General features: G+C 71.4%; 55 protein-coding genes and 1 riboswitch (2 of these 56 only partly in view). Of the genes, 26 read left to right on the plus strand and 29 right to left on the minus strand.

Annotation, left to right across the window (positions count from 1 at the left end; translation table 11 throughout):
* The 5 genes from ftsR to AB4Z14_RS00540 form a co-directional block, all read left to right on the plus strand.
* Window positions 1-86: the end of a transcriptional regulator FtsR gene (ftsR, locus tag AB4Z14_RS00520; RefSeq protein WP_442273442.1), read on the plus strand. Its footprint begins 640 nt before the window's first position; only the last 86 of its 726 coding nucleotides appear in the window; its start codon lies beyond the left edge, outside the window; it ends in the stop codon at window positions 84-86.
* Between the two features lie 40 nt (window positions 87-126).
* The gene (locus AB4Z14_RS00525) at window positions 127-645 is read left to right on the plus strand and encodes a bifunctional nuclease family protein (protein ID WP_442273443.1); all 519 of its coding nucleotides are present in this window, start codon (window positions 127-129) and stop codon (window positions 643-645) included.
* A gap of 214 nt (window positions 646-859) precedes the next feature.
* Window positions 860-1,444, plus strand: coding sequence for a MerR family transcriptional regulator (locus AB4Z14_RS00530; protein ID WP_442273444.1), 585 nt, complete (start codon window positions 860-862; stop codon window positions 1,442-1,444).
* Window positions 1,445-1,553: 109 nt separating this feature from the next.
* A riboswitch (glycine riboswitch) is annotated at window positions 1,554-1,653 on the plus strand.
* 76 nt (window positions 1,654-1,729) lie between these two features.
* Entirely contained in the window at window positions 1,730-4,657 is a 2,928-nt protein-coding gene (gene gcvP / locus AB4Z14_RS00535; RefSeq protein ID WP_442273445.1) for an aminomethyl-transferring glycine dehydrogenase, read from the plus strand.
* Window positions 4,658-4,763: 106 nt separating this feature from the next.
* Window positions 4,764-6,251: a glutamate--cysteine ligase gene (locus tag AB4Z14_RS00540; RefSeq protein WP_442273446.1), complete on the plus strand. Its 1,488-nt coding sequence runs from the start codon at window positions 4,764-4,766 to the stop codon at window positions 6,249-6,251.
* 87 nt (window positions 6,252-6,338) lie between these two features.
* Here AB4Z14_RS00540 and AB4Z14_RS00545 read toward each other — a convergent pair whose 3' ends face one another.
* Window positions 6,339-6,965 (minus strand): histidine phosphatase family protein, encoded by a 627-nt coding sequence (locus tag AB4Z14_RS00545; RefSeq protein ID WP_442273447.1) that lies wholly within the window; start codon window positions 6,963-6,965, stop codon window positions 6,339-6,341.
* A gap of 72 nt (window positions 6,966-7,037) precedes the next feature.
* Between AB4Z14_RS00545 and AB4Z14_RS00550 the strand changes: the two genes are divergently transcribed.
* Complete coding sequence (locus tag AB4Z14_RS00550) at window positions 7,038-7,910, plus strand: PhzF family phenazine biosynthesis protein (protein ID WP_442273448.1); 873 nt, start codon at window positions 7,038-7,040, stop codon at window positions 7,908-7,910.
* A 1-nt stretch (window position 7,911) separates the two neighbouring features.
* Entirely contained in the window at window positions 7,912-8,451 is a 540-nt protein-coding gene (locus AB4Z14_RS00555) for a DUF1697 domain-containing protein (protein WP_442273449.1), read from the plus strand.
* A 10-nt stretch (window positions 8,452-8,461) separates the two neighbouring features.
* Here the strand turns inward: AB4Z14_RS00555 and AB4Z14_RS00560 are convergent, their stop codons facing one another.
* Window positions 8,462-9,223 carry a TrmH family RNA methyltransferase gene (locus AB4Z14_RS00560; protein WP_442273450.1) on the minus strand — a complete coding sequence of 254 codons (762 nt, stop codon included), beginning with the start codon at window positions 9,221-9,223 and terminating at the stop codon, window positions 8,462-8,464.
* A gap of 108 nt (window positions 9,224-9,331) precedes the next feature.
* Between AB4Z14_RS00560 and AB4Z14_RS00565 the strand changes: the two genes are divergently transcribed.
* From AB4Z14_RS00565 to AB4Z14_RS00575, 3 genes are all read left to right on the plus strand, one after another.
* Window positions 9,332-10,426: an LLM class flavin-dependent oxidoreductase gene (locus AB4Z14_RS00565; RefSeq protein WP_442273451.1), complete on the plus strand. Its 1,095-nt coding sequence runs from the start codon at window positions 9,332-9,334 to the stop codon at window positions 10,424-10,426.
* Entirely contained in the window at window positions 10,423-11,046 is a 624-nt protein-coding gene (locus AB4Z14_RS00570) for a CE1759 family FMN reductase (protein WP_442273452.1), read from the plus strand. The genes AB4Z14_RS00565 and AB4Z14_RS00570 overlap by 4 nt, the downstream gene beginning before the upstream one ends.
* 139 nt (window positions 11,047-11,185) lie before the next feature.
* Window positions 11,186-12,370 (plus strand): hypothetical protein, encoded by a 1,185-nt coding sequence (locus AB4Z14_RS00575; protein ID WP_442273453.1) that lies wholly within the window; start codon window positions 11,186-11,188, stop codon window positions 12,368-12,370.
* Window positions 12,371-12,400: 30 nt separating this feature from the next.
* On the opposite strand, the gene lhgO is transcribed toward AB4Z14_RS00575, so the two are convergent.
* Entirely contained in the window at window positions 12,401-13,600 is a 1,200-nt protein-coding gene (gene lhgO / locus AB4Z14_RS00580) for an L-2-hydroxyglutarate oxidase (protein ID WP_442273454.1), read from the minus strand.
* A gap of 7 nt (window positions 13,601-13,607) precedes the next feature.
* Window positions 13,608-14,015, minus strand: coding sequence for a GNAT family N-acetyltransferase (locus tag AB4Z14_RS00585; protein ID WP_442273455.1), 408 nt, complete (start codon window positions 14,013-14,015; stop codon window positions 13,608-13,610).
* A 25-nt stretch (window positions 14,016-14,040) separates the two neighbouring features.
* On the opposite strand from AB4Z14_RS00585, the gene AB4Z14_RS00590 reads away from it, so the two are divergent.
* The 3 genes from AB4Z14_RS00590 to AB4Z14_RS00600 all read left to right on the plus strand — a co-directional run bounded on the left by AB4Z14_RS00590 (window position 14,041) and on the right by AB4Z14_RS00600 (window position 17,933).
* On the plus strand, window positions 14,041-14,661 hold the full coding sequence (locus tag AB4Z14_RS00590; protein WP_442273456.1) for an L-threonylcarbamoyladenylate synthase: 621 nt from the start codon (window positions 14,041-14,043) through the stop codon (window positions 14,659-14,661).
* A gap of 63 nt (window positions 14,662-14,724) precedes the next feature.
* Window positions 14,725-16,686 (plus strand): alpha-amylase family protein, encoded by a 1,962-nt coding sequence (locus AB4Z14_RS00595; protein WP_442273457.1) that lies wholly within the window; start codon window positions 14,725-14,727, stop codon window positions 16,684-16,686.
* Between the two features lie 59 nt (window positions 16,687-16,745).
* On the plus strand, window positions 16,746-17,933 hold the full coding sequence (locus AB4Z14_RS00600; RefSeq protein ID WP_442273458.1) for a Fic family protein: 1,188 nt from the start codon (window positions 16,746-16,748) through the stop codon (window positions 17,931-17,933).
* Window positions 17,934-17,999: 66 nt separating this feature from the next.
* Here AB4Z14_RS00600 and AB4Z14_RS00605 read toward each other — a convergent pair whose 3' ends face one another.
* Genes AB4Z14_RS00605 through AB4Z14_RS00620 form a run of 4 tightly spaced genes read right to left on the minus strand, consistent with a single transcriptional unit; the run spans window position 18,000 to window position 21,064 of the window.
* Window positions 18,000-18,224, minus strand: a complete 225-nt coding sequence (locus AB4Z14_RS00605; RefSeq protein ID WP_442273459.1) for a hypothetical protein — start codon at window positions 18,222-18,224, stop codon at window positions 18,000-18,002.
* Complete coding sequence (locus AB4Z14_RS00610; protein ID WP_442273460.1) at window positions 18,188-19,327, minus strand: DUF2332 domain-containing protein; 1,140 nt, start codon at window positions 19,325-19,327, stop codon at window positions 18,188-18,190. Before AB4Z14_RS00610 ends, AB4Z14_RS00605 begins: the two co-directional genes overlap by 37 nt.
* A gap of 4 nt (window positions 19,328-19,331) precedes the next feature.
* Window positions 19,332-19,865 carry a mycothiol transferase gene (locus AB4Z14_RS00615; RefSeq protein WP_442273461.1) on the minus strand — a complete coding sequence of 178 codons (534 nt, stop codon included), beginning with the start codon at window positions 19,863-19,865 and terminating at the stop codon, window positions 19,332-19,334.
* Complete coding sequence (locus AB4Z14_RS00620; RefSeq protein ID WP_442273462.1) at window positions 19,862-21,064, minus strand: methyltransferase domain-containing protein; 1,203 nt, start codon at window positions 21,062-21,064, stop codon at window positions 19,862-19,864. Before AB4Z14_RS00620 ends, AB4Z14_RS00615 begins: the two co-directional genes overlap by 4 nt.
* A 283-nt stretch (window positions 21,065-21,347) precedes the next feature.
* Here AB4Z14_RS00620 and helR point away from each other — a divergent pair, with 283 nt between their 5' ends.
* Window positions 21,348-23,528 carry an RNA polymerase recycling motor ATPase HelR gene (gene helR, locus AB4Z14_RS00625; protein WP_442273463.1) on the plus strand — a complete coding sequence of 727 codons (2,181 nt, stop codon included), beginning with the start codon at window positions 21,348-21,350 and terminating at the stop codon, window positions 23,526-23,528.
* Here the strand turns inward: helR and AB4Z14_RS00630 are convergent.
* A complete protein-coding gene (locus tag AB4Z14_RS00630) occupies window positions 23,515-24,051 on the minus strand; it encodes a MarR family winged helix-turn-helix transcriptional regulator (RefSeq protein ID WP_442273464.1) in 537 nt (178 codons plus the stop codon). The two genes, helR and AB4Z14_RS00630, sit on opposite strands and share 14 nt — an antisense overlap.
* 76 nt (window positions 24,052-24,127) lie before the next feature.
* Between AB4Z14_RS00630 and AB4Z14_RS00635 the strand changes: the two genes are divergently transcribed.
* From AB4Z14_RS00635 to AB4Z14_RS00645, 3 genes are all read left to right on the plus strand, one after another.
* Complete coding sequence (locus AB4Z14_RS00635) at window positions 24,128-24,658, plus strand: hypothetical protein (protein ID WP_442273465.1); 531 nt, start codon at window positions 24,128-24,130, stop codon at window positions 24,656-24,658.
* A 216-nt stretch (window positions 24,659-24,874) separates the two neighbouring features.
* The gene (locus AB4Z14_RS00640) at window positions 24,875-26,251 is read left to right on the plus strand and encodes an MFS transporter (RefSeq protein WP_442273466.1); all 1,377 of its coding nucleotides are present in this window, start codon (window positions 24,875-24,877) and stop codon (window positions 26,249-26,251) included.
* Window positions 26,252-26,370: 119 nt separating this feature from the next.
* Window positions 26,371-26,733: an RNA polymerase-binding protein RbpA gene (locus tag AB4Z14_RS00645; protein ID WP_028785601.1), complete on the plus strand. Its 363-nt coding sequence runs from the start codon at window positions 26,371-26,373 to the stop codon at window positions 26,731-26,733.
* A 389-nt stretch (window positions 26,734-27,122) separates the two neighbouring features.
* Here the strand turns inward: AB4Z14_RS00645 and AB4Z14_RS00650 are convergent, their stop codons facing one another.
* Genes AB4Z14_RS00650 through AB4Z14_RS00680 form a run of 7 tightly spaced genes read right to left on the minus strand, consistent with a single transcriptional unit; the run spans window position 27,123 to window position 34,093 of the window.
* Window positions 27,123-27,638 carry an FxsA family protein gene (locus AB4Z14_RS00650; RefSeq protein WP_442273467.1) on the minus strand — a complete coding sequence of 172 codons (516 nt, stop codon included), beginning with the start codon at window positions 27,636-27,638 and terminating at the stop codon, window positions 27,123-27,125.
* Window positions 27,639-27,691: 53 nt separating this feature from the next.
* Entirely contained in the window at window positions 27,692-28,483 is a 792-nt protein-coding gene (locus AB4Z14_RS00655) for a polyprenol monophosphomannose synthase (protein ID WP_442273468.1), read from the minus strand.
* Complete coding sequence (gene lnt, locus AB4Z14_RS00660) at window positions 28,464-30,050, minus strand: apolipoprotein N-acyltransferase (RefSeq protein ID WP_442273469.1); 1,587 nt, start codon at window positions 30,048-30,050, stop codon at window positions 28,464-28,466. The genes AB4Z14_RS00655 and lnt overlap by 20 nt, the downstream gene beginning before the upstream one ends.
* A gap of 38 nt (window positions 30,051-30,088) precedes the next feature.
* Entirely contained in the window at window positions 30,089-30,565 is a 477-nt protein-coding gene (locus tag AB4Z14_RS00665) for a hotdog domain-containing protein (RefSeq protein ID WP_442273470.1), read from the minus strand.
* Window positions 30,562-31,359 (minus strand): OAM dimerization domain-containing protein, encoded by a 798-nt coding sequence (locus AB4Z14_RS00670; RefSeq protein ID WP_442273471.1) that lies wholly within the window; start codon window positions 31,357-31,359, stop codon window positions 30,562-30,564. Before AB4Z14_RS00670 ends, AB4Z14_RS00665 begins: the two co-directional genes overlap by 4 nt.
* A complete protein-coding gene (locus tag AB4Z14_RS00675) occupies window positions 31,356-32,969 on the minus strand; it encodes a lysine 5,6-aminomutase subunit alpha (RefSeq protein WP_442273472.1) in 1,614 nt (537 codons plus the stop codon). The genes AB4Z14_RS00670 and AB4Z14_RS00675 overlap by 4 nt, the downstream gene beginning before the upstream one ends.
* Window positions 32,966-34,093: an L-erythro-3,5-diaminohexanoate dehydrogenase gene (locus AB4Z14_RS00680; protein ID WP_442273473.1), complete on the minus strand. Its 1,128-nt coding sequence runs from the start codon at window positions 34,091-34,093 to the stop codon at window positions 32,966-32,968. Before AB4Z14_RS00680 ends, AB4Z14_RS00675 begins: the two co-directional genes overlap by 4 nt.
* 136 nt (window positions 34,094-34,229) lie before the next feature.
* Here AB4Z14_RS00680 and AB4Z14_RS00685 point away from each other — a divergent pair, with 136 nt between their 5' ends.
* The 5 genes from AB4Z14_RS00685 (at window position 34,230) to AB4Z14_RS00705 (ending at window position 38,976) form a co-directional block, all read left to right on the plus strand.
* The gene (locus tag AB4Z14_RS00685; RefSeq protein ID WP_056777069.1) at window positions 34,230-35,675 is read left to right on the plus strand and encodes a KamA family radical SAM protein; all 1,446 of its coding nucleotides are present in this window, start codon (window positions 34,230-34,232) and stop codon (window positions 35,673-35,675) included.
* Between the two features lie 160 nt (window positions 35,676-35,835).
* Window positions 35,836-36,570, plus strand: coding sequence for a VOC family protein (locus AB4Z14_RS00690; protein WP_442273474.1), 735 nt, complete (start codon window positions 35,836-35,838; stop codon window positions 36,568-36,570).
* The gene (locus AB4Z14_RS00695; RefSeq protein WP_442273475.1) at window positions 36,567-37,187 is read left to right on the plus strand and encodes a TetR/AcrR family transcriptional regulator; all 621 of its coding nucleotides are present in this window, start codon (window positions 36,567-36,569) and stop codon (window positions 37,185-37,187) included. Before AB4Z14_RS00690 ends, AB4Z14_RS00695 begins: the two co-directional genes overlap by 4 nt.
* Window positions 37,187-37,684 carry a Cys-tRNA(Pro) deacylase gene (gene ybaK, locus AB4Z14_RS00700; protein ID WP_442273476.1) on the plus strand — a complete coding sequence of 166 codons (498 nt, stop codon included), beginning with the start codon at window positions 37,187-37,189 and terminating at the stop codon, window positions 37,682-37,684. Before AB4Z14_RS00695 ends, ybaK begins: the two co-directional genes overlap by 1 nt.
* Window positions 37,681-38,976: a multidrug effflux MFS transporter gene (locus AB4Z14_RS00705; protein ID WP_442273477.1), complete on the plus strand. Its 1,296-nt coding sequence runs from the start codon at window positions 37,681-37,683 to the stop codon at window positions 38,974-38,976. The genes ybaK and AB4Z14_RS00705 overlap by 4 nt, the downstream gene beginning before the upstream one ends.
* Before the next feature lie 110 nt (window positions 38,977-39,086).
* Here AB4Z14_RS00705 and AB4Z14_RS00710 read toward each other — a convergent pair whose 3' ends face one another.
* Together AB4Z14_RS00710 and AB4Z14_RS00715 are read right to left on the minus strand one after the other, a co-directional pair.
* Entirely contained in the window at window positions 39,087-39,545 is a 459-nt protein-coding gene (locus AB4Z14_RS00710; protein WP_442273478.1) for an Lrp/AsnC family transcriptional regulator, read from the minus strand.
* Window positions 39,546-39,588: 43 nt separating this feature from the next.
* A complete protein-coding gene (locus tag AB4Z14_RS00715; RefSeq protein WP_442273479.1) occupies window positions 39,589-40,371 on the minus strand; it encodes an SGNH/GDSL hydrolase family protein in 783 nt (260 codons plus the stop codon).
* 136 nt (window positions 40,372-40,507) lie between these two features.
* On the opposite strand from AB4Z14_RS00715, the gene AB4Z14_RS00720 reads away from it, so the two are divergent.
* Both AB4Z14_RS00720 and AB4Z14_RS00725 read left to right on the plus strand, forming a co-directional pair.
* Window positions 40,508-41,428: a 5'-3' exonuclease gene (locus AB4Z14_RS00720; protein WP_442273735.1), complete on the plus strand. Its 921-nt coding sequence runs from the start codon at window positions 40,508-40,510 to the stop codon at window positions 41,426-41,428.
* A 131-nt stretch (window positions 41,429-41,559) separates the two neighbouring features.
* Window positions 41,560-41,784 carry a hypothetical protein gene (locus tag AB4Z14_RS00725; RefSeq protein ID WP_056777046.1) on the plus strand — a complete coding sequence of 75 codons (225 nt, stop codon included), beginning with the start codon at window positions 41,560-41,562 and terminating at the stop codon, window positions 41,782-41,784.
* 209 nt (window positions 41,785-41,993) lie between these two features.
* On the opposite strand, the gene AB4Z14_RS00730 is transcribed toward AB4Z14_RS00725, so the two are convergent.
* From AB4Z14_RS00730 to AB4Z14_RS00760, 7 genes are all read right to left on the minus strand, one after another.
* Window positions 41,994-42,194 carry a cold-shock protein gene (locus tag AB4Z14_RS00730; protein WP_020144233.1) on the minus strand — a complete coding sequence of 67 codons (201 nt, stop codon included), beginning with the start codon at window positions 42,192-42,194 and terminating at the stop codon, window positions 41,994-41,996.
* Between the two features lie 233 nt (window positions 42,195-42,427).
* On the minus strand, window positions 42,428-45,307 hold the full coding sequence (locus tag AB4Z14_RS00735; RefSeq protein WP_442273480.1) for a DEAD/DEAH box helicase: 2,880 nt from the start codon (window positions 45,305-45,307) through the stop codon (window positions 42,428-42,430).
* Window positions 45,304-46,209 carry a diacylglycerol/lipid kinase family protein gene (locus AB4Z14_RS00740; RefSeq protein WP_442273481.1) on the minus strand — a complete coding sequence of 302 codons (906 nt, stop codon included), beginning with the start codon at window positions 46,207-46,209 and terminating at the stop codon, window positions 45,304-45,306. The genes AB4Z14_RS00735 and AB4Z14_RS00740 overlap by 4 nt, the downstream gene beginning before the upstream one ends.
* Before the next feature lie 9 nt (window positions 46,210-46,218).
* Window positions 46,219-47,025 (minus strand): twin-arginine translocase subunit TatC, encoded by an 807-nt coding sequence (tatC, locus tag AB4Z14_RS00745; RefSeq protein ID WP_442273482.1) that lies wholly within the window; start codon window positions 47,023-47,025, stop codon window positions 46,219-46,221.
* Between the two features lie 39 nt (window positions 47,026-47,064).
* Window positions 47,065-47,430, minus strand: a complete 366-nt coding sequence (tatA, locus tag AB4Z14_RS00750; RefSeq protein ID WP_442273483.1) for a Sec-independent protein translocase subunit TatA — start codon at window positions 47,428-47,430, stop codon at window positions 47,065-47,067.
* A gap of 203 nt (window positions 47,431-47,633) precedes the next feature.
* Window positions 47,634-48,626 (minus strand): helix-turn-helix transcriptional regulator, encoded by a 993-nt coding sequence (locus tag AB4Z14_RS00755; protein WP_442273484.1) that lies wholly within the window; start codon window positions 48,624-48,626, stop codon window positions 47,634-47,636.
* Complete coding sequence (locus AB4Z14_RS00760) at window positions 48,623-49,654, minus strand: helix-turn-helix transcriptional regulator (RefSeq protein WP_442273485.1); 1,032 nt, start codon at window positions 49,652-49,654, stop codon at window positions 48,623-48,625. The genes AB4Z14_RS00755 and AB4Z14_RS00760 overlap by 4 nt, the downstream gene beginning before the upstream one ends.
* Window positions 49,655-49,732: 78 nt before the next feature.
* On the opposite strand from AB4Z14_RS00760, the gene AB4Z14_RS00765 reads away from it, so the two are divergent.
* On the plus strand, window positions 49,733-50,845 hold the full coding sequence (locus AB4Z14_RS00765) for a DUF3866 family protein (protein ID WP_442273486.1): 1,113 nt from the start codon (window positions 49,733-49,735) through the stop codon (window positions 50,843-50,845).
* Window positions 50,846-50,942: 97 nt separating this feature from the next.
* Here the strand turns inward: AB4Z14_RS00765 and AB4Z14_RS00770 are convergent, their stop codons facing one another.
* The 3 genes from AB4Z14_RS00770 to pafA form a co-directional block, all read right to left on the minus strand.
* Window positions 50,943-51,329 (minus strand): FKBP-type peptidyl-prolyl cis-trans isomerase, encoded by a 387-nt coding sequence (locus AB4Z14_RS00770; protein WP_442273487.1) that lies wholly within the window; start codon window positions 51,327-51,329, stop codon window positions 50,943-50,945.
* 55 nt (window positions 51,330-51,384) lie between these two features.
* Window positions 51,385-52,380, minus strand: coding sequence for an FKBP-type peptidyl-prolyl cis-trans isomerase (locus AB4Z14_RS00775; protein ID WP_442273488.1), 996 nt, complete (start codon window positions 52,378-52,380; stop codon window positions 51,385-51,387).
* A gap of 134 nt (window positions 52,381-52,514) precedes the next feature.
* Complete coding sequence (pafA, locus tag AB4Z14_RS00780) at window positions 52,515-53,906, minus strand: Pup--protein ligase (RefSeq protein WP_056777019.1); 1,392 nt, start codon at window positions 53,904-53,906, stop codon at window positions 52,515-52,517.
* 296 nt (window positions 53,907-54,202) lie between these two features.
* Here pafA and AB4Z14_RS00785 point away from each other — a divergent pair, with 296 nt between their 5' ends.
* Window positions 54,203-55,429 carry a hypothetical protein gene (locus tag AB4Z14_RS00785; protein ID WP_442273489.1) on the plus strand — a complete coding sequence of 409 codons (1,227 nt, stop codon included), beginning with the start codon at window positions 54,203-54,205 and terminating at the stop codon, window positions 55,427-55,429.
* 112 nt (window positions 55,430-55,541) lie between these two features.
* Here AB4Z14_RS00785 and prcA read toward each other — a convergent pair whose 3' ends face one another.
* Window positions 55,542-55,885, minus strand: the 3' portion of a protein-coding gene (gene prcA, locus AB4Z14_RS00790) for a proteasome subunit alpha (protein ID WP_442273490.1). Its footprint extends 469 nt past the window's final position; only the last 344 of its 813 coding nucleotides appear in the window; its start codon lies off the right edge, out of view; its stop codon occupies window positions 55,542-55,544.

Consider the following 55,885-nt stretch of genomic DNA (forward strand, 5'->3'; position numbering starts at 1 on the left):
GCACGCGGGAGGAGCGAGCGGGCGAGATCGCTTCTGCCTGCATCGCGTTGCACGTCGCGCTGGTCCGCGCCGGCCTGTCCCGCTGAGGCCGTCCCCACCGTCCACGGGCCGGGGTACGGTGGAGGAGTGAGAGAGGTCGATGTCCTGGGCGTACGCGTCGAGATGCCCACGAACCAGCCGATCGTCCTGCTGCGTGAGCGGGACGGCGGGCGCTACCTGCCGATCTGGATCGGCGCGGCCGAAGCCGCGGCGATCACCTACGCCCAGCAGGGTGTCGTGCCGCCGCGACCATTGACCCACGACCTCATGCGCGACGTCCTCGCCGTGCTCGGTCACGAGCTGACCGAGGTGCGGATCGTGGCCCTCAAGGACTCCGTCTTCCACGCAGCGCTCATCATCGACGGCAAGGCCGAGGTCAGCTCGCGAGCCAGCGACGCCATCGCCCTCGCCCTGCGCACGGGCGCCAAGGTCCTCGTCGAACCGGGCATCCTCGACGAGGCGGCCATCGTCGTCTCCTCGGAGGAGGACGACGAGGTCGAGCGCTTCAAGGAGTTCCTCGACCACGTGTCCGCCGAGGACTTCGAGGGCCCCGCGCCCGAGGCAGAGCCGGGCGACCGTCCCGACCTGCCGGATCGGCCGGACTGACCGTCAGAACCAGCACTCCGGTGAGACCCTCACCTTCACGTAGTACCTGAATGTTGTCGACGGCCTCTCGACACGCCGTTGCCTCGTGCCCGTGGTGATTGACCGAACGGGGGTGGCGGCCTACCGTCAGAAGAACGACGTGACTGTAGTTATCCGGTTGTCGTCTGCGCGCACGCACCACCGCGGCTCGCAGCCTGAGCAGGAGGAGGACGGCATGGCCGCCATCGAGGACGCGCACGACGCCGGTCGGGTCATGCCCGCCGGGTCCCAGGGCCTGCTGTTCACCGACGACCTGCCCGAGCTGTCGGAGGACACCGGCTACCGCGGTCCGACCGCCTGCAAGGCGGCCGGCATCACCTACCGACAGCTCGACTACTGGGCCCGCACGGGTCTCGTCGAGCCGTCCGTTCGCAGCGCGACCGGCTCCGGCACCCAGCGCCTCTACGGCTTCCGCGACATCCTCGTGCTCAAGGTCGTCAAGCGACTGCTCGACACCGGGGTCTCGCTCCAGCAGATCCGTGTCGCCATCAGCCACCTGCGCGAGCGCGGCGTCGAGGACCTGGCGCAGATCACCCTGATGAGCGACGGCGCCTCGGTCTACGAGTGCACGTCGGCCGACGAGGTCATCGACCTCGTCCAGGGCGGCCAGGGAGTCTTCGGCATCGCCGTCGGCCGGGTGTGGCGCGAGGTCGAGGGCGAGCTCGCCCTGCTGCCGAGCGAGCGGGCCGACGACGACGCGCCGGCCGACCACCCCGACGACGAGCTGAACGCGCGCCGCCAGGCCCGGCGACTGGCCTGACCCGGGCACCTCGCCGACGACCGTTCGACACGGCCCGACCGGACACTCCGGCCGGGCCTTGTCCGTGCCGGGACCCCGGCCACCTGCTGGTAGATTCGGGGGTGCCGATCGACCCTGCGTGGGAGAGTCCTCGGGGTGCCCAGCACCTGCGAGGCGCCGAAGGGGCAACATCCCCGGAACCTCTCAGGCGCCAGGACCACGCGGGCGAGGCAACTCTGGAGGCACCCCACGGTGCTCGACAGACGGGGAGCGTGTGTCGTCCGCTCGAACCCGTCAGGAGCCCGCATGTCGATCGACCAGCTCGTGCCCGTCACCACCGGAACGTCCACCGAGACCGTGATGGCCGACTTCGTCAGCCGTCACGTCGGCCCAGCCGGCGACGACGTGCGCCACATGCTCGAGGTCGTCGGCCAGCCGAGCCTCGACGCGATGTGCGACCGCGCCATCCCCGGCGCCATCCGGTCCGAATCGCCCCTGCGCATCGAGGCGGCCGCCAGCGAGAGCGCCGTCATCGAGGAGCTGCGCGGGTTCGCCTCTCGCAACACCGTCCTCACCTCGCTCATCGGCCTGGGCTACTACGGCACCGTGACCCCGCCGGTCGTGCGCCGCAACGTGCTCGAGAACCCTGCCTGGTACACCGCCTACACGCCCTACCAGCCCGAGATCTCCCAGGGCCGGCTCGAGGCCCTGCTCAATTTCCAGACGGTCGTCAGCGACCTGACCGGCCTCGACGTGGCGGGGTCCTCCCTCCTCGACGAGTCGACCGCCGCCGCCGAGGCGATGTCGCTCATGCGTCGCGCGAGCAAGGCGCCGGCCGACGCGGTCGTGCTCGTCGACGAGCGGCTCTTCCCGCAGACGATCGCCGTGATGCGCACCCGCGCCGAGGCGCTCGGGCTGCCCCTCGCCGTGGCCGACCTCCGAGCCGTCAGCGACGGCGACTCGCTCTCTGCAGCAGCAGGCGGGCGCGCCGTCGTGGGGGCGATGGTGCAGTACCCCGACGCCACCGGCGAGCTCGTCGACTGGGCCCCGCTGACCTCCGCCGTCCACGAGGCGAAGGGCCTCGTCACGGCCTGCGCCGACCTGCTCGCCCTGACCCTGGCCAGCGCGCCGGGGGAGTGGGGGGCCGACATCGCCGTCGGCAGCGCGCAGCGTTTCGGCGTCCCGATGGGCTTCGGCGGCCCGCACGCCGGCTACATGGCCGTCCACCGCGGCCTCGAGCGCCAGATCCCCGGTCGCCTCGTCGGCGTCTCGGTCGACGCCGAGGGGCACCAGGCCTACCGCCTCGCCCTCCAGACGCGTGAGCAGCACATCCGCCGCGAGAAGGCGACGTCCAACATCTGCACCGCGCAGGTGCTCCTCGCCGTCATGGCAAGCATGTATGCCGTGTGGCACGGTCCCGCGGGCCTCGTGGCCATCGCGAGGCGCATCAGCGGTCTGACGGCCGCGCTGCGTGGTGCCCTTCTCGACGGCGGGCTCGACGTCGAGACGACGGCGTTCTTCGACACCTTGACGGTCGTGCTGCCCGGTCGAGCCGACGAGGTCACGACGGCCTTCGCCGACCGGGGCATCAACGTCTGGCGCGTCGACGCCGACCGCGTGTCGCTGAGCCTCGACGAGACGTCCACGCCGGCAACGGTGCTCGCGGTCCTCGACGCCTTCGGGGTGACGCCGTCGGACGACGTCACCGCCGGCGTGAGCACGACCGGGGCACACGGCATACCCCAGGCCCAGACGCGCGCGTCCGAGTTCCTCACGCACCCGGTCTTCCACGCGCACCACTCCGAGACGGCGATGCTGCGCTACCTGCGCCGTCTGTCCGACCGCGACTTCGCCCTCGACCGAGGCATGATCCCGCTCGGGTCGTGCACGATGAAGCTCAACGCCACCACCGAGATGGAGGCGGTGACCTGGCCGGAGTTCGCCAACCTGCACCCCTTCGCCCCGGCCGAGCAGACGGTGGGCATCCGCGCCCTCATCGACGACCTGTCGTCGTGGCTGTGCGAGATCACCGGCTACGACGCGGTGTCGCTCCAGCCCAACGCCGGCTCCCAGGGCGAGTTCGCGGGGCTGCTCGCGATCCACGCCTACCACCAGGCCAGGGGTGAGGGGCACCGCCGCGTCTGCCTCATCCCCGCGAGCGCGCACGGCACCAATGCGGCCTCGGCCGTCATGGCGGGCCTCAAGGTCGTCGTCGTCAAGACCGCTGCCGGCGGCACCGTCGACATGGACGACCTGCGCGCCAAGGTCGAGGCGCACCGCGACGACCTCGCCGCGATCATGGTGACCTACCCGTCGACGCACGGCGTCTACGAGGACACGATCACCGAGCTGTGCGAGCTCGTCCACGAGGCCGGCGGCCAGGTCTACGTCGACGGCGCCAACCTCAACGCCCTCGTCGGTCTCGCCCAGCCCGGCACGTTCGGCGCCGACGTCAGCCACCTCAACCTGCACAAGACCTTCTGCATCCCGCACGGTGGCGGCGGTCCCGGTGTCGGCCCGGTAGCGGTGCGCGCGCACCTCGCCCCGCACCTGCCCAACCACCCGCTCGCGGCGGAGGCCGGGCCCGAGTCCGGGGTCGGTCCCGTGTCCGCGGCCCCCTACGGCTCGGCGAGCATCCTGCCGATCTCGTGGGCCTACGTCCGGCTCATGGGCGGCGAGGGCCTGCGGCACGCCACCCAGATGGCTGTCCTGGGCGCCAACTACATCGCCGCCCGGCTGCGCGAGCACTACCCGGTGCTCTACTCCGGCCACGACGACCTCGTCGCGCACGAGTGCATCCTCGACGTGCGCCAGATCACGACCGAGACCGGCGTCACCGTCGACGACATCGCCAAGCGCCTCGTCGACTACGGATTCCACGCGCCGACAATGAGCTTTCCGGTGGCGGGCACGCTCATGGTCGAGCCCACCGAGTCCGAGAACCTCTACGAGCTCGACCGCTTCTGCGACGCGATGATCGCGATCCGCGGCGAGATCGAGGCGATCCGAGCCGGTGAGGTCGCCGTCGGCGACAGCATGCTGCGGCACGCGCCGCACACGGCCCGGGGCATCGCGGGCGAGTGGGACCACCCCTACGAGCGCACCGAGGCCGCCTTCCCCGTCGGCATCAACGCCGCCGACAAGTACTGGCCGCCGGTCAGCCGCATCGACGGCGCCTACGGCGACCGCAACCTCGTCTGCTCGTGCCCGCCGCCGGAGGCCTTCGAGGGCTGAGCGGCCCCGCGCGACGCTGGTCACCACGGGGCCGAGGACCGGCCCCGTGGTGACCAGTCCGTGCGCGCCTCTCGCGCCGGGACCCCGAGTGTGGTTGTCTCGGCACGTGGGAGCCGATGTCGAACAGGCCAGGTACACGCGTGAGCAGCGGCAGCAGTACCGGGAGAAGGTGCGCCGCGACCTCGACGTGTTCGAACGCATGCTCGGCAAGAGCGAGTTCGAGTTCGACCGACCGATGACGGGTCTCGAGATCGAGCTCAACCTCGTCAACGAGGACCTCGGCCCCAAGCTCGACAACAAGACGGTGCTCGAGCAGATCGCCGACGAGGACTACCAGACCGAGCTCGCGCGCTACAACATCGAGCTCAACGTCCACCCCCGACCCCTGCCCGGCGACTCGGCCATCGAGCTCGAGAAGCTCCTCCGCCAGTCGCTCAACCGCGCCTCGGAGAAGGCCGCCGAGGCGCACGCCGGGATCGTCGCCATCGGCATCCTGCCGACGGTCATGCCCGAGCACTTCGAGGGCGACTGGATCAGCGAGAACATCCGCTACGCGGCGCTCAACAACGCCGTCCTCGACGCCCGGGGCGAGGACGTCTGGCTCGAGCTCGAGGGTCCGACGGGCGAGCGGATCGCGCGCTACTCCGACAGCCTCGCGCCCGAGTCCGCCTGCACCTCGATCCAGCTGCACCTCCAGGTCCAGCCGGAGCGCTTCGCCGACCACTGGAACGCCGCCCAGGTCCTCGCCGGCCCGCAGCTCGCCCTCGGCGCCAACTCGCCCTTCTTCCTCGGGCAGCGGCTCTGGGCCGAGACGCGCATCCCGCTCTTCACCCAGGCCACCGACACCCGGTCGGTCGAGCTGAAGAACCAGGGCGTGCGGCCCCGGGTCTGGTTCGGCGAACGGTGGATCACCTCGATCTTCGACCTCTTCGAGGAGAACGTCCGCTACTTCCCGGCCCTGCTTCCGGAGCTCTACGACGAGGAGCCCGAGGAGGTCTTCGAGCGGGGCGAGGTGCCCGAGCTCCGCGAGCTGCGCCTGCACAACGGCACGGTCTACCGCTGGAACCGCCCGATCTACGACATCGTCAGCGGCCGCCCGCACCTGCGCGTCGAGAACCGCGTCCTGCCGGCGGGTCCGAGCATCGCTGACGTCATGGCCAACGCCGCGTTCTACTACGGCACGATGCGGGTGCTCGCGGAGGAGGACCGTCCGGTGTGGACCCGGATGAGCTTCTCCGCCGCCGAGTCGAACTTCGAGGAGGGCGCGCGGCTCGGCATCGACGCCCGCACCTACTGGCCCGGCCTCGGCGACGTGCCCTCCACCGAGCTCGTCCTGCGGCGCCTGCTCCCGATGGCCCACGAGGGCCTCGAGCGGTGGGGCGTCTCGGCGGCCGTGCGGGACCGCTTCCTCACGATCATCGAGCAGCGCTGCCTCACCGGTGTCAACGGAGCGTGGTGGCAGACCGAGTGCGTGGCCCGCCTCGAGACACGCGGGCTGACGCGTGACAAGGCCCTGCGCGAGATGCTGCGTCACTACATCGAGGGCATGATGGCCAACGAGCCCGTGCACACCTGGGAGCTCCCCCGGGAGTGACCGCAGCGGCGGGTCCCACTGCGCCACCGCGCAACCCGCGTATGCCGTGTGCCCGGGGACACGGCATACGCCCTCCTCGCGCGGGGTTCAGTCGGAGAGCAGGCGCCAAGGGGAGAGGTTGTACATCCCGAGGCACCGGGTGGACCGGTGGTGCGTCAGCACGCTCATCGAGCCCGCGTCGAGGATGAGCTGCTGGCCGAACCGCGGGTCGAGCCCGAGGTAGGTCGCGGTGAGGACGCGCAGCGCGTGGCCGTGCCCGAAGAGCGCGACGTCGCCGTGCTCGAGGTCGGGCCAGACCTTGTCGATGACCTGCTGGGCCCGCGCCGACACCTGCTCGACCGTCTCACCGGGGGTGACTCCGGGCTGCACGCCGTCGACGAACACCTCCCACGGGTGGCCGATCTCGGCGCTGATCTGCGTCGTCGTGATGCCCTCGTAGGCGCCGTAGTCCCACTCGCGCAGCAGCGGCTCGACCTCGAAGTCCCCGAGGCCGGCGAGCTCAGCCGTGCGCTTGGCGCGCTGGAGGGGGGAGACGAGGACGCGCTCGAACCGGTGCTTGCGCAGCACGTCGGCGAGCTCACGTGCCGCAGCCTCGCCCTCGGGCAGGAGCGGGAGGTCTGTCGTGCCGGTGTGCTGTCCGCTCAGCGACCATTCGGTCTCGCCGTGCCGGAAGAGGTAGATGTTGCCGGGGACGACACCGTCGGGAGAGGCCATGCCGCCACAGTATCGGCGTGGCAGGCCCTTCGACCCTGCCGTCCGAGCCGGCGCTCCGGCACACTCGGGTGCATGGACCTGCCCTTCCACCTGCTCAACGTCTTCTCCATCGAGGGGGAGCCCTTCTCGGGCAACCCGCTGTGCGTCTTCCCCGAGGCGGGTGGACTCTCCGACGACGAGATGCTCGCGTGGGCGCGACAGTTCAACCTCAGCGAGTCGACCTTCGTGACGTCGATCGGCGAGGGAGCCACGACGGGTGACGCGGCCGTGCGCATCTTCACCCCCGGTCACGAGATGCCCTTCGCGGGGCACCCCACCCTCGGCACCGCGGAGGTCGTCGCGACGTTGGGCGGCGGCCTCGACAGCGTGCACCTCAGCATGCCGGCGGGACGCATCCCCGTGGGGCGCGTCGACGGGGGCTGGCGCCTTGCGGCCCGGCCTGCGACAGTGCGCGAGGTGACCTCGAGCGGCGCCGAGCTGGCCGAGGCGCTCGGCATCGACCGCATGCTCGTCGTGCGCTCGGACGCGTCCTGGGTCGATGCAGGCGTCGAGCAGCTGCTCGTGCGTCTCGACTCCGTCGACGCCGTGCGGGCCTGCGACCCCGACGCACACCTCATGGCCGTGCACATGACGTCCCCGCCGCGGGCACCGCACGTGTACGCGTGGGCGTGGACCGGGCCCAAGAGCATCGAGGCGAGGCTCTTCTACACGCAGGGTCAGGCGGTCCTCGAGGACCCAGCGACCGGGTCGGCGTGCGCCAACCTCGGTGGCTGGCTCGTCTCCCAAGGCGCCCGCGACGTCTCGGTGGTCGTCAGCCAGGGCACGGCCGTGGGACGCCCCTCGCGCCTGCTGCTCGACATCGACGCCGACGGGGCCGTCCACGTGGGAGGCCGCGTCGAGACCGTCGGCCGCGGCACCTGCTCCCTCAGCGCGGTGGGGGCCTGACGTGCCGGTGTGGATCGGGTTCCTCCGCGCCGTCAACGTCGGCAAGCGGCAGGTGCGCATGGCGTCGCTGCGCACGCTGCTCGAGGCGGAGGGCTACGAGGACGTCGAGACGCACATCCAGAGCGGCAACCTCAAGGTCCGCTCGTCCACGCGGAGTGCCGCCAAGGTCGAGGCCGACCTGCGCCGGGCCATCAGCGCCGAGTTCGGTTTCGACGTGCCTGTCGTCGTGCGCACCCCGGCGCAGCTGCGGACGCTGGCCGACGAGGCCGAGGCCCTCGACTCGCCCATCGCCGCGGACGCGAAGCGCTACGTGACGTTCATGACGGGCGACCTCGACCCCGAGGGCGTCGCCGCCCTGCACGAGTGGGACGTCGCCACCGAGGGCGCGCGCGTCGTCGGCAACGACGTCGTGCTCTTCCTCTCCGACGGCGTGCAGGCGGCCACGCTGTCGAACACCCGTATCGAGAAGCTGACGGGCGCGGTCGGGACGGCGCGCAACATCACCGTCGTCCGCGCCCTCGCCGAGAAGTGGGGCGGCTGACGCGGTCGCGTCAGAGGCGCGCGCGGCGGACGAGCTCGAAGCAGACGACCGCAGCTGCGGCCGAGACGTTGAGCGACTCGACGCCGGCGGCCATCGGGATCGACACCCACGTGTCGACGAGCTCGGCCACCTCGGGCGTCAGCCCCGCCGTCTCGCTGCCGAGGACGAACGCGACGGGCTCGGGCAGGTGGGCGGCGAAGAGGTCGTCGTCGCCGCCGGCATCGAGCCCGACGACGTGGAAGCCGGAGCGCTTGAGGTCGCTCACGGCCTCCGCCGCGGTGAACGCCTTGAGGATGGGCGCCCGGAACGCGACGCCGGCCGAGGCCTTGACGACGAGCGGGTCGAGGGAGGCGACCCCCTTGCGGGGGACGACGATGCCGTCGACGCCGGCTGCCGTGGCCGAACGCAGGATCATGCCGACGTTGGCAGGTGTCGTCACGCCGTCGAGCACGAGCACGGCGCGCAGCGAGCCGGCGTCCTCGGTGAGCGCCGCCTCGAGGGGGCGCATCCGCGGCGCGACGACGTCGGCGAAGACGCCCTGGTCCTGCCGCCCGTTGCCGGCGAGCTTCTTGACGCGCTCGGCGCTCGCGTACCGCACCTCGACGCCCCGCCGGCGAGCCGCCTGCTGGATCTCGCGCAGGCCGCTGCCACGGGCACCGTCGGCGATGACGACCTTGTCGACGAGGAGGTCACCGTCGAGGAGCACCTCGTGGACCGGATTGCGGCCGTAGACCGTGATGAAGCGGTCCTTGGGGGAGATCTCAGCGCTCACCGCGACAGGATCCCACAGCACCGGCGGCGCGCCGGGCCGCCCGGGAATGGGCGAGACCCCCTCGATGTTCAGTATGATTGAATCGTCAATCAAAAGGAGCTGGGACACATGCAGTTCGGGATCTTCACCGTCGGCGACGTGACCACCGACCCCACGACGGGCCGTACGCCGACCGAGCACGAGCGGATCGAGGCCACCGTCGCCATCGCCAAGAAGGCGGAGGAGGTCGGGCTCGACGTCTTCGCGACCGGACAGCACCACAACCCGCCGTTCATCCCGTCGGCCCCGACGACGACGCTCGCGTACATCGCCGCCCAGACGGAGCGGATCGTCCTGTCGACGTCGACGACCCTCATCACGACGACGGACCCCGTGCGGATCGCGGAGGACTACGCCACCCTGCAGCACCTGAGCAACGGGCGCATGGACCTCATGATGGGCCGCGGCAACACCGGCCCGGTCTATCCGTGGTTCGGCAAGGACATCCGCGACGGGATCCCGCTCGCCATCGAGAACTACGCGCTGCTCCACCGGCTGTGGCGCGAGGACGTCGTCGACTGGCAGGGGAAGTACCGCACCCCGCTCCAGGGCTTCACCTCGACGCCGCGCCCGCTCGACGGCATACCGCCGTTCGTCTGGCACGGCTCGATCCGCAGCCCCGAGATCGCCGAGCAGGCGGCCTACTACGGCGACGGTTTCTTCTCCAACCACATCTTCTGGCCGGCCAGCCACACGAAGCAGATGGTCCAGCTCTACCGTCGCCGCTTCGAGCACTACGGCCACGGCAGCGCCGACCAGGCCATCGTCGGGCTCGGCGGGCAGGTCTTCATGCGGAAGAACAGCCAGGACGCGGTGCGCGAGTTCCGTCCGTACTTCGACAACGCCCCCGTCTACGGCCACGGTCCGTCGCTCGAGGAGTTCACGAGCCAGACCCCGCTCACCGTCGGCAGCCCGCAGGAGGTCATCGAGAGGACGCTCGGCTTCCGCGAGTACGCCGGCGACTACCAGCGACAGCTGTGGCTGCTCGACCACGCCGGCCTGCCGCTCAAGACCGTCCTCGAGCAGCTCGACATCCTCGGCGAGGAGGTCGTGCCCGTCCTGCGCAAGGAGTTCGCCGCCCTCAAGCCCGCCCACGTCCCGGACGCCCCGACCCACGCGAGCCAGCTCGCCGCCGCAACCCCCGAGAAGGAGCTCATCCCGTGACCACCTTCCACCTCGCCGTCATCACGGCCGGCGTCACGCAGCCGTCGTCGACGCGCCTGCTCGCCGACCGCCTCACCCAGGCCACCGTCCGGGCGCTCGCCCGGTACGACGTCGGCGAGGTCGTCGTCGAGGTCGTCGACGTGCGCGAGGTCGCGCACGACCTGACGAACCACGTCCTGACCGGCTTCGCCTCGCCCGACCTGCAGGTACGTCTCGACGCGATCACGGAGGCGGACGCGGTCGTCGTCGCCACCCCGGTGTATGCCGCGTCGTACAGCGGATTGTTCAAGATGCTCATCGACGTGCTCCCCAAGGACGCGCTGCGCGACACCCCGGTGCTGCTCGGCGCAACCGGTGGCACGGCCCGCCACTCCCTCGCGATCGACCACGCCCTCCGCCCGCTCTTCGCCCACCTCGGCGCGCTCGTCGCACCGGTGGCGGTCTTCGCGGCCAGCGAGGACTGGGGGAGCGTCGACGCCGGCCGTCTGGGCGAGCGGATCGAGCGCGCAGGTGCCGCCTTCGCGGGCCTCGTCAGCGGTTCGCCGCGGGCCGATCGGGTCGACCCGTTCGAGCAGGTCACGCCCTTCGAGGCGATGCTCACCGACCTGCGGGCTCGATGACGGGAGCACCCGGTCGGCCCTCCGGGGCCTGACCGGGTGTCGTCACGTCCGCAGCGACGCGACACGCTGGGGAGTCCTCCCCATGGCCCCGCCGGCGGCTCCCACCTACCGTGGGGCCCACCGTCGACAGGAGGCCGCCGTGCTCTACCGCAAGGGTGCAGACCCCGCAGTCCTGGAGCGCACCGCTCGCGAGCTCACGGCGTGCGCCACCGAGGTGGACGGCATCCGTGCGACCGGGACCCGGGCGCTCGCGGTCATCGGCCGCTCCTGGGGTGGCGACGACGCCCAGTCGGCCCAGGAGAGCTGGCGCTCCGCGTCGGCGGCCCTGGCGAACCTCGGATCGACGCTCGAGACGATGTCGCGGCGCCTCACCGACAACGCGCGGGCGCAGCGAGGGACGAGCGGCGCCGACGGGGTGCTGCCCGGCCCGATCGGCTTCCCAGACCCGTTCCCGGGCCTGGGCGGGTCGGGCTCCGTCGGAGCCGACGCCACCGCCGAGCCGATCCCGCTCGGTGAGCAGGTGCGCGGGACGTCGCCACAGGCCATCGACCTCGAGCTCGCCCACGTGGCCGACAACGTCTACCACCCGAGCGCGGTCGACGGCTGGACCCCGCTCGACGCCGGCGCCCTCGAGGGCCTCGGCATCGACCCGGACACCCTCCACCGCCGCGACGGCTTCGACGCGGCCGTCTACCGCAACGACGAGGGCCTGTACGTCCTCGCCTTCGCCGGCACGTCCTCCCTCGCCGACTGGGGCACCAACCTCCAGCAAGGGATCGGGGCCCTCAGCGGTCAGCACCTCGCGGCGATCGCGCTCGCCCGGGGCCTCGCCGGGGCGGTGGGCAGCGAGAACCTGGTGATCACCGGTCACTCCCTCGGTGGCGGTCTCGCGAGCACCGCCTCCGTCGCCACCGACATCCCCGCCGTGACGTTCAACGCCGCGGGCGTGCACCCCAACACCGTGCTGGCCGCGGGCGCCCTCGGCACGGGGGACGCCGGCTACTCCCCGGGCCAGATCCGTAACTACCACGTGCGCGGGGAGCTGCTCACGACGCTCCAGAACCCGCTCGGCTCCTTCGTCGACCACGTGCCCTTCGTCGGCGACGACCCGCTCCCGAACGCCTTGGGCACCCAGATCGCGGTCAACCCCACCCACGGGCCCGAGATCACGGTCTCGAAGTGGGCGGGGCTCGCCGGCACCTTCGCGCCGGCCGTCGTCGGCATCGATGCCGGCCTCGACGTCATCGGTTGGTCCAAGGACGCCCATGGAGGCAACTCCGTCGTCGACGCCATGGAGGCGAGCACCTACTTCGGCAAGCAGTGACCGACGACCGCCGAGGCGGACCGCGGCCCTTCAGCCGAGGTCGAGCCGGTCGACGACGAGGTCTGCGATGGCGAGGGATGCGGTTGCTGCCGGCGACGGCGCGTTGCGGATGCACAGGACGGAGCCGACGCGACTGAAACGGAAGTCCTCGACGAGCGCACCGTCCCGATCCATCGCCTGGGCCCGGACGCCGGCAGCGGCCGGGACGACATCTGCGTCGCCGATCTCAGGAACGTAGCGCCTGACCCGCTGGACGAACGCGTGACGGCTCAGCGACCCCAGGACCTCGTGCACGCCCGTCCGCAGGTTGGCGCGGGCGAACCGCAGGAACCCGCGGGACGATACGAGCTCCCGGACGACGTCGAGGTCGACGTCCCGACGGCGGTAGCCCTCGCGAGCGGTCGCGAGCACGGCGTTCGGACCGAGCAGCACGCTGCCGTCGACGCGCCTCGTCAGATGGACCCCGAGGAACGGGTAGTGGGGGTCGGGTACCGGGTAGACGAGCCCGCGCACGAGGTGCTCGGCCGACGGCACGAGCCGGTGGTACTCGCCGCGGAACGGCACGATCGACGGGCTGGGGCCGTCGCCGGCCAGTCTCGCGAGCCGGTCGGCGTGCAGCCCACCCGCGAGGACGACGCGGTCGGCGACGAGGCGCCGCCCGTCGGCGGCACGCACCTCGACGCGAGTGCCGCGGTGGTCGAGTCCCGTGACCTCGAAGCCCGTGACGACCACGGCGCCGGCGGACGCCGCGTCCGCCAGCAGCGCCGCGGCGACGAGGGCGAAGTCGGTGATGGCCGTCGTGGGGGAGTGCAGCGCCGCGAGCCCCACGACGTGCGGCTCGACCTCACGCAGCTCACCCGGCTCGAGCCGACGCAGACCCGGCACACCATTGGTCCGGGCGCGTGCCTCGATGGTGCGGAGACCCTCGTCCTCGGCCTCGTCGAGTGCGACCACGAGCTTGCCCACCTCGTCGTACGGCAGACCCCGGTCGGCGCAGTAGCGGCGCAGCCGCCGGACGCCCTCACGCGAGAGCGCCGCCTTGGCCGAGCCGGGCGCGTAGTAGAGACCGGCATGGACGACACCACTGTTGCGGGAGGTCTGGTGCCGACCCGTCGCCATCTCCTTCTCGACGAGGGTCACCTCGGGGCGCGGCGTCGACAGGGTGAGCCTACGGGCCACTGCCGACCCGACGATGCCGCCACCCACGACGACGACGTGGGGGCGGGTCACCCGTCGCTCACCCTGCGGCCGCCGCCGCCCGCTCGGCCGCGTCGACGTCTGCCCGCGTCGGCGCGAGCACGTGGGCGGCATACGGCTCCGGGTGACGGCGGAGGTAGACCTTGATGTACGGACACAGCGCGACGATGGACCGGCCCGACGCGAGCGTGGCGTCGAGGGCGTACGCGGCGAGGCGCCCGGCGAGGCCCTGGCCTTCGTACGCCGGACTGACCTCGGTGTGGAAGAAGACGACGCGGGCGGGCACCTCGGGTGTGGCACCCGGGACGACGGCGTAGCTCGCCACCCCGATGACACGGTCCCCGTCGCGCAGCTCGAAGCGCCCGCGGTCGGGGTTGTCGGACACCTCGATGCCGCCGTGCGCGCCGTCGCCGGCGACGATCCGGCCCTCACCCGTCTGCTCGCTCATGGCCCCAGCATGGCAGGGTGGCCCCATGGCGAAGTACTTCGACGTGCACCCGGTGGACCCTCAGCCACGGGCGATCGGCCAGGCGGTCGACATCCTGCGGTCCGGCGGGCTCATCGCCTACCCCACCGACTCCTGCTTCGCGCTCGGCTGCTCCCTCGACAACCCGGAGGGCAAGGAGCGCATCATGCGGATCCGGCACCTCGACGACAAGCACCACTTCACGCTCGTCTGCTCGGACTTCGCCCAGCTGGGCCAGTTCGTGCACCTCGACAACTCGGTGTTCCGTGCCATCAAGGCCGTGACCCCCGGCCCGTACACCTTCATCCTGCCCGCGACGAAGGAGGTGCCACGACGCCTGCTGCACGCGAAGAAGAAGACCGTGGGTGTGCGCATCCCCGAGCACCCCGTCGTCCGCGAGCTGCTCAGGGCGATGGGTGAGCCGATCCTCTCGAGCACGCTGCTCATGCCCGACGACGACGAGCCGATGACCGACGGCTGGGAGATCAAGGACCGTCTCGACCACGTCATCGACGCCGTCATCGACTCGGGGGAGTGCGGCCTGGAGCCGACGACCGTCGTCGACTACTCCGACGGCCTCCCCGTCGTGACCCGCGTCGGGGCCGGGGACCCGAGCCCGTTCGAGTGACCTGCCCGCGATGACGCCAACGTGCCCCTGTCGCGCAGACGCCGGGTGCTGTTCAATCGGGCCATGAGCGACGCTGCGCACGACGTCCGACCGACGACGGAGTCGGTGAACTCGCTGCTCGCGGGGCTCGACGACCACGACCGCGAGACCATCGAGCTGAGGCTCGAGCGCTGGTCCGACGACCTCGTCGCGGCACTCATGGTCCTCTACCCCGAGCACGACGTCTCGGCGCTCGCCCTGCGCCTCGTCGAGAGCGCCGTGGCCGGCTACCAGCAGCGCTCACCCGAGCTGCGACGCCTGGACCAGCGCCGGCTGCTGCGGCCCGACTGGCTCCAGCAGCCGGACATGTTCGGCTACGCGTGCTACACCGACCGGTTCGCCGGCGACCTCGACCGCCTGCGGGGCCGAGTGGGCTACCTCCGCGACCTCGGTGTCAGCTACCTGCACCTCATGCCGCTGCTGCAGCCCCGAGAGGGGGACAACGACGGCGGCTACGCCGTCCGGGACTACCGCACCGTCCGGCCGGATCTCGGAGATGTCGAGGATCTGCGCCGGCTCGCGAGCGACCTTCGGGGGCAAGGCATCTCGCTCGTGCTGGACCTCGTGCTCAACCACGTGGCGCGCGAGCACGAGTGGGCCCGGCGTGCCCGGGCGGGGGAGTCGCACTACCGGGACTACTTCCACATCTACCCCGACCGCGTCATGCCGGACGCGTACGAGCGCACGCTGCCCGAGGTGTTCCCGGACTTCGCGCCCGGCAACTTCACGTGGGACGAGGAGCTTCGCGGCTGGGCGTGGACGACCTTCAACGAGTGGCAGTGGGACGTCAACTGGGCCAACCCCGACGTCCTCGTCGAGTACGCCGACATCGTCCTGTACCTGGCCAACCTCGGCGTCGAGGTGCTCCGGCTCGACGCCATCGCCTTCACGTGGAAGCGGCTCGGCACGAGCTGCCAGAACCAGCCGGAGGTCCACGCCGTCACGCAGGCGCTGCGCACGGTGGCGCGCATCGCGTGCCCGGCGCTCGCGTTCAAGGCCGAGGCGATCGTCGGACCGCGTGACCTCGTGCAGTACCTCGGGCAGGGCGAGCACGCCGGCCGGGTCAGCGATCTCGCCTACCACAACAGCCTCATGGTGCAGGTCTGGTCGATGCTCGCGACGGGCAGCACCGGACTCACCAAGCAGGCCCTCTCGGCGCTCCCGACGACCCCGCCGAGCGGCACGTGGATCTGCTACGTCCGGTGCCACGACGACATCGGGTGGGCCATCGACGACGGGGACGCGGCGTCAGCGGGTCTCGACGGCTATGCGCACCGCCGGTTCCTGTCGAACTGGTACTCCGGCGACCATCCCGGGTCCTGGGCGCACGGTCTCGTCTTCCAGCACAACGCTGCGACCGGCGACAAGCGGATCAGCGGCACGGCGGCATCTCTGACGGGGCTGGCCGACGCGGAGGCACGCGACGACGGGGACGGGATCGGTCAGGGACTCGCCCGCCTCTTCCTGGCCCACGCGGTCGTCGCCGGCTGGGGAGGTGTCCCCGTCGTGTGGAGCGGCGACGAGCTCGGCCTGCCGAACGACCCCGACTGGGCGCGCGAGCCCGGTCACGAGGACGACAACCGGTGGGCGCACCGGGAGCGGCTGGACTGGGCCGTCGCAGCGCGGCGCGGCGACCTCGACACCGTCTCCGGGAAGGTCTTCCAGGGCCTGCGCCATCTGGCGGGCGTGCGCGCGGGGCTGCCGCAGCTGCACGCCTCCGCGCAGACGAGGGTGATCCTCGAGACCGACGACGGGGTGCTGGCGGTCGTCCGCACGCACCCGAGCGGCTCGATGGTCTGCGTCTACAACGTCACGACGTCGTGGCAGACGGTCGAGGTGCGCCACTTCGCCGACGTCGGCATCGCGCACCCCTTCGACGCGCTCGCCGGCTACCCGGTCTTCGGTGGGGCGGACGGGCTGGCGTCCTTGAGCCCGTATGCCGCGTGGTGGATCGTCGAGGCACCCGTGGACGTCGTGCACGCCTGACGACGGAGCACTCTTGGTAAAGGTTGTGCGTTAACCTTTACCAAGGAGGTCTCATCGACATGGACACGACGTGGCCCGCGCTCGGTTCGACGACGGTCCCTTGGCAGTCCGTCGAGGGCCTGCTCGACCTGTCGCGACGCGCCCAGCGGTCCACACCGGCCACGTTCGAGGCGGCCGTCGTGCCCCCGATCGCCGGTGCCGGGCTCGTGCTGCCCGGAGACCTCGCCGCCGACCTCGACGAGGCCACCCGGCTGCTCGCCACCTTCGACGCCGGGGGAGCGGGGGAGATCGCCCCGTTCGCCTCGGTGCTGCTGCGGTCCGAGAGCGCGGCCAGCTCGCAGATCGAGAACCTCACCTCGTCCGCACGGGCCCTCGCCGAGGCCGAGATCGGCGAGGGCAACCGCGCCAACGCCGCCGTCATCCTCGGCAACGTCCGCACCATGCAGGCCGCGCTCGACCTCGCCGGGCGACTCGACGAGGACGCCGTGCTCGCGATGCACCGTGCCCTCATGGCGCAGCAGTCGCTGCACCCGGCCGGCCGCTGGCGTGAGCAACAGGTCTGGGTGGGTGGGTCCCCCCTCCACCCGGGGGAGGCGCAGTACGTACCGCCCGTGGCCTCCGACGTGCCGGCCCTGATGGCCGACCTCGTGACCTTCATGGACCGTGACGACCTGCCGCCGCTCGCGCACGCCGCCCTCGCGCACGCCCAGTTCGAGACGATCCACCCGTTCACCGACGGCAACGGCCGCACGGGTCGGGCGCTGCTCCACTCGGTCCTGCTCCACACGGGGGCGATCCGACGGGTCACCGTCCCGATCTCGGCCGGCCTCCTCGCCATCCGCGACGACTACTTCGACGCACTCACGGCCTACCGTGGGGGAGAGGTGGAGCCCATCCTGCGATGCGTGGCCGAGGCCGCGCGCAACGGCACCCACATCGGCGAGGGACTCGTCGTGACACTCCGACAGGTGCGCGCCGACTGGGCGTCGAAGGTCACGGCGAGAGCCGGCTCCGCGGCCTGGTCGATGCTCGACCTGCTGCTGCGCCAGCCCGTCGTCACGGCGCGGGTCGTCGTGCGCGAGCTCGGTGTCTCGGCCCCCACGGCACAGGCAGCCCTGCAGCGGCTCGTCGACGACGGCATCCTGCTCGAGTCGACCGGGCACCGACGCAACCGCGTCTACCGCGCCCCGACCGTGCTCCGCGCGCTCGACGCGTACGCCGCGGGCCTGGGTCGCCGCATGCGTTGATGAATTCCGTTGCAGCACAATACAATTCGCCCATAATCGACATTATGCAATCCAGATGCACTCGGGTCACAAGGCCTTCGGGACGAGCAGGATCTTGACCGCCTCGACGCGCTTGCCCTGTCCCACCGTGCCCGCGGTGGCCCCGTCCCTGACCGACAGCTGCCATCCGACGTCCTGCACGTTCGCGCGGTACTCGACGTGACCGGCGCAGGGCAGGCGAGCCGTGGACATCCGCAGGGCCTCGAGAGGCAGGGTCAGCTGGGGGATGGTGGCAGCGAGGCGTCGATCCACGCGCCGTGCGGGTGGCAGGTCCCGAGGACCGTGGGAGGGAGCGCGTGTCCGTGGCGCCAGCGCTGCAAGCCGAGCACGGTGTTCCCTTCCAGGGCGACCTCCGGCTCGTCGAGGCCCGGAACGCACCCGCGCGGCTCGGCGGTGAGCCACGACAGGTGGGAGACGGTCCCGGCCAGCTCGTCGAGGACCGCGGCCAGGTCGCGACGACGCGGTGCGGGGAGGTAGGTCATCGCCCACGAGCTGAGGACCACGACGTGCGCGCCGCCGCCGGCGTCAGTGCGCGCCAGCGTCACCGCGTCCGTCAGTCGGTCGACCATGTCGCCACGGAGCACCGTGGGAGGGTCGGGGCGGAGCAGGTCGGCAGCGGCGCGGAAGCGCTCGATGCGGCCCGGGACCTCCGGCCAGAGGCACGCCTCGAGCCAGCGCACCTCGTCGACTGACGCGAGGTCGACGGGCTCGAGATCCACGCCGACGCGGCCACGCACGGCGGGCAGCGCAGCTCCGGCCGCCGTGAGCAGCGCCCCGACGCCGGAACGGTCCTCACCCGAGCACCGGACCGCAGAGCCGCCGTCGCCCAGGAGTGCCGACCCGGTGGGCGAGGACAGCTCGACGGCGTACTGGTCGACGCCGAGCAGCAGGCCGGCGCTCGCACCGAGCTCGACGATGGCGAGCGGGACGTCGCCGGAGTCGACTGTCGCCGCAGCGAGCCCTACGGCGACATACACGGCTCGGTTCACCTCGTTGGTCTGGGTGCCGTGCGTCGCAATGAGCCGGGTCAGCTCGTCGACGTGGTCGAGGACCGTCAGCCGTACGTCGGGCCACGGGTCGCCCGTCGCGACGCTCGCCGCCCCGGTGACACTCGGATACCACCGGGCCGCAGGCAGATCCGGGTTGCGCAGGACGAGGTGGTGCAGGGCGGCGAGCCAGAGAACGGGCCGAGCCTGCCCGGGCCTGGCCGCGAGCAGCAGCGACGCGGTCTCGTCGTCGTGGGCGACGTGTCGGCAGACGGTCGAGTAGAGCGGAAGAGCGGCATACTCCGTCGCGAACTCGCTGAAGCGCCGCTGGATCCTCGCCAGCCGAATGGGGTCCGGTGACGATCGCACCGGGTCAGGCACCGGTGGCACCGTCGACGCGCTCACGCACGAGGTCGGCGTGGCCGTTGTGCCGGGCGTACTCACCAATGAGGTGGAGGTAGACGAAGCGCAGCGAGAAGGGGTCGTCGCCGGACTCGACGACGTCGTCGAGGCTGCGTCCCGCGACGGCCCGGTCGGCCAGCACCCACTCGGCGAGCAGTGCCTCGTAGTCGGCTCTGGCGGTCGCGGGGTCGAGGTCGTCGAAGTCGAGGTCCCGACCGCTCCCGAAGCCGTGCAGGGACTCGACCTCTTCGCGCGCCACCCGCTGGCGCAACCAGACCCGCTCCACCTTGCGCAGGTGGCGCAGGAGTCCGAGCAGGCTGAGGGCCGAGGGGGCGACCGACCGCTCGGCCAGCTGCTCGCCCGTCAGCCCCGAGCACGTGGACTGCAGCGTCGAGCGGTGCCAGGCGAGCATCTCGGGCAACATCTGCGCCTCGGGCGCGACGAGGGAGCCACCCGGCCGCTCGACGTCCGGCGCCGTCCAGGGAGTCTCGGGTGCACCCGTCACGTCGACACACCTCCTGACGCGTAACCGACTGACTGAGAACCTGATTCACGCTCGAGCAGGACGATGACCTCATGGTGCGACGTCTGGGGGAACATGTCGAAGAGACGCGCCTCGCGAGCCCGGTAGGACGGCATGCGACCCAGGTCACGGGCCAGGCTGTCGACGTTGCAGCTCGAGTAGGTCACGTGCGTGGCGCCGGAGCCCTCGAGCCATCGGGCCAGGTCCGGGCCGATCCCGCGACGCGGCGGGTTGACGACGACCATCGTCCGGTCGGATCCCGGCAGGTCCCGGTCGAGCGCGTCGACGTCCGTGGCGTCGCCGGCACGGAACTCCAGCCGGCCGAGGTCAGGGTGTTCGGCGCGCAACCGGGACGCACTCGTCTCGGCACTGCGCACGGCCTCGGCCGACACCTCGACGCCGAGGACGTGGGAAGCGCCTGCTCGAGCGCAGTGCAGCGCGAATCCGCCCACGCCGCAGTAGAGGTCGAGGACCGTGGTGGGGTCGACGATGCGCGTCCACGCCTGCGCCTGGTGGTAGAGGCCGGCGGCGACGGTGGTGTTGGTCTGGAAGAAGCTGTTGGGGCGCAGGTGGAGGACCACGTCGCCGACGGGCATCGCGAGGTCATCGCTCTCGGTCAGGACGATCTCGGTGTCACCTTCGAGGACGGCCTTGTGCTCCGGCTGGAGGTTCACCGTGACGACCGACACCTCAGGCAGCCGGGCCCGGAGCGACGACAGGCGAGACTCGAGCAGGGCCAGGTGACGGCGGGACCGCAGGACGAGCCGGAGCATGACGTCCCCGGTGGGGGAGAGGGTGAGGATGAGGTGCTTCAGCTCGCCGCGGCGGGAGGCCACGTCGTACGGTTCCAGGCCGATCTCGTCGACGACGGACGCGAGCCGGGGGATGAGGCGCTGGAGCGGCGGCTCGTACAGGCCGCAGCCACGCAGGTCGACGCCGTTCGCGTCGGCGTCGAGGATCCCGACGGTCACCGCGCCGGTGACGCCACCGACGACGAGCTTGGCCTTGTTGCGGAAGGCCGACTCGGCGCTGGGGTAGGGGTCGAGCCAGGCGACGTCCGGGGCCACGTCGGCGAGGACGCGTCGGCAGCGCTCGTCCTTGTCGGCGAGCTGGACGGCATACGGCACACCCATGAGGGCACAGGAGCGGCAGCGGCCGGCGTCGAAGTAGTCGCACTGCATCACGAGCAAGGCTACGGCGCAGCAGCGTGGTCCAGGACCACGGATAGAGCGCGGTCTCCGGGGAGGGCCTTCTCCAGCCAAAGTGACATAATGTCGATTATCGGCGTTATGGGGGAAGTGACGAGAGGCGCATCACCCTGAGCCGACGCAGCAAAAAGGAAGGAAGCGTCGCGCGCTTCCTTCCACTTCCAACGTATAGCGCACCGGGGGTCTTGCGGCAAGACCCCCGTCGTCACCGAGAATCACTGGCCGACACCAGAAACCTCGGGACGGAGCCCACTGCGTGAACCCGCTGACGACCAGCGCCTTCGACCTTCGCGACCACCTGGCACCCAAGGCCGACCCGGCCCTCATCGCCCACGACGACCTCCACTTCGCCGCCATCGCCGAGACCCTCGACGCGACCATCGCCGAGCTGTCCGACCGTCTCGACGTCGCCCGTCGGGCACCGGCACGCACCGGCCAGGCCGCGCTCGACCGCGACCAGGAGGTCCACCGCCTCAGCGCCCGCCTGCGGACGCTGCGCCGCTACGGCATCGACCTCTGCCTCGGGCACATCGTCCCCGAGAACGATTCTCACCCCGTCTACATCGGCCGTCTCGGGCTCACGGACGCCGCCGGACGCCGGCTGCTCCTGGACTGGCGCTCCCCTGCAGCCGAACCGTTCTTCGGCGCCACCCACGGCAACCCCATGGGTCTCGCGAGCCGCCGCCGCTACCGCTGGACCCGGGGACGCGTCAGCGACTACTGGGACGAGGTGTTCACCACGGACGGTCTCGACGGACGCGTGGCCCTCGACGACGAGTCCGCCTTCATCGCCTCGCTCGGCGCGAGCCGCTCGCCGCGCATGCGGGACGTCCTGAGCACCATCGCGGCCGACCAGGACGCCATCATCCGCGCGGGCTCCCGAGGCGCGCACGTCGTCGACGGAGGCCCGGGCACGGGCAAGACGGTGGTCGCGCTCCACCGGACGGCATACCTGCTCTACTCCGACCCGCGCCTCGGCCACCGCCGGGGCGGCGTCCTCTTCGTCGGCCCGCACGAGCCCTACCTCGCCTACGTCTCCGACGTGCTGCCCAGTCTCGGCGAGGAAGGTGTGCAGACGTGCACGCTGCGCGACCTCGTTCCCGAGGGTGACACGGCGGGCCCGGAGACCGACCCGGAGGTGGCCCGACTCAAGGAGTCCACGGACCTCGTCCGGGCCATCGAGCCGGCCGTGGCGCTCTACGAGGAGCCGCCGACCCGCGGCATGGAGGTCGTGACGCCGTGGGCGGACGTGTGGCTCTCCCCCGCCGACTGGGCCGAGGCCTGCACCGCCGCTCTCGGCACGCCGCACAACGAGGCCCGCGACGACGTGTGGGAGGCGTTGCTGACGATCCTCGTCGAGCGGCACGACCTCGAGGACCGGATCGACGACGACGGCGCCGACGTCGAGCTCGAGGCCACCCCCGTCATGGTGCGCCGCTCGCTCGAGCAGAACCGGGAGCTGCGCACACGGTTCGACCGGACGTGGCCGCTCCTCGATGCCGCGGACCTCGTCGGCGACCTCTGGACCGTCCCCGCCTACCTCCGTCGGTGCGCCCCGACCCTGACGGTCGAGCAGGTGCGCCGGCTGCAGCGAGCGAAGCCGGACGCGTGGACGGTGTCGGACCTTCCCCTGCTCGACGCGGCCCGGATGCGGCTCGGCGACCCGGAGGTCTCGAGACGCCGACGACAGCGTGAGGCGGCCCTCGCGGCGGAGCGCGTCGAACGCGCCGCGGTCGTCGAGCACCTCATCGCCTCGGACGACTCCGACATGCACGTCATGTCGATGCTGCGAGGTGACGACCTCCGCAGCGCCCTCGACGACGACGGCGGGCCGACCGTCGACCCCGACCTGCTGGCCGGCCCGTTCGCCCACGTCGTCGTGGACGAGGCCCAGGAGCTGACCGACGCGGAATGGCAGATGCTCCTGTCCCGCTGCCCGTCGCGGAGTCTCACCATCGTCGGCGACCGCGCCCAGGCCCGGCACGGGTTCACGGAGACGTGGCAGGAGCGACTGAGTCGCGTGGGTCTCGACCGGGTCACCCTGTCGTCACTGACCATCAACTACCGCACTCCGGAAGAGGTCATGCTCGAGGCCGAGCCCGTCATCCGTGCCGCGCTCCCCGACGCGAACGTGCCCACCTCGATCCGCGAGAGCGGCGTGCCCGTTCAGCACGGCCCGGCCGCCGACCTCGAGGCGGTGCTCGCGACGTGGCTCGACGCGCACCCCGACGGAACGGCCTGCGTCATCGGCGCCCCCGGCCTCGAGGAGCGGGCTCGGGTGCGGTCGCTCAGTCCGACGCTGACGAAAGGCCTCGAGTTCGACCTCGTCGTACTGGTCGATCCGGACTCCTTCGGTGACGGCATCGAAGGTGCCGTCGACCGCTACGTCGCCATGACACGCGCCACCCAGCAGCTCGTCGTCCTCACTCAGGGGTGACCTCGCCCCGCTCGGCCCGGCCGCCCGGCTCGAGCACGGCGAGCCACGCGCGCAGCAGCTCCTCCAACCCGGCGCGCTGCCGAGGTTCGAGACCGGCCAGCAGGGACTCGTCGCCCGCCATGACGTCCGCGAAGATGCCGTCGAGCCGGGCGAGTCCCTCCGGGGCGAGCTGCACGTGCACGGTGCGCCGGTCCGGCTCCTCCCGGACGCGCTCGACGAAGCCGAGCACCTCCATGGCCTGGACGCGCTGCGTCGTCGCGCCGGCCGTGACGCGGCAGCGCCGGGACAGCTCGCCCGCGGTGAGCCGGTACGGCGCGCCACTGCGTCTCAACGTCGCGAGGACGTCGAGGTGGCTCTGCTCGAGGCCGTGGGTGGCCAGCACGTGGGCCCGGTGGTCCATGACGATCGCGGCGAGCCGCACGACCGGCGTGATGATCCCGATCGACGACACGTCCACGTCGGGCCTCTCCCGCTGCCAGGCCTGGATGATCCGCCCGACCTGGTCACCCGATGCGCTTCCCATCCCAATACTTTAGGGCTAAACGAGAGGCCCCGTTCCGATCGACGGTGGGACGATTCCGTGAGGGAAAGGAAGCCGCATGGACCTCTCCACGTTCTATGCCGTCGTCTCGGCCACGTGCTTCACGCTCGTCGGGCTCTGGTGGTCCGCCCTGGACCGCCGGCGTGAGCTGCTCGCCGATGAGGAGACCCGTCGGCTCGTGGGCGGGGTCTACCTCACCTTCCTGCTTCCCGGCCTCATGGGCCTCTTCGCGCAGGTCGCACCCACCCAGCCCTGGCTCTGGCGCTCCACCTTCGGGCTCGTCTCCCTCGTCGGTGCCTGGTCGACCCTGCGGCTCGTCCGCGCCGACCGCGGCCCCCTCGGGTCGGACGGCTCGGGACTCCGGGGCCCCTTCCGGCGGCACCGCTGGGTGGTCGCCGTGCTCTACGCCGTCATCGTCCTGGTCGCCGCTGCGCCCGAGCTGGGCGGTGCGGTCGGTCTCAGTGGGCTGCAGACGGCCGCCCTCGCCGTCGTCTGCCTCGTCGTGCTCGCCCACGGTCTGGCGTGGGAGCTGCTGACGACGACACCCGACGTCCAGCAGCGCCCCCTCCCCTCCCCTGCCACCGACTGAGCAGGGGAGGTGGAGGGAGCCAGGGGCTCAGGTGGGCGTCAGGGCCGTGTCGTCGATGACGAACGACGTCTGTGCCAGCGCGTGACGACCTCCTGACGCCCGCGACGTCGACCGCTGAGAGGGCGTATGCCGTCCGCTGACCCCGGGCGCCCGACGCTGCGGCGTGTTTCGGCCTCTCCCCCTGCCCTGCGCTGCCCCGTGTGGGACAGTCCTCGCATGTCGAACGTCGTCGTCAACGCCGCGCGACCGGAGACCCGGGAGCAGCGGGCCTGGTACTGGTACGACTGGGCCAACTCGGCCTACGTCACGACCACGGCGACGGTGCTCATGAGCCCGTACCTCACGTCCGTCGCGGAGCAGGCGGCCTGCCCCGGGCTGCCGGACGGCCAGGACTGCACGACGAACCTCTCGGTGCTCGGCATCCCGGTGGCGCCGGGCTCGCTGTGGTTCTTCACCGTGACCTTCACGACGATCCTGTCGGCGATCGTCCTCATCTTCATCGGCGCCATCGCCGACCGCAGTCCCCGACCGACCCGGCTCTTTGCCGGCTTCGCGTGGGCGGGCGCCCTGGCGGCGAGCCTCATGTTCTTCGTCGCCGGCACGAACTGGCAGCTGGGCGCCGTCCTCGTCGTCGTGGCCGGCATCTGCCTCGGGTCCTCGCTCGTGATCTACGACTCGATCCTGTGCCGGATCGCCAACGAGAACGAACGCGACCGGGTCTCCTCGAAGGGCTGGGCGTTCGGCTACCTCGGCGGCGGCATCCTGCTCGCGCTCAACTTCGCCCTCGACTTCTTCCACGAGGACCTCGGGCTCGACCGAGCCCTGTCCACACGCATCAGCATCCTGTCCGCGGGTCTCTGGTGGGCTGGCTTCACGATCATCCCGTACCTAGGACTGCGCCACCTGACCGGCACGGTCGAGACCCCCGTCGAGCGCTCGGCCGGCATCGTCCGCGGCAGCATCGCGCAGCTGCGCAGCACCTTCCGCGACCTCGCCAACTACCCGCAGACGAAGCTGTTCCTCGTCGCCTACCTCTTCTTCAACGACGGCATCCAGACGGTCATCGGCAGCTCGAGCGTCTACGGCTCCAAGGAGCTCGGCTTCTCCGAGACGACCGTGCTCGGCGTGTTCCTCTTCGTGCAGTTCGTCGCGTTCGCCGGCGCGCGGCTCTTCGGCCGGGTGGCCGCCTCGATCGGGGCGTGGCGCACGATCCTCTACGGGATCGGACTCTGGACGGTCGTCGTCGTCTTCGCCTTCCTCCTGCCGTCGAAGTCGCTCGTCATCTTCCTCGCGCTCGCCCTGCTCATCGGCCTCGTGCTCGGCGGCACGCAGGCCCTGTCGCGGTCGCTGTACAGCCAGCTCATCCCCCGCGGCCGCGAGGCGGAGTACTTCAGCCTCTACCAGGCCATGGAGCGCGGTACGAGCTGGTTCGGGACGCTCATCTTCGGCCTCGTCTACCAGTTCACCCTCAGCTACCGCTGGGCGATCATCGCGCTCATCGTCTTCTTCGCGATCGGCGGCGTGCTCCTGTCGAAGGTGCGGATGCGTGAGGGCATCGTGCAGGCCGGCAACCCGGTTCCCGCCGTCATCTGAGAAACGCCTACACTTCGCCGCCCGCCGGGGAACAAGTCAACCGTTCCGCTCGTTCAAGCGTCTGTGAGGGTAAGACACCAGCGAGGTGTCACAAGGGCATAAGTCTTGGAGGGGTCCACATGGCCGATCGAGCACTACGCGGTTCCAACCTCGGCGCGAGGAGCATGGAGTCCGACGAGAACGTCGTCCCGAGTGAGCGTCAGCTCACCGTCTACGTCTGCGCCGACGGTCACCGCACCGAGCTCCCGTTCTCGATCGAGGCCGACGTGCCTCCCACGTGGGAGTGCCGCTGCGGACTCGACGCGAAGCTGCAGGGCGGCGGACCCGAGCCGGAGGCCAAGCCGGTCAAGCACCAGCGCACGCACTGGGACATGCTCCTCGAGCGTCGTTCCATCCCCGAGCTGGAGGAGCTCCTCGAGGAGCGGCTGACGCTCCTGCGTGAGTCGCGTGGCGAGAAGCCGCGACGCCGCAAGACCGCCTGACCTCCCCAGAGCGCACCACCGAGAAGCCCGCCCCGTTCGTGGAGGCGGGCTTTTCGCATGCCCGCAGGCTCTGAGCCCGGCCACCACGATCGTGGAGGCGGGCTTCTCGCGTACCCGCACGCTCTGAGCCCGGCCACCACGATCGTGGAGGCGGGCTTTTCGCATGCCCGCACGCTCTGAGCCCGACCACCACGATCGTGGAGGCGGGCTTCTCGCATGCCCGCACGCTCTGAGCCCGGCCACCACGATCGTGGAGGCGGGCTTTTCGCATGCCCGCAGGCTCTGAACCCGACCCCACGATGCCGTCGTCCCGGCTCTAGGTGATCGCGACAGCGAGGTGCGTGCCGTCACCACCTCGAACCCGGGACGCAGAGGGACGAGCGCGGGGCTCAGTCCTCGTCGTCGATGATCTCGCCCTCGACGACCTCGTCGCTCGTCGACGAGCGCTGCGGTCCTTGGGGTGTCTGCTCCTGCTCCCAGGCGGGCGTCGCGGGCTGTCCGGCCACCGTGGGCCCGGCGAAGCGCTCGGTCTGGGCGAGCAGGCGGCGTGAGATGACGGCAGCGAGCATGCTGCGCGCGACGGGCCGCGTGAACGGGAGCACGAGGACGAGGCCGAGCACGTCGGTGACGAAACCCGGCAGGACGAGCAGGCTGCCGCCGACGAGCACGACGACGCCGTCAGCGATCTCGCGGGCCGGCATCCGGCCACTGCGCACGGCCTGGTCGAGCGCGCGCCAGGCCCGGCCGCCCTCGCGACGGATCAGCCACGCCCCGAGGAGCGAGGTCGCGACGAGCAGCAGGAACGTCGGCCAGCCGCCGATGGCCTGGCCGACGGCGACGATGACGACGATCTCGATGACCGGCAGGAGCAGCAGCGCGACGACCGCCAGACGCGTCAGGCGCACTCGTCTGGCCCGTGACGGACCGCGAGACGAGCCAGTGGGACCGGTGGGGCCGCTCACGACTGGTCCCCGACAGGCTCGTGCCCACGCACCCGGCCGGCGACGGAGCGCAGCTGGCCCACGCGGTGCTCGATGCCCCACCTCGTGACGCTGGTCAGCGCCTCACGCACGATGTCCTGGCCCATCTTCGACACGCCGACCTCGCGCTCGACGAACGTGATCGGCACCTCGACGACGGTGAGCCCGGCGCGCACGGCACGCAGCGTCAGGTCGATCTGGAAGCAGTAGCCCTGCGACTCGACGCCCTGAAGCCCCATGGTCCGCAGCGCGCTCGCGCGGTAGACGCGGTAGCCCGCTGTCGCGTCGTTGACCGTCATCCCGAGCAGCACCTTGGTGTAGAGGTTCGCACCGACCGAGAGCACCTTGCGGCGAGCCGGCCAGTTGCGCACCTCGCCGCCCTTGACCCACCGTGCGCCGATGACGAGGTCTGCCTCGCCGAGCGCGGCCAACAGCGACGGGAGTTGCTCGGGGAGGTGCGAGCCGTCGGCGTCCATCTCGACGGCGGCGTCGTAGCCGCGCTCGAGGACGATGGCGAAGCCGGCGAGGTAGGCCTTGCCGAGGCCCTCCTTGGCGGAGCGGTGCACGACGTGGACCTGCGGGTCCGAGGACGCGAGGTCGTCGGCGACCTGTCCGGTGCCGTCGGGAGATCCGTCGTCGAGCACGAAGACGTCGGCGGCGGGCACGTTCGCGCGCACCCGCGCGACGATGCCGGGCAGGTTGTCCCGCTCGTTGTACGTCGGGATGAGCACGGCCACTCGGGTCACCGGCTCACGCTGCGTCGTCGTCATCCTCTTCCTTCGTTGTCTCCGGCGCTGCCGGGCGGCCGCTGCGAAGACCCAGGGCGAGCATCGTCAGCAGTGCGGCGGCGGCGACCCACTCGGGGGCCTCCCCCACCCGGGTCGCCAGCGTCGTGGCGTCCCGCAAGGGTAGTGCTCCTCTGACCACCGCCTGTGTGAACAACGACGTCACCTTGTGGGCGGTTCCGTCGGGCGTGATCAGGGCGCTCTGGCCGACCGTCGACACGTGCACGACGGAGCGGCCGAACTCTATGGCTCGCAGTCGGCTGATGGCCAGCTGCTGGGGCGACTCGGCGGTGTAGCCGAAGGTCGCGTTGTTCGTCTGGACCACGAGGACGTTGGCGCCGGTCTGCACGGCGTCGCGCATGATGTCGTCGTAGGCCACCTCGAAGCAGATGGCGAGGCCGGCCCGGATCTGCTGGCCCGAGGCCGTCGTGACGCGGAAGACGCCGGGCGCGGGGCCCTGGACGAAGTCGCGCGTGACGAGGTCGACCTCCGCGCTGAAGTTCCGCCAGAAGGACCGGTTCGGGATGTACTCGGCGAACGGCACCGGGTGGCGCTTGACGTAGCGGTCGGTGTTGCCCTTTCCGGGCTCGAAGAGCAGGGCCACGTTGGAGACGAACCCGACGGGCTCCTCGAGCAGGCCCCCGACGATGAGGGGTCGCTTCAGCGCGTCGACGGTCTCGAGGATGAGGTCCTTGGCGTCGGCGTTGCGCAGCGGGTCGATGTCCGAGGCGTTCTCGGGCCAGACGACGAGGTCCGGGGCCGGAGCGCGCCCGGCGTCGACGTCGTCCTGTGCCTTGAGCGTCGCCGCGACGTGGTTGTCGAGGACCTGGCGGCGCTCGGCGTTGAAGTCGAGACCGGGCCGCGCCACGTTGCCCTGGACGCCGAGGAACTGGGCGGTCGGGCCGTCGGTCGGCAACGGGACCACCAGCCCCACGAGGCCGAGCACGAGCGCTCCCACGGCGGGCAGGGCGAGGCGACGGGACGGCATACGCGATCGCGGCGGGGTGGTGGCGCCGCTCCCCCGGCGCTCGGCAACCGCCGACAGCGCGTGCTGGGCGGCGAGCGCGAGCAGGCCACCGCTGAGCGCGATGACGAAGCCGACGAACGGCGCGCCACCGAGTGCCACGAGCCGACCGAACGGCGAGTCGGCCTGTCCGAAGGCCAGCTTGAGCCAGGGAAAGCCGCCGTAGGGGGCGCGGGCCCGGAAGCCCTCGGCCACGACCCACACGAGCGCGAACGCCAACGGGCGGACACTCCCCCGGCGGCTCAGCCAGCCGTAGAGTCCGCCGGCCACGCCGACGAAGAGGGCCTGCAGCGTCGCGAGGGCGAGCCACGGCAGCGCGCCGACGTAGATGCCCGACCAGCTGAGCGTCGGCACGAAGAAGACGAGCCCTCCGGCGAGACCGAGCAGGAAGCCTCGACGGCCCCCGGAGCCGGCCCAGGCCCACGCCCACAGCGCGAGGGCCACCGGTGCGGCCACCCAGACGTCGTAGGTCGGGAACGCGAGGCAGAGCAGTCCGCCGCCGAGCAGGGACAGGAGGAGACGCCGCACGGGGTTCACCGTATGCCGTGCGGCCGGGACGTCAGCGCTCAGGGCACGACGACGACGCCACGAGCGGTCGTGGCGACGATCGGCGGGTCGAGCATCTCGGCCGCCGACTCCCCGCGCTCCTGGTTGCCACGCCCGACGACGCGCACCTCGAAGTCCATCTCCCGGGAGCGGGTGCCGACGCGGACGATCTCGGCCGAGATCTCGATGACGTCGCCGGCCGTGATCCGCGAACGGAACTGGACGTCGCTGTACGAGGCGAAGAGGCCCTCGTCACCGTCGGTGACGATGCACATCTCGGTGGCCACGTCGCCGAAGGCCGCCATCGAGTAGGCGCCGTCGACGAGGTTGCCGGCGTAGTGGGCGTGACCGTAGGGCACGTAACGGCGGTGCGTGATGCGCAGCCCGACCTTCGCACGGGTCAGCTTCGCCGGAGTGGCCGAGGCCGTGGCCGGCGTCGTGGGCGCGGTGGCCGAGAGGGGCTCGGGCGCCGTGGGGTCGGTGGTGGTCTCGCTCATGGCTTCTTTCCCTTCCGGAGGCTGATCTCGTGGACCAGGTAGCTGGCGACCTCGCCCGGGGTCGTGCCCCGGCCGAAGATCCGGTCGACGCCCAGGGCCTTCTCGGAGCCGTCCTCGAAGCGCGGTCCGCCGGCGATGAGGATCGGCACCTGCCCGGCCGGGTAGGCCTCGCGGAAGGCCGCGGACATCTGGGTCGTGTTGTGGATGTGGGCGTCCTTCTGGGTGACGACCTGGCTGACGAGGACGGCGTCGGCCTTCTCGGCGCGGGCCCGGGCCACGAGCTCGGGCACGAGCACCTGGGCGCCGAGGTTGACGACCTTGATCTCGCGGTAGTACTCGAGGCCCTTCTCGCCCGCGAAGCCCTTGATGTTGAGGATCGCGTCGATGCCGACGGTGTGGGCGTCGGTGCCGATGCAGGCACCGACGACGACGAGCTTGCGGCGCAGCTGCTTCTTGATCGTCAGGTTGGCGTCCTTGGCGGACAGCAGGGGGTACTCGCGCTCGACGACGTGGACGTCGTCGAGGTTGACGAGGTGCGTCGAGCTGCCGTAGACGACGAAGAAGGTGAAGTCGGGACCCATCGCCTTCGCGTGCACGAGCAGCGCCGGGTCGAGGCCCATCTTCCGGGCGAGCTGGAGCGCGGCGCCCTCGGCCTTCTTGTCGTGCGGCAGCGGCAGGGTGAACGACATCTGCACCATGCCGTCGCCGGTCGTGTCGCCGTAGGGCCGGATGATGTTTCCCTGCGGGGCCGAGGACGTGGCTGCCTGCTCGGGCTGCTGCTTCGCGGCGCTCATCGGCCGGTCTCCTTCGCCGGAGGGGTCCATGCGTCGAGGGCCGTGGTCGCCGGGTTGTCGTAGTCGTCGGCGCGCTCGCTGACCCCGTCGAGACCCTTGCCCCCCGTCGCCGGTCGCTTCATGAGTCCGAAGGTGCCGTCGGCGATGGCCGCGAGGAGCGGCGCGTCGCCGGCGGCGTCGGTGTCGGTGACGATGCGGTCGAGCAGGTCGACGGCCTCGGAGAGCACCTGGCGCGCGCGGGTCTGGATGTAGCCGTCGCGCGGCGGGTGGAAGTCCTCGGTCAGTCCGCTCGCGGCGTTCATGACGTAGCGGACGTTCTGCAGCGCGAGGTCGCGGTCGGAGAGGAACGGCGTCACGACGGCCTCGGTCATCATGCCGACGAGCAGGATGCCCTGACCGGTCATGGCCCCGACGAGGTTGAAGAAGCCGTCGAGCAGGTAGCCGCGGAAGACATCGCCCGTCATGTGCTTCGTCGGCGGCATCCACTTCAGCGGCGCGTCCGGGAAGAGCTGTCGGGCGAGCATCGCGTGGGCGAGCTCCATCCGGAAGCTGTCGGGGATCTCGGGGTTGATCTCGAAGGCGTGGCCCAGGCCCAGCTGCCAGTCCTCGAGGCCGGCCTCCTTGGCGAAGCGCTCGTTGAGCAGCTGGCTCACCGTGACCGTGTGGGCGGCCTCGACCGCGTCGGCGGTCGTGAGGTAGTTGTCCTCGCCCGTGTTGATGATGATCCCGGCACGGGCGTGGACCTGCCGCGAGAAGCGCTGGTCGACGAAGGTGCGGATCGGGTTGATGTCGCGGAAGAGGATGCCGTACATCGAGTCGTTGAGCATCATGTCGAGACGCTCCATGCCGGCGAGGGCCGCGATCTCGGGCATGCACAGGCCCGAGGCGTAGTTCGTCAGCCGGACGTAGCGACCGAGCTCCTTGCTCACGTCGTCGAGCGCCGCGCGCATGAGGCGGAAGTTCTCCTGCGTCGCGTACGTCCCGGCGAAACCTTCGCGGGTCGCGCCTTCAGGCACGTAGTCGAGGAGCGACTGACCGGTCGAGCGGATGACGGCGATGATGTCGGCGCCCTCACGCGCGGCCGCCTGGGCCTGCGGGATGTCCTCGTAGATGTCGCCGGTCGCGACGATGAGGTAGATCCACGGCTTGGTCCTCGGGTCGCCGTGACGCTTGATGAGACGGTCACGCGTGGCGCGCGAGCGGTCGATGGTGCGCAGACCCACACCGACCCCCTTGGCGGCGGCGCTGCGGGCCGCCGTGGCCTCGCGCCCCGAGGGCAGGCGGAAGGAGACGTTGCCGCTCGCCGCCTTCTGGGCGAGCCTGGTCAGGTCGGGCGCCTCGCCGCGGAGCAGGGCGTCGTAGACCGGGGTCGTGACGCCGTGTTCGAGGCCGACCTCGTCGCGGACCGCCGTCACGAGGTGGTTGACCCACGGCACGCGCTCGTGGTCCGCGCCGGCCAGACCGGCCAGGCGCAGGGTCGCGCGCTCCACTGACACCGTGGTGTGGCTGCGCGCGATCTTCACGACGGGGGCGGCTGCCTTGCGGGCGAGCGAGCGGGCCCGGCGCACGACGGCCGGGTCGAGCTCGAGCATGGCGTTGGGGCGGGTCATGCGTCAGATCCTGCCTTCTCGGTGGCGAGGCGGCCCTCGAAGAGCGCCCGCACGGCCGGGACGTCCCGGAGGAGGCGCAGCGCCGTCTCGGCGTGGCCGGGGACGTAGCCGTTGCCGACGAGCATCCGCACGTCGGCGGCGAGGCCCTCGGCCCCGAGGGCGGCCGCGGCGAAGTTCGTGGCCATGCTGAAGAAGATGATGGTGCCGCCCTGCGCGGTCGCGAGGATCGCGGGCTGCTCGCAGCCGGGCACGTCGACGCAGACCACGGTGACGTCGGCCGGTCCCCCGGCGGACTCGACGGCTGCCGCCAGGCCGAGCGGCGACCGCGCGTCGGCGAGGACGACGGCGTCGGCGAGGCCGCTCCCCTCGAGAACCGTGCGCTCGCGCTCGACCGGGACGACGCCGATGGTCCGACCGGCGCCGGCGGCGCGAGCGGCCGCCAGCGAGAGCGAGCCGGACTTGCCGGCCCCGCCGAGGACCGCCACCGTCGGCGCGACGCCGCGGGCGGCATACTCCCCCACGACGCGCTCGACGAGCGCCGGCGCGCCGCACACGTCCATGACCATGAGCGCCAGGTGCGGGTCGAGGTCGGTGGGCAGGGTGGCCGCGATGCTGCGGCCGAAGAGGATCGCGTGGCCTTCGGCCGGCACCTGCTCGGAGAGGCCGTCCCAGCGGGCCAGGCCGTCGGTGATGGCGAGCGGGGTCAGGGACAGCGAAACGAGGGTCGCGACGCGGTCGCCGACCGCGAGACCGAGCGTGCTGTCCGGTCCGACCTCCTCGACCGTGCCGATGAGCATCCCGCCCGAGCCGGTCACGGGGTTCTGCATCTTGCCGCGCGTCGCGACGATGTCGAGGACCTCGGCGCGCACGGCTCCCCCGTCGACGGTGCCGTCGGTGCCGTGCTTCTCGGCGAGCTGCCGGTAGGACGCCGCGTCGAGGTTGAGCGTCTCGACCGCGATCCGGACCTCGTCGGGCCACAGCTTCGGGCTGGCGTCGAGTCGCCGCGCCGCCTGCGGGAGGGTGATGGCGTCGCCGGTGGGCTCGAGCACACGGTGCAGGCCGACGGGCGACGACACGCGGGCGGCGTCCGTGCGATCCGGGGCGGCCGACGTCGGGTCTGACACGTTCACAAATCCTTCTGTATGTACGGACGGAAACCGGAGATCTTGCGTCAGCATAGGGGCACGTCGGCGGTATCTTCACAATTTCGTGAGCTGGACGTGTTTGAGCGAGACCGTCCCTGCCGTTACTGTTCTCCGCATGAGCAAGGTTGAGCAGCCCTACGCGTACCGGCGACGCGAGCTCGTCGAGCCCGACTGGACGCGTTTCCCGGGCTGGGCGAGCATCACCCAGGCCGACTGGGACAGCGCACAGTGGCAGCGGGTCAACTGTGTCAGGAACATCAAGCAGTTGCGAGCCCTCATGGGTGACCTGCTCGACGACCGCTTCTACGACGACCTCGCCAAGGACCAGAGCGAGCGGGCGACGATGTCGATGCTCGTCCCGCCGCAGATGCTCAACACGATGGTCCCGTCGACGGACTCGCCGATGCCGTCGGCCGGGCACGACTTCACCGAGGCCTTCTACGCCGACCCGATCCGCAACTACATGCTGCCGGTCTTCTCCGACCGCCGCACCGACTGGCCGTCACACCCGCACGCGTCGCGCGACTCGCTGCACGAGCACGACATGTGGGTCGCCGAGGGGCTGACGCACCGCTACCCCACCAAGGTGCTCGCCGAGCTGCTGCCCACCTGCCCGCAGTACTGCGGCCACTGCACCCGCATGGACCTCGTCGGCAACTCGACGCCGCAGGTCGCCAAGCTGAAGTTCGACCTCAAGCCGGTCGACCGCTACGCCGCGATGCTCGACTACCTCCGCACGTCGCCCGTCGTGCGTGACGTCGTCGTCTCCGGTGGCGACGTCGCCAACATGCCGTGGAAGAACCTCGAGGCGTTCATCGACCAGCTCCTCGACATCGAGAACATCCGCGACATCCGACTCGCGACGAAGGCCCTCATGGGGCTGCCGCAGCACTGGTTCGCCGAGGACGTCGTCGAGGGCGTGGCCCGCGTCTCGGCCAAGGCCCGCTCGCGCGGCGTCTCGCTCGCGATCCACACGCACGTCAACAACGCCCAGTCGCTGACCCCGTCCGTCGCCCGCGCCTCGAAGGCCATGCTCGACGCCGGCGTCCGCGACGTGCGCAACCAGGGTGTGCTGATGCGCGGCGTCAACGACACCACCGAGCAGCTGCTCGACCTGTGCTTCGGGCTCGCCGACGGCGCCCAGATCACGCCGTACTACTTCTACATGTGCGACATGATCCCCTTCGCCGAGCACTGGCGGCTCTCGCTCGCCGAGGCCCAGCACCTCCAGCACTCGATGATGGGCTACCTCCCCGGCTTCTCGACCCCGCGCATCGTCTGTGACGTGCCCTTCGTCGGCAAGCGCTGGGTGCACCAGGTCGAGGAGTACGACACCGAGCGCGGCATCTCCTACTGGCGCAAGAACTACCGCACGTCGATCGAGGGCGACGACACCGAGGCGATGTCGCGCGAGTACGTCTACTACGACCCGATCTACACGCTGCCCGAGGCCGGCCAGCAGTGGTGGCACCAGTCGGTCGACCACGAGTCGGTTCTCGCCGAGGCGACCGAGCAGGCTGCGACGAGCCGCGCCGCCGCCGAGTCGCAGCTGCTCGTCTGACACCGCGCACGAGCACGTATGCCGTGCAGCCCGGGACCGTCGCGGTCCCGGGCCACACGTCGTCCCGGGTCCGGACCGAGAACTGCGTTGTCACCCTGACCCGTCGCCACCTAGCGTGGCTCGCGTCCACGTGTGTCGACCGAGCGGAGACGAGCGCCCGATGACCAGCAACCTCATCGAGCTCTGCATCGACGCGTCGGACCCGCTCCGCCTCGCAGCCTTCTGGGCGGGCCTGCTGGAGCGGGAGACCGACGCCGACGGCGTCGTGCTCGCGGGTGAGGACCCGGAGATCTCGATTCGGTTCCTGCCGGGGCGTCAGCGCAGGACCGCGCCCCACCAGATCCACCTGCACCTGACCAGCACCACGCCCGAGCAGCAGCAGTCGACGGTCGACCGGGCCCTGCGGCTCGGGGCCAGACACCTCGACATCGGCCAGACACCGGAGGAGGGGCACATCGTGCTCGCGGACCCGGAGGGCAACGAGCTCTGCGTCATCGAGGCGGGCAACACCTTCCTCGCCGACACCGCGTTCCTCGGGGAGCTCGCCTGCGACGGCACCCGCGAGGTCGGCCTCTTCTGGAGCCTGGCCCTGGACTGGCCGCTCGTCTGGGACCACGACGGGGAGACGGCCATCCAGTCGCCCCGCGGCGGCGCGAAGATCGCCTGGGGAGGGCCGCCCGTGCGTCCGAGGTCGGGGCGCAACGTCATGCACCTCCACGTGAGCCCGACGACACGCGACGACCTCGGCGCCGAGGTCGAGCGCCTCCTCTCGCTCGGGGCCACGCGGCTCGACGCCGGCCACGGGGACGCCTGCGGGGTCCCCCTCGCCGACCCCGACGGCAACGAGTTCTGCGTCATGGAGCCGCGCGAGGGCACCCGTAGACTGCGCCGGTGACTTCCCGCTCCCCCGGCACCCGCGTCCGCATGCCTCGCGCCGAGCGGGAGGCGCAGATGCTGGCGGTGGCCGAGCAGGTCTTCTCGGCCCGTGGCATCCAGGCCGCCACGATGGACGAGATCGCCGAGCTCGTCGGCGTCACCAAACCCCTCATCTACGACTACTTCGGGTCGAAGGAGGGCCTGCTGGCGGCGACGATCGAGCGGGCCCGTGGGCAGCTGCTCGCCGCCCTCATCGACTCGTGGGTGGCCCAGCCGGCCGCACCGGCCCGCGACCGGGTGCGTGGTGTCGTGCACGCGTTCTTCTCCTTCATCGACGAGCACGACCAGGCGTTCGCGCTGCTGCGCACCGAGGGAGCCCTCATCGGCGAGGCCTCGGCGTCCGTCGAACGCATCCGCCAGCAGACCGCCAAGGCGTTCGCCGAGGGCCTGCGGACGCTGCCGGCGTTCGAGCCCCTCGAGGCGCGCCGGGTCACCGTCATGGCCGAGATCCTCATCGGCGGCTGCGAGCGCCTCGCGGTCTGGCGCAGCACGCACCCGGGCACGACGGCGGACGAGGCCACCGACCTCGTCGTCACGACGATCTGGGACGGGCTCGCGTCCGTCGGCGACGCCTGATGGCCAGGCAGCGCCCGGCCGACGGTCCGTCGACACCGGCCACCGTCGCCCTCGACCGCGCCGGCATCCCGTACTCCCGCCACCCCTACGAGCACGACCCCGCGGCGGCGAGCTACGGCCTCGAGGCGGCGGCTTCGCTCGGCGTCGAGCCCTCGCGCGTCTTCAAGACCCTGCTCGTCGACACCGGCGCGACACTGGCGGTGGGCGTCGTGCCCGTCGACGGCCAGCTCGACCTCAAGGCCGTCGCCGCGGCGCTCGGCGTCAAGAGCGTGACGATGGCCGACCCCGCAGCGGCCGAGCGCAGCACGGGCTACGTCGTCGGCGGCATCTCCCCGGTGGGGCAGAAGCGCGCGCTGCCCACGGTCCTCGACGAGACGGCATACGGCTTCGGGACGGTCTACGTCTCCGGCGGCCGACGCGGCTTCGACATCGGCCTGGCGCCCGAGGACCTCGCGTCGGTCACCCGAGCCCGTCGTGCCCGGATCGGTCGCGCATGACGCTGACCCACGAGGCGTCCCGCGACGCCCCGGCGCGAGCGCGCGTGCCGCAGCTGCAGCTCGTCCTCGTCCTCGCGGCGCTGACGATGGTCGGGCCGTTCACGATCGACGCGATCTTCCCGGCGTTCGAGGTGATGACCCGCGACCTCGGCGTCGACAAGGTCGCGATGCAGCAGACCGTCAGCGTCTACCTCGTCGCCTTCGCGGTCGCGAGCCTCTTCCACGGGTCACTGTCCGATGCCCTCGGTCGTCGTCCCGTCATCCTCGCCGGCTGCGCGCTGTATGCCGTCACCAGCGCCCTGTGCGCGCTGGCGCCGAGCATGCCGCTCCTGCTGTGCGCCCGCGGCGCCCAGGGCCTCGTCGCCGGCGCCGGGATGATCGTCGGGCGCACGGTGGTGCGCGACCTCTTCGACGGGGCGCACGCCCAGCGGTTCATGAGCCACATCTCGATGATCTTCGCCATCGCCCCGGCGCTCGCGCCGATCGTCGGCGGCGCCATCCTCGGCTGGGGGTCGTGGCGCACGATCTTCTGGGTGCTCGCGGGCTACGGAGTGCTCCTCGTCGTGCTGACGCTGACGTCGCTGCCCGAGACGCACCCGGCCGCTGAGCGGGTCCCGTTCCGGCCGCGGCCGTTGCTCACGTCGTTCACGTCCGCCGCGGGCGACGGCGCGGTGCTGCGCCTCAGCGCCGCCATCGCCCTCAACTTCGGCGCCCTCTTCCTCTACATCTCCTCGGCGCCCGCCATCGTCGTCGACCACCTGGGGCTCGGCGAGCGCGACTTCGGCGTGCTCTTCGTCCCGCTCGTCGTCACCATGATGATCGGCTCGTTCCTCACGGGGCGCCTGGCCGGTCGCGTGCGACAGGGGGCCTTCGTCCTCGCCGGCTTCCTCGTGGCCCTCGCCGGCGGCGTGTTCGCGGTCGCCTACCAGGCGCTCGTCGACGAGCCCACGCTGCCGTGGACCGTCGTTCCCGTGGCCGCCGCCTCGCTCGGCGTGTCCCTCGTCTTCCCGATCCTCACGATCGCGCTGCTCGACCTGCGGCCGCGGGAGCGTGGCGCCGTCTCCTCGTTCCAGTCCTTCCTCAGCACGTGCGTCAACGCGCTCGTGGCCGGGGCGGTCTCACCGCTCGTGAGCGGCTCACTGACGACCCTCGCCGTCGTGGCAGGCTCCATGACGCTTGCCGCACTCGGGCTCTGGTGGTGGCATCGGAGCCTGGCGACGCGACGGCGCGGTCTCGCCGACGTCAGCGTCGTCGTGGGCTCCCCGGCCCTCGAGCCGATCGAGCAGCTCTGAACGCCCCTCCGTGCTGAACCGGACCCGGCCACCACCCTGCCGCGGACGAGAGCGTCGCCATCGTGCGCGGCGGCGTGAACACGGACCCGTCCGACCGGCTGACTCGGGGCTCAGTCGGTCTCGCGGGGCTCGGCCGAGGCGCTGCGGCCCTCCCACGGCGTCGAGAGCACCACGGTCGTGCGGGTCGAGACGCTCGCGGCTGAGCGGATGCGCGCCAGCAGGTCCTCGAGGTCGGCCGGCGTCTGCACCCGCACCTTGAGGATGTAGCTCTCGACGCCGGCGACCGAGTGGCAGTCCTCGATCTCGGTGATGTGGCGCAGCCGCTCGGGCACGTCGTCGGGATCGCTCGGGTCGAAGGGCGTCACCGAGATGAGTGCCGTGAGCGGAAGCCCGAGCGCGTCGGGTGAGACCTGCGCGGTGTAGCCGGTGACGACGCCCCGTTCCTCGAGGCGCCGGACCCGCTGGTGCACCGCCGACGTCGACAGGCCCGTCGCCCTGCCGAGGTCCGTGTAGCTCATCCTGCCGTCCGTGAGCAGCAGGCCGACGAGCCGGCGGTCGAGATCTTCCATGGCCCGAAGGTTAGTGCAGTGGACGACGGCTCGCGCGGACGTCCTAGGGGTGAAGAGGCGCGCGGATGACGGCGACGGTGGCTTCCGCGATCCGTCCGTGTCCCGCGGCGTTCGGGTGGTCGCCGTCCGGGGCGAGGTAGTGCGTCTCGTCGTAGGCGTACGTCGGGCCCTTGAACGCCGCGCGGAGGTCTACGTACCGCCATGTCGAGGCTGCGGCGCGGGACGCGACCACCGAGTTGACCTGGTCGGTGACATACGCCGCCGTGTCGACGTAGGCCTGGCCCTTTGCGGCCGCGTACTGTCCTCCGAGCCAGACGCTCCAGTAGTCCAGCAGCACGACCAGCACGGGCCGCCCCGCCGTCAGCTCCTGGATGCTGGCGGCGATCTCCTGCAGCCGACCGCTCATCGCCGAGACGGCGCCGTCGTAGCAGTGCGCGTCGTACCCGCAGGTCGGGCTGTAGAGGACGTCGTTGGCGCCGACCTCCAGCAGCAGGACGTCGGCCGTGCGGACGTGCGACCTGACCGTCTCGTCCGACCGCAGCTGCTCGAGGACGTCCGACGTCCTGTAGCCGGGGATCGAGTCGTTCGTGGTCAGGGTCTCTGTGCCGGAGACATCCTTCAGCTCGGCGCCGGTCAGCGCAGGGTACGGCGAGCAGTCACAGGCACTTCCGTAGGGAACGGAGTCACCCAAGGCGACGATCTGCCAGTCGCCGACGTGAGTCTGCGTGGCGACCGCCGAGGGAGATGCGGCCGGCGACGTCGAGGCGGTGGCGGACGGGCCCGCGGGGGTCGTGCTGTCGCCCGCCGAGCATGCCAGGAGAGGCATGCTCAGACCGGCGAGGACCAGGAGGAGTCGGGTGAGACGCGTTCGCCCCATGAGTCGACGTTACGGCACCGCCGTCGCCGCGGCGCTCGGCGCCGGGACCGGTACCCTCTCGCGTATGCCGTCCCGAGCCCCCAGGATGCTCCTGCTCGACTCAGCGTCGCTCTACTTCCGCGCTTTCTTCGGCGTGCCCGAGGTGATCGGGCCGAGCGGCGTGCCGACCAACGCTGTGCGTGGACTGCTCGACATGATCGCCTCGCTCGTCGAGCGAGGTCGCCCGACGCACCTCGTCGCCTGCTGGGACAACGACTGGCGCCCGGCGTTCCGAGTCGAGGCCATCCCGTCCTACAAGGCCCACCGCGTCGCCGAGCCCGGGCCCGACGAGCTCGCCGGCGAGACCGTGCCCGAGGCCCTCGGCGTCCAGGTACCCATCATCGTCGACGCGCTGACGGCGCTGGGCATCGCTCGGGTCGGCGTCGACGGCTACGAGGCCGACGACGTCATCGGCACGCTGGCCACCGCGTTCAGCGGCCGGATGCCCGTCGACATCGTCACGGGCGACCGCGACCTCTTCCAGCTCGTCGACGACGCGAACCAGGTACGTGTCGTCTACACGGCCCGCGGCGGCGTGCGCTCCCCCGACCTCGTCGACGAGGCGTTCCTGGCGGAGAAGTACGGCGTGGCCACCGGGCCCGCCTACGGCGACATGGCCGTCCTGCGGGGCGACACGAGCGACGGCCTGCCCGGCGTCGCGGGCATCGGCGAGAAGACCGCGGCCAAGCTCATCACGACCTACGGCACCCTCGAGGCCGTCCGGGCCGCGATCGCTGACGGCGACCCCGCCATCAAGGGCGCCCAGCGCGCCCGACTCGAGGCCGCCAGCGACTACCTCGACGCCGCCCCACGCGTCGTGGCCGTGGCCAAGGACGCCGCAGTGCCCGACGTCGACCTGGCCGCACCAAGCGCCGTGGCCGACCCTGCCCTGATGTCACGCCTGGCCGTCGAGCACGGCCTCACGTCGTCCTTCGACCGGGTCATCTCCGCCCTCGGGATCGACTGACCATGAGCACCGGCACCGGACCGTCCGACCGGTCACGGTACGGTCACCTTTCGGTCGGCCCGACGCACGCCTGAGCGTCCGAGGGCTACCCGCGGGTCACCACCAGGCCCCGGAAAGGCGCATACTGAAGGGTGCCCACCCATGGAACGCCCGACCGCCGTCGCCACCTCTCCAGCAGCCCCTTCAGGCCGGCCCCTGCGCCGGACATCGAGGAGTTCTCGGTCGGAGACCGGGTCTCCCACCTGCGTCACGGACTCGGTGTCGTCGTCTCGTGCAGCCCCGCCACGGTGACCCTGAAGTTCGAGTCCGGCGTGGTCCGCGTCAACAGCCCGTTCGAGCGTGTGACCCGGCTCTGAGCACCACCTGAGCGCGACGCTCACCCCCACGTTCGGCCGCGACTCCGGCGTGGCCCTCGGGCCCAGCTCGGGTGATCGTGGCCGTTTCGGGGTCCTCGGAGGCGCCCGGCAGGCACAGCACGACTCGAACCCGGCATGACGAAAGGCCGGTCCCCGAGGGGACCGGCCTTCGTCGTGCGGACTGTGGGTCCGACGAGATCAGCGAGCGATCAGAGAGCGCGGACGCGCATCGCCTGCGGGCCCTTGGGGCCCTGCTCGACGTCGAACTCGACGGCCTGGTTCTCCTCGAGGCTGCGGTAGCCGTTGCCCGTGATCTCCGAGTAGTGGACGAAGACGTCGGGACCCTCGGTCGGGGCGATGAAGCCGAAGCCCTTCTCCGAGTTGAACCACTTGACGGTTCCCTGTGCCATGTTTTTCTCCTTTGGGTGGAAGTGAGTCGTTGCTTGTCAGCGACCCCCGGTCGGCAGAGACGCGACCACTTTCCAGAAACCCTGAAGAAACAGTTGCGCTCGCAATGGCGTTCCTTGCGAGCGTGTGAAGACACGAGCACCAAAAACGTCGACCGGTGCCCCAACCATAGCCGACCGGGTGCTCGCGACGACAATCGTCCGGCTGCACGGGAGGCGGCTCGGGGCCTCCGCCCTCAGTCGAGCCGGTCGGCCGCCACGACCCCGCGCAGGACGCCGTCACTGGCCCGCCGCGCGGTCGTCGCCAGCTCAGGGTCCGCCGCGTCGGTCAGCTGACCCAGCAGGTCGATGACCTGCTTGCACCGACGCACGAAGTCCCCGGCCGCGAGGTCGGTCCCCCGCAGCACGTCCTCGAGGCGCTGCCCGCTCGCCCACCGGTGCATGGCCCACGCGAGGCCACCGTCCGGCATACCCGTGCGTGGGAGGGTCAGGGCGCCCTCGGCGTCCTCGAGGTCGGACCAGATCCGGATCATCCGGTCGTACGCCTCGCGCACGTCGTCGTTGGGCCAGCGAGGGGTGAGCCCGGTCTCCTCCCGTCGCGGCTCGTGCACGAGCGTCGAGACGACGGCGGCCAGCGACGGTGGGTCGAGACGACGCCAGACCCCTTCGCGCAGCGACTCGGCGGCGAGCAGGTCCTTCTCGGTGTAGAGCTGGCGCAGGCGGTCGCCGTCAGCGGTGACCGTCTGACCGCCGACGCCGAGGTAGCCCATCTCGACGAGCAGCTCGCAGATGCGGTCGAACGTCTTGGCGACGGAGTTGGTGCGGCCGTCGATCTTGCGCTGGATGCCGTCGGTCTCACGCCGGAGGCGCCACCAGCGCTCAGCCCAACGGGCGTGGTTCTCGCGGTCGGGGCAGCGGTGGCACGGGTGCGCCTTCATCTGCCGACGCAGCTCGTCGACACGGTCGTCCGTCGGGTCGCCGTCGGCCGGTCGGCGACGTGGCGGCGGGTCGTGCGGCATCGTCGCGCGCAGGGTCGCCGCCAGGTCACGACGGGCCTTGGGGTTGCGGGCGTTGAACTGCTTGGGCACGCGCATCGACCCGAGCGGCTCCAGGGGCGTCGGCGCGTCGTGCAGGGTCAGCCGGCGCAGCTGGTGGTCCTCGGTGACGACGGCGGGCGACGCCGACTCCCCCTTGCCGCCGCGGTTGGGCATGACGACGACGGCCAGGCCGCTGTGGCGTCCGGCGGGGATGCGCACGATGTCACCGATCTTCAGCGACTCCAAGGAGATCGCCGCGGCCGTACGCATCGACGCCGACCGAGCCCTGGCCCCCTCCTTCTCGACGTCGCGGATCTCGTTGCGGATCGCGGCGTACTCGGAGAAGTCGCCGAGGTGGCACGTCATGTGCTCGGCGTAGCCGGCAAGGGCCTCCTCGTTGCGGCGTACCGTGCGGACGAAGCCCACGACGGCACGGTCGGCCTGGAACTGCGCGAAGGACGTCTCGAGGATCTCGCGGGCGCTGTCGCGGCCGAACTGGCGCACGAGGTTGACGGCCATGTTGTAGGTCGGCCGGAAGCTCGAGCGCAGTGGGTACGTGCGCGTCGAGGCGAGCCCCGCGACCCCCGCAGGGTCGAGGCCACGGTTCCAGAGGACGACGGCATGACCTTCGATGTCGATGCCGCGGCGACCCGCACGTCCGGTGAGCTGGGTGTACTCGGCGGCCGAGATGTCGACGTGGTTCTCGCCGTTGAACTTCACGAGCTTCTCGAGCACGACGGTCCGCGCCGGCATGTTGATGCCGAGGGCCAGGGTCTCCGTCGCGAAGACGGCCCTGACCCGGCCGGCGGTGAACAGCTCTTCGACGATCTCGCGGAAGGTCGGCAGCATGCCGGCGTGGTGGGCGGCGAACCCACGGGAGAGACCGTCGACGAAGTCCCAGTAGCCGAGCACCGAGAGGTCCTCCTCGGCCAGGCCCTGGATGCGCTCCTCGACGAGGCGACGGTTGGCCTCACCCTCGGACTCGGGGATGAGGCGCATGCCGCTCGACAGCAGCTGCCCGACAGCGCCGTCGCAGCCCGCGCGGCTGAAGATGAAGGTGATCGCCGGCAGCAGTCCCTCGCGCTCGAGACGCTCGATGACCTCGGCGCGGGTGGCCCCGCCACCGGGACGACCACCACGGGCGAAGCCGCGTCCGCCGTCGCCGCCACCGGGCCCGCGTCCGGCCGGGGCGTCGGCGCCGCGCCGACCTCGCCCGGCCCAGTCGTCCCGTCCGCCGCGCCCCCCGCCCCCGGACCCGCCCCGCGCGCCCTTGCCGCGCGCACGGCCCTTGTCGCGACCTCCGCGCGAGCTGACCCAGTGCGAGTCCCACGCGCCCCGACCCTCAGTGCCGCGGATGGCGTGCACGAGGTCGGGGTTGACGCTCACCGAGTAGCGCCCCGGTGCGTCCACGAAGTGCTCGTCGTCCTCGCGGCCGTCGCGCTCCTCGACGAAGAGGTCGAAGAGGGTCTGGCCGACCATCATGTGCTGCCACAGAGGCACCGGACGGTGCTCCGAGACGATGACCTCGGTGTCGCCGCGCACCTCCCCGAGCCAGGCGCCGAACTCCTCGGCGTTGCTCACCGTCGCCGACAGCGACACGACGCTGACGTCCGGAGGCAGGTGGATGATGACCTCCTCCCACACCGCCCCGCGGAAACGGTCGGCGAGGTAGTGGACCTCGTCCATGACGACCCAGCCGAGCCCGCGAAGGGTCGTCGAGCCCGCATACATCATGTTGCGCAGGACCTCGGTCGTCATGACGACGATCGGGGCCTCGCCGTTGATCGAGGCGTCACCGGTCAGCAGGCCGACCCGGTCGGCGCCGTGGACGCGCACGAGGTCGGCGTACTTCTGGTTGGACAGGGCCTTGATCGGGGTCGTGTAGAACGCCTTGCGTCCCGTCGCGAGGGCCAGGTGCACCGCGAACTCGCCGACGATCGTCTTGCCGGCTCCCGTGGGAGCCGCCACGAGGACGCCACGGCCCTCCTCGACTGCCCGACAGGCCTCGGTCTGGAAGTCGTCGAGCGGGAAGTCGAGACGGGCGGCGAACTCCGCGAGCCTCGGCCACGTGGCGATCACGCGGGCACCTCCATCGGGGCCACGACGCGCAGGGCACCGGGGACGACCTCGGCGTCGATCGGTAGGTCGGCGAAGGTCTCGCCATCTGCCTGTGAGTGGATACCGCTCGCCTCCAAGCGAACTCGCCGGGCGCGATGGATCTCGACGGCCGGGTGGGTGGTGTGGGTTCCGGAGTAGACCTTGGGGAAGACCCGGAGGAACGACGGGATCGACAGCGCGTGGACGATCATGACGTCGAAGAGACCGTCGGTGACGTCGGCATCGGGACACACGCGCATGCCCCCGCCGAAGGACGTCGTGTTGGCGACGGCCACGAGCATCGCCCGCGTCTCGAGGCGGTGACCGTCGAGCTCGACGGCATACGGGATGGGTCGGAAGACCGGGAGCTCACGCATGACCGCGAGGTTGTAGCGCATCTGCCCCCGCGGCCAGGTCATGCGCTGCGCGCGCGCGTTGACGACGGCGTCGAACCCGGCGCCGAGGACGCCACCGAACCACGTCTCGCCCGCCACGCCGTGGGTCACGCGACCGAGGTCGATCTCGCGCGTCCGGCCATCGGCGAGCAGCGCGACCGCCCCGCGGGGGTCACGGACGGGTAGGCCGAGGTTGCGAGCGAAGTCGTTGCCCGTGCCGGCGGCGACGACGGCGAGGCGCGACGTCGTGCCGGCGCAGAGGTTGACCCCGAGGTGGACCATGCCGTCACCCCCGACGACGACCACCGTGCCGACGCCGTCGGCCACGGCCTCGCGGGCCCGCGTGTGGGCCTGCTGGTAGTCGCTGCCCGACACGTCGACGACGTCATGACCCGCCTCGAGGAGCAGCCGGCGCGTCTCGTCGCCCATCGCTCGGCCGACGCCCTTCCCCGAGGTGGGGTTGACGATCAGGGCGACACGCTGGGACACACCCGAACGCTACAGGGCAGAGGCCTCGTCGTCGGGGACGTCCAACCAGTCGGGCTTGTGCTCCTCCTTGCGCCGGTCGAGCAGGAAGGCGACCCCGACCGAGGCGAAGTAGAGCAGCACCATGGGACTGGCGAGGAAGAGCATGGTGTAGGCGTCGGGCGTCGGGGTCATGATCGCCGCGAAGACGAGGATGATCATGACGGCCGGGCGCCAGCCCTTGAGCATGGCCTGCGCCCGGAGCACGCCGACGAGGTTGAGCGCGACGAGGAACACCGGGAGCAGGAACGCGCACCCGAAGGCGACGATGAACTTGAGGACGAAGTTGAGGTACTGCGAGCCGTCCTGCAGGTTGTAGGCACCCTCGGGAGTGAAGCCGAGCAGCACCGCCACGGCCTTGGGCACCATGATGAAGGCGAAGAAGCACCCCGCGAGGAAGAGCGGCACGGCGGCGACGACGAAGAGCCGCGCGAGCAGCTTCTCCTTCTTCGTCAGGCCGGGGACGATGAAGCCCCAGATCTGGAAGAGCCACACCGGCGACGCGAGGATGAGCCCGACGAAGAGCGACGTCGTCAGCTGGAGCGCGAAGGCGTCCGTCATGCCGGCGAAGTTGATGTTGACGACGCCCTCGCGACCGACCTGCAGGTCACGCAGGGGCTTGGTCAGGGCGTTGATGACCTGGTCGTAGTAGATCCAGCCGAGGACCCCGCCGATGATGATGGCGATGGCGCTGATGGTGATGCGGTTGCGCAGCTCACGGAGGTGATCGCCGAGCGACATCCGCCCCTCGGGGTCGCGCTGGCGTCGCAGTGACGGCATTCAGGGAGCTCCGTGTGATGGGTTCGGGATCCGACCCACTCAGAACGTCGTGTCGCGACGGATGTCGTCGGTGCCCGACGTCGGCGTCGTCGTCGGGCTCGGGGTCGCGGCACGGAGGCGGTCGGCCTCGGCGCGGGCCTCGGCGGCCCGGCGCTCGGCATCGGCGAGACGGGCCTCGGCGGCACGGCGCTCGGCATCGGCGTCCACGACGTCACCCGGCACGGTCGTCTGCGATGCGTCGCTCGGGACGGGCTTGCCGTCCTTCTTCAGCTCGTCGACCTCGGACTTGAAGACCCGGGCGGAACGGCCGAGGCTGCGCGCCATGTCGGGGAGCTTCTTCCAGCCGAACAGGGCGATGAGCACGACCGCGATGATGATGAGTTCGGGGGCACCCAGGTTGGGCATGGTTACGTCTCCTCGTCGAAAGCCGGTCCGGATCCGAACCGTCATGGTGCAGCCTCGGTGCTGCAGGTGTCCAGCATACGTGCGCCCGGTGAACCTGGACCGTCCGCGCCCGTGAGAACGGCCAACTGACCGCTATGTGGGCACCCGTGGTCACCTGATGGACACAGGTTCCCCGGCCTGGACGCCGTCGGCGCGTCGGGTGCTCAGCCGTTCGGGCCGTAGGCCGCCAGCGCGGACCGGGCCTCGAGGGCGACGGCATCGACGAGCTCGGGCGGCTCGAGCACGCGCGCCTCTCCCCCGAGACGCAGCACGAGCCGACGCACGAGCGCGGGGTCGGCCACCTTGAGCGTGACCCGCAGCGACCCGTCCGGGCCGCGCTCCACGCCCTCGTTGGGGTAGTAGTCGGCGATCCACGCCGCCCACCGGCTCGCCTCGATGACGACGGTGACGTCGTTCTCGCCGGGGACGAAGACGTCGTCGAGGTCGCGCGGACGGGCGTCGGCCGGCGGCGTGCCGTCGAGGTCGAGCACCGACGCGTCCTCGATGCGGTCGAGCCGGAAGAGCCGGACGTCCTCGGCGCGGTGGCAGTAGCCCTCGACGTACCACTGCGCGTCGAGGTTGAGGATCCGCATGATGTCGACGTCACGCTCGGTCGACTCGTCACGCGTCGCGACGTAGTAGCGCAGGTGGACCCGACGACCGCGGGCGAAGGCGTCCTTGAGGGTCGCCATGGCTGCGTGCTGGCTCCCGTCGTCGAGGTCGAGGTCGATGCGGCCCGTGGGCTCGCCGACGGTCGTCGCGGCCGCGGCGCGGATCTTCTCGAGGGTGCGCTCGGCGACGTCGGAGCCGACGAGCGTCGACCCCAGGGCCTGCAGTCCGGCGGTGAGGGTGACGGCCTCGTCACGCGTCAGGCGCATCGGGGCCGCGATGTCGTCGGCGTTGTCGAGGTAGATGTGGCCGCTGTCCCACTGCGCGTCGATGAGCTCGGCATGGCCGTAGCCGGGGGTCCCGCAGACGAAGAGCAGCTCGAGGTCCTCGACGACCTGGTGCTCGTCGACCCCGAACTCCTGCGCCGCCTCGGCGATCGACACGCCCCGGTGCTGGAGGAGCCACGGGACCATGTCGAGCAGCCGACCGAGGCGCTGTGTGGCGGTCTCCGGCACGCGGCGTGCCGCCGTGCGTCGTGTGGCGCTCATGCGTGCTCCCCCGTCCGGACCTGCACGTCGTCGGGCCGGCCACCCTGCCCCGCCGGCACCGTCTGTGCGTCCAGCACGGCCCGGAGCGCGGACCTCACCCCGTCGACGAGCTCGGGCGGCGAGACGGCGACGGCGTGCGTGCCGAGGGCCACGACGTCGCGCTCGGTCGTGCCGCGGCGGTAGGGCACCTCGATCTCGGCCCACCGCTCGTCGACCTCGGTCGTGCGCTGGGCGTACCGGCGCAGGGTGTGGCCCCTCCCGTGCCGCACCCTCACGACAGCAGTGCCCTCGGGCTCGGGCAGCTGCGCCTCGAGGGCCACCTCGGGCACGTGGTCGGACGGGACGGCATACGAACCCGGACGTCCCTTGCGACGGACGGCGCCCTCGAAGCGGCTCAGGCGGAAGGCGCGCTCGTCGCCACGGTCGACGTCGAAGCCCGTGAGGTACCAGCGGCCGTGCCAGTTTTTCAGCGCCCACGGCTGCACGTGACGGGTCGTCAGCTCTCCGTCGTTCCTGCGGTAGTCGAAGGTGATCGGCTGCAGGGCCGACACCGCGGCGTGGACGGCCTCGAAGGCCGGCTCCTTGGTGCGGATGCGCGGCTCGGCACCCGCGGCCACGGACTCGTCGATCTCGACGCCCGAGAGGCGCAGCTTGCGCAGGCCCGCGGAGGCGGCACCCGAGATGCTCGCCGTCGACCACGCGCGGGCGGCCAGCGCCAGGGCGGCGACCTCGTCGGCCTCGAAGCTGATCGCCGGCAGCGTGGTCTCGCTCGCGTCGATGCGGTAGCCGACCTCGTCGTCGAAGAGGACGTCGAGGACCGTCGTCGTGATGGGGATGCCCATCTCGCGCAGCTCGTCCTTGTCCCGCTCGAACATCCGGTCGAAGGCCTCGTCGGAGGTCGCGGCGGCGTAGGCCGGCAGCGACTCGCGGATCTTCTGCTTCGACACCGGTCGCCGCGCGGACTTCAGCGCGAGGATGAGGTTGAGCAGCCGTTCGGTCTTGTCGGCCGAGGCAGACGCAGGGCTCATCGAGACCTTCCTGAAGGGGCGCGGCGCGTGGGGGGCAGTCCGACGCTACCCGAACATGCGATCGAATAGGGTCACCCCATGATCCAGTGGCGCCGGGGTGTCGTGGTCGAGGTGCGGTCCCGCTGGGCGGGCGCGGTCGAGTATGCCGTCCGGCTGCCGCCCGGTGACGTCGTCCGGGCGCTCGGCTACGTCGACGTCGTCGGCGACCTCACCCTCGGGACCGCCGTGCTGCTCAACACGACCGCCCTCGAGCGAGGGCTGGGCACCGGCGGGCTGGCCATCGTCGTCGCTGCCCCCGACGCGCTCCCCCGTCCCGTCGCCGACGTCACGGCCGTGCCGGGCCACGTCGTCAAGGCCCGCTACACGCCCTCCCAGACGATGGTCCTCGGCGTCGACGAGCAGGACAGCGAGCACCACGCCGTGCTGGCCGACGCCGACGACGTCGACGGTCTTCCGGTCGTCGTGGCCGACCTCCACTCGGCCCTGCCGGCGGTGCTCGCGGGTGTGCGTGACGCCGCGCCGTCCCTGCGGGTCGCCTACGTCATGAGCGACGGTGGCGCGTTGCCGATCGACTTCTCCCGGACGGTGGCCGGTCTGCGGGAGGCCGGCTGGCTCGAGGCGGCGATCACGGTCGGGCAGGCCTTCGGAGGCGACCTCGAGGCGGTGAACGTCCACACCGGCCTGCTGGCCGCGCACCATGTCGTCGGCGCCGACGTCGTCGTCGTGTCGCAGGGGCCGGGCAACCTCGGCACGGGCACGCGGTGGGGCTTCTCCGGCACGTCGGCTGGCGAGGCCGTCAACGCCGCGGGGACCCTCGGCGGCCGCCCTGTCTGCTCCTTGCGGATCTCGGAGGCCGACCCGCGCGAGCGGCACCGCGGGGTCTCACACCACAGCCTGACGGCATACGGCCGCGTGGCGCTCGTGCCCGGCGACGTGCCGGTGCCCCTGATACCCGGCGAGGTGGGCGTGCGGGTGCTCGAGCAGGCCCGGACCCTGTGCGCCGCGAGCCGGGGGCGGCTGACGCTCCACGAGGTGGCGACCGACGGGCTCGACGCGGCGCTGCGCGACACACCGGTGCCACTGCGCACCATGGGGCGCGGATACGACGACGACCGGGCCGGATTTCTCGGCGCGGCCGTCGCGGGGCGGTATGCCGCCGGGCTGGTTCGGCGCGCGTCACACCTGGACTGACGAGCGGTGCAAGCGCCGCGAGCGAGTCGAGGAGGGAAGGCGTGACGAAGGCGTGACGTTCAGGCGCGCCGAACCCGGCGAGCGAAGCGAGCCAGTGTCATCTGACGTCGTCGAGGTCGACGACGAAGATCAGCGTCTCACCGGGCTTGATGGCAGCGCCCGCACCACGCTCGCCGTAGGCGAGGTGGGCCGGGATCGTCAGCTTGCGCCGACCGCCGACCCTCATGCCCTCGATGCCCTTGTCCCAGCCGGGGATGACCATGCCGACGCCAAGACGGAAGTCGAGGGCGCTGCCGCGGTTCCAGGACGAGTCGAACTCCTCGCCCGTCGAGTGCGCGACGCCGACGTAGTGCGCGCTGACCGTGTCACCGGCCTTCGCCTCGCGGCCGTCACCCTCGATGATGTCCTCGACGAGGAGGTCGGCGGGCGCGTCACCCTCCGGGAAGTCGATCTCGGGCTTCGTGCGGTTCGGGTCGAGTGCCATGCTGCGTGTTCCCTTTCGTCCGTGAACTCGGTCGGTGGTGCGGTCGGTACCGCGGTCAGTACGCGTCGAGGATGTCGACGACGAAGACGAGCGTGTCGGTGCCGGAGATCTTGGGCGCGCTGCCGGCCTTGCCGTAGCCGTCCGCCGGCGGGATGACGAGCAGCACGCGGCTACCCACCTTCTTGCCCACGAGGGTCTTGTCCCAACCGGGGATGACGCCGCCGACGCCGATCGGGAAGTCCGCGGCCGCGCCACGCTGCCACGAGGAGTCGAAGACGCTGCCGTCCTTCCAGAGGACGCCGTGGTACTGGGCGCTGATGGTCTGGCCCTTCTGGACCGTCGCGCCGGTGCCCTGGATGAGCGTGGCCTGCTGCGTCGTCGTTGGGGCCGTCGTCTTGGGCACCGTGACGGTGGGCTCCTTGGTCGGGCCGTTCTTGAACTCGACGGTGGGCAGGCCCGCGGGCGCGGCCGTCTGGGTGCCGTCGACCTGCGTCAGGGGCGTGTGGACGTCCTGGATGTCGGCGACGACGACGATGGTGTCGGTGCCCTTGACGCCGAGCTGGTCGTTGCCGGCGGTGCCGAAGCCCTTCTCGGGCGGGATCGTGAAGGCGATGCGGCCACCCTTGGTGGCACCGACGAGGCCCTCGGTGAAGCCGGCGACGATGTCGGTGCGGCCGAGGCGGTAGGCCTCCGCGGACCGGCCGGCGGCATAGCCGTCGTCGATGAGCTTGCCGCTCGTGCCGTTGTAGATCTGGGCGCGCAGGCGCACGGTGTCGGCCTTGGTCGCGGCCTTGCCGGTGCCAGGGGTCAGCACCTTGTGCTCGACGGCCTTCGAGCTGATCGGCGTCGCACCGAGGGCGACCTTCGGGGCCGTCTTGAGGTCGACGGCGCCGGTGGCGGTGACGCTCTTGAGGGCAGCCGAGGCCGCGACGGTCGTCGTGGCGGAGCTTGAGGAGCCGGACGAGCTGGACCCGCAGGCGGCGAGGGTGGTCAGGCCGAGGGCAGCGATCAGGGCAACGGCCGTGCGAGCGGCCGGACGGTTGGGGCGCACAGGGGAAGACTTTCGGTCGGGGCGGGCGGGTGTGGAGGTCCCGCAGGGCAAATCCCAGCCACTGTAACGCTCACCCTTGTGCGCGCCTCACAGCGCACTGACAGGTCCGCACAGCTCCGGTCGGCACCCGCGGGTCAGAGCGGGCGCTGGATCGTGGGCGACCTGTCGATGGTCTCCATGAGGCGCTCGACCCGCTCGTCCACCGAGCGGAACGGGTCCTTGCACAGCACGGTGCGCTGCGCCTGGTCGTTGAGCTTGAGGTGCACCCAGTCGACCGTGAAGTCGCGGCCGTGGGCCTGCGCGGCACGGATGAAGTCGCCGCGCAGCTTGGCCCGCGTCGTCTGCGGCGGGCGCACCTTCGCCTCGAAGATCTCGACGTCGGAGGAGACGCGGGCCGTCCGCCCGTGGCGCTGGAGCAGGTAGAAGAGGCCGCGCCGCCGGTTGATGTCGTGGTAGGCGAGGTCGATCTGCTGGATCCGCGCGTCGGTGAGCGCGAGCCCGTGCTTGGCGCGGTAGCGCTCGATGAGGCGGTACTTGATGACCCAGTCGATCTCGGTGTCGATCGCGGCGAGGTCACCCGACCCGATGGCGTCGAGGGCCCGGCCCCACAGGTCGATGACCTGCTTCGTGTCCGGGCTGTCCATGCCCTCGCGGTCGACGAACTCGATGGCCTTGTCGAGGTACTCGCGCTGCATGTCGAGGGCCGACAGCTCGCGGCCGTTGGCGAGCCGGACGGTGGCCCGTCCCGTCGGGTCGTGGCTCATCGTCCGGATCGCGCGGATGGGGTTCTCCATGGAGAGATCGCGCATGACGACGCCCGACTCGATCATCCGCAGGACGAGGTCGGCACTGCCCACCTTGAGCAGGTTGGTCGTCTCGGACATGTTGGAGTCGCCGACGATGACGTGCAGGCGGCGGTACTTCTCGGCATCGGCGTGCGGCTCGTCGCGGGTGTTGATGATGGGCCGACTGCGGGTCGTCGCCGACGACACGCCCTCCCAGATGTGGTCGGCGCGCTGGCTCACGGCGAAGCTCGCCCCGTGCGCGGTGGCGACGACCTTGCCGGCGCCGCACGTGATCTGGCGGCTGATGAGGAACGGGATGAACATGTCGGAGACGCGCTGGAAGTCGCCCGACCGGCCGTAGCAGTAGTTCTCGTGGCAGCCGTAGGAGTTGCCGGCGGAGTCGGTGTTGTTCTTGAAGACGAAGATCTCGCCCTCGACGCCGTCGTCACGCAGCCTGCCCTGGGCGTCCTCGACGAGGCCCTCGAGGATGCGCTCCCCCGCCTTGTCCTGGATGACGAGCTCGCGCACGGAGTCGCACTCGGCGGTGGCGTACTCCGGGTGGGACCCCACGTCGAGGTAGAGCCGGGCGCCGTTGCCGAGGAAGACGTTGCTCGACCGGCCCCAGGCGACGACGCGGCGGAAGAGGTAGCGAGCGACCTCGTCCGGAGTCAGCCGACGCTGGCCCTGCGTGGTGCAGGTGACGCCGTACTCGTTCTCGATCCCGAAGATCCGCCGCTCCATGAACCAACTCTAGGCGGCGGGTCCCGCGGCCGTCGGGCACGACCACCCGTCGGCGCGGCTGCTCGCGCCCACCCGGGCGCGAGCAGACATGCCGAGCCACCCGCCCGAGGCGCCGGCACGACCCTCCCAGGCGGTGCCGACGGGCGCCGGGGCGGTCCGTGTCTCGGTGTCGCGACGATCGTTCCGGCACGGTGTCCCACAGGACGACGTCTGTGATAGTCAGTCTGGTGTGGCTGTCACAATGGCTGCTGTCCCCTCTTGCCGTACCCCTCCACGATCCCCTGCATTGGACGGAAATGATCGACAGACCGCACTTCAAGTTCTCCCGCCGCGGCTACGAGCCCGAAGAGGTTGACTCCTTCATCGAGTCGCAGAACCGCACCCTGCAGGCGGCCAAGAAGGATGCCGCCGAGCGGAGCGTCGAGCTGACCAAGCTCAACGCGGCCCTCACCGACCTCCGGGGACAGCTGGGTCAGCAGTCGCGGGTCATGGCCGACCTCAAGAAGAACAGCTCGCCCGCCCCGGCCCAGACGTTCGCCGACCTCGGTGAGCGCATCGCCCAGATCCTGGCGCTCGCCGACCAGGAGGCCGGCGAGATGCGCACCCGGGCCAACGGCGAGGCCGACGAGATCCGCGAGCGCGCCAACCGGGCCGCCTCCGAGCTCAAGGCGACGACCGCGACCTACGCCGAGCAGGCCCGCGCCCGCGCCGACGAGGAGGCCGTCCGCATCATCGCGCAGGCCAACCGCGAGGCTCAGGCCATCGTGGCCGAGGCCCAGAGCGTCACCGCGGCCCAGCGGCAGGAGGCCGCGGCGGAGTACGAGTCGCACCGCCTCAAGGCCTCCACCGCCTCCGCCGAGCTCGAGGTCAAGCTCGCTGCGCGCCGTGAGTCGGCCGACGCCGAGTTCGAGGCCCGTCGCCAGCAGCAGGAGGCCGCGCTCAACGAGAGCGAGTCCCGCCTGCGTCAGCTGACCGAGCGTGCCGAGCACGACGCGCACGAGATGCGCGCCCGGGCCGAGCGCCTGCTCGAGAACGCCCAGGCCCAGTCCGACCAGATCGTGTCCGAGGCGCGCGACCACGCCTCGCGCCTGCGTGAGGAGTCCGACCGCGAGCTCGCCGCCGCGACGGCCCAGCGCGACAGCATCACCGCGCAGCTCGGCAACGTCCGTCAGATGCTCGCCACCCTCGGTGGCGGTGCCCTCATGGACACGCTCGGTGCCCCGGACAAGCCGGCGCAGCCGCCGCAGGTGGCCGACGTCCAGCAGCCGGTCCCGGCCGTCCAGCAGGCGTCGGATGCCGACGACGAGAGTGCCGAGCAGACCTCCCCCGACGCCGTCTCGTCCGAGGCCAAGCGGGCCGAGCAGGCCGACGAGGACGCTCAGCCCGCGGCCGAGGCCGACGCCGAGCAGGGCGACGAGGAGCAGGACGACGCAGCGGGCAAGAGCTCGTCGTACGGCTCGGACCAGTCGTCGTACTACCAGCGCAGCGCCTCGAGCGACCGGGTCGGCGCGCAGCGCCGCTGACGCGTCGTCGTCGACCCGGAGCCGGGGTCGCGGCACACCGCGCGACACGAAGGCCGCCCACCCTCTCGGTGGGCGGCCTTCGTCGTGTGCACCTCGATGCGGTGGTCGGCTGTCAGGAAGGCGGTGTCGGGGATCCGGGACCGTCCGCGGGGCTCGCTGAGCTCGCCGAACCGCTCTCTCCCGCAACGGTCTCCGTCGACCCCGGACCGGCAGTGGCCTCGACGGCCCCAGGCGCCTCGACGAGCAAGCGCGTCAGCAGCGGACCGACGATGCGCCGGAACGAGCGCCGGGGACGGTCGCGGTCGAGCACGGCCACCTCGAGCTGGCCCTCGTCGAGGGCGCGGCGCTCGCCGTTCTCGCCGGCGCCGAGCACGTCGACGGCCAGTCGCAGGACCTCGGCCAGGGTCATGCCCGGCCGCCACCCGGTCCCGAGCCGCTCCTCGGCGGCGTCGCTGG

This window comes from Terrabacter sp. 2TAF16, assembly GCF_052115065.1.
Classification (GTDB): domain Bacteria; phylum Actinomycetota; class Actinomycetes; order Actinomycetales; family Dermatophilaceae; genus Terrabacter.

Excerpts from the sequence above, each read along its gene's own strand:
- AB4Z14_RS00530 (WP_442273444.1), top strand. The coding sequence starts at position 860 with ATGGCCGCCATCGAGGACGCGCACGACGCCGGTCGGGTCATGCCCGCC.
- gcvP (WP_442273445.1), top strand. The coding sequence starts at position 1,730 with ATGTCGATCGACCAGCTCGTGCCCGTCACCACCGGAACGTCCACCGAG.
- AB4Z14_RS00545 (WP_442273447.1), bottom strand. The coding sequence starts at position 6,965 with ATGGCCTCTCCCGACGGTGTCGTCCCCGGCAACATCTACCTCTTCCGG.
- AB4Z14_RS00550 (WP_442273448.1), top strand. The coding sequence starts at position 7,038 with ATGGACCTGCCCTTCCACCTGCTCAACGTCTTCTCCATCGAGGGGGAG.
- AB4Z14_RS00565 (WP_442273451.1), top strand. The coding sequence starts at position 9,332 with ATGCAGTTCGGGATCTTCACCGTCGGCGACGTGACCACCGACCCCACG.
- AB4Z14_RS00585 (WP_442273455.1), bottom strand. The coding sequence starts at position 14,015 with ATGAGCGAGCAGACGGGTGAGGGCCGGATCGTCGCCGGCGACGGCGCG.
- AB4Z14_RS00590 (WP_442273456.1), top strand. The coding sequence starts at position 14,041 with ATGGCGAAGTACTTCGACGTGCACCCGGTGGACCCTCAGCCACGGGCG.
- AB4Z14_RS00595 (WP_442273457.1), top strand. The coding sequence starts at position 14,725 with ATGAGCGACGCTGCGCACGACGTCCGACCGACGACGGAGTCGGTGAAC.
- AB4Z14_RS00600 (WP_442273458.1), top strand. The coding sequence starts at position 16,746 with ATGGACACGACGTGGCCCGCGCTCGGTTCGACGACGGTCCCTTGGCAG.
- AB4Z14_RS00620 (WP_442273462.1), bottom strand. The coding sequence starts at position 21,064 with ATGCAGTGCGACTACTTCGACGCCGGCCGCTGCCGCTCCTGTGCCCTC.
- AB4Z14_RS00630 (WP_442273464.1), bottom strand. The coding sequence starts at position 24,051 with ATGGGAAGCGCATCGGGTGACCAGGTCGGGCGGATCATCCAGGCCTGG.
- AB4Z14_RS00635 (WP_442273465.1), top strand. The coding sequence starts at position 24,128 with ATGGACCTCTCCACGTTCTATGCCGTCGTCTCGGCCACGTGCTTCACG.
- AB4Z14_RS00640 (WP_442273466.1), top strand. The coding sequence starts at position 24,875 with ATGTCGAACGTCGTCGTCAACGCCGCGCGACCGGAGACCCGGGAGCAG.
- AB4Z14_RS00645 (WP_028785601.1), top strand. The coding sequence starts at position 26,371 with ATGGCCGATCGAGCACTACGCGGTTCCAACCTCGGCGCGAGGAGCATG.
- AB4Z14_RS00655 (WP_442273468.1), bottom strand. The coding sequence starts at position 28,483 with ATGACGACGACGCAGCGTGAGCCGGTGACCCGAGTGGCCGTGCTCATC.
- AB4Z14_RS00665 (WP_442273470.1), bottom strand. The coding sequence starts at position 30,565 with ATGAGCGAGACCACCACCGACCCCACGGCGCCCGAGCCCCTCTCGGCC.
- AB4Z14_RS00670 (WP_442273471.1), bottom strand. The coding sequence starts at position 31,359 with ATGAGCGCCGCGAAGCAGCAGCCCGAGCAGGCAGCCACGTCCTCGGCC.
- AB4Z14_RS00675 (WP_442273472.1), bottom strand. The coding sequence starts at position 32,969 with ATGACCCGCCCCAACGCCATGCTCGAGCTCGACCCGGCCGTCGTGCGC.
- AB4Z14_RS00685 (WP_056777069.1), top strand. The coding sequence starts at position 34,230 with ATGAGCAAGGTTGAGCAGCCCTACGCGTACCGGCGACGCGAGCTCGTC.
- AB4Z14_RS00690 (WP_442273474.1), top strand. The coding sequence starts at position 35,836 with ATGACCAGCAACCTCATCGAGCTCTGCATCGACGCGTCGGACCCGCTC.
- ybaK (WP_442273476.1), top strand. The coding sequence starts at position 37,187 with ATGGCCAGGCAGCGCCCGGCCGACGGTCCGTCGACACCGGCCACCGTC.
- AB4Z14_RS00705 (WP_442273477.1), top strand. The coding sequence starts at position 37,681 with ATGACGCTGACCCACGAGGCGTCCCGCGACGCCCCGGCGCGAGCGCGC.
- AB4Z14_RS00710 (WP_442273478.1), bottom strand. The coding sequence starts at position 39,545 with ATGGAAGATCTCGACCGCCGGCTCGTCGGCCTGCTGCTCACGGACGGC.
- AB4Z14_RS00715 (WP_442273479.1), bottom strand. The coding sequence starts at position 40,371 with ATGCCTCTCCTGGCATGCTCGGCGGGCGACAGCACGACCCCCGCGGGC.
- AB4Z14_RS00720 (WP_442273735.1), top strand. The coding sequence starts at position 40,508 with ATGCTCCTGCTCGACTCAGCGTCGCTCTACTTCCGCGCTTTCTTCGGC.
- AB4Z14_RS00730 (WP_020144233.1), bottom strand. The coding sequence starts at position 42,194 with ATGGCACAGGGAACCGTCAAGTGGTTCAACTCGGAGAAGGGCTTCGGC.
- tatC (WP_442273482.1), bottom strand. The coding sequence starts at position 47,025 with ATGCCGTCACTGCGACGCCAGCGCGACCCCGAGGGGCGGATGTCGCTC.
- tatA (WP_442273483.1), bottom strand. The coding sequence starts at position 47,430 with ATGCCCAACCTGGGTGCCCCCGAACTCATCATCATCGCGGTCGTGCTC.
- AB4Z14_RS00755 (WP_442273484.1), bottom strand. The coding sequence starts at position 48,626 with ATGAGCGCCACACGACGCACGGCGGCACGCCGCGTGCCGGAGACCGCC.
- AB4Z14_RS00760 (WP_442273485.1), bottom strand. The coding sequence starts at position 49,654 with ATGAGCCCTGCGTCTGCCTCGGCCGACAAGACCGAACGGCTGCTCAAC.
- AB4Z14_RS00765 (WP_442273486.1), top strand. The coding sequence starts at position 49,733 with ATGATCCAGTGGCGCCGGGGTGTCGTGGTCGAGGTGCGGTCCCGCTGG.
- AB4Z14_RS00770 (WP_442273487.1), bottom strand. The coding sequence starts at position 51,329 with ATGGCACTCGACCCGAACCGCACGAAGCCCGAGATCGACTTCCCGGAG.
- pafA (WP_056777019.1), bottom strand. The coding sequence starts at position 53,906 with ATGGAGCGGCGGATCTTCGGGATCGAGAACGAGTACGGCGTCACCTGC.
- AB4Z14_RS00785 (WP_442273489.1), top strand. The coding sequence starts at position 54,203 with ATGATCGACAGACCGCACTTCAAGTTCTCCCGCCGCGGCTACGAGCCC.